At 61.6% G+C, this 55829-nt stretch carries 58 protein-coding genes and 3 tRNA genes (2 of these 61 cut by a window edge); 41 read left to right on the top strand and 20 right to left on the bottom strand.

The annotated features are described in order from the left end of the window. The 6 genes in view from msbA to murB are tightly spaced (at most 9 nt apart) and all read left to right on the top strand, a layout consistent with a single transcriptional unit that may run on beyond the window. On the top strand, positions 1–292 hold the end of the coding sequence (msbA, locus tag ACJO3T_RS07615; protein WP_406963542.1) for a lipid A export permease/ATP-binding protein MsbA. It extends 1454 nt beyond the left edge of the window; only the last 292 of its 1746 coding nucleotides appear in the window; the start codon falls outside the window, past its left edge; the stop codon is at positions 290–292. After that, positions 292–1320, top strand: coding sequence for a tetraacyldisaccharide 4'-kinase (gene lpxK, locus ACJO3T_RS07620; protein WP_406978190.1), 1029 nt, complete (start codon positions 292–294; stop codon positions 1318–1320). The genes msbA and lpxK overlap by 1 nt, the downstream gene beginning before the upstream one ends. 1 nt (position 1321) lies before the next feature. Beyond that, a complete protein-coding gene (locus ACJO3T_RS07625) occupies positions 1322–1516 on the top strand; it encodes a Trm112 family protein (protein ID WP_406963540.1) in 195 nt (64 codons plus the stop codon). Between the two features lie 5 nt (positions 1517–1521). Then, positions 1522–2298, top strand: a complete 777-nt coding sequence (gene kdsB / locus ACJO3T_RS07630; RefSeq protein WP_406963539.1) for a 3-deoxy-manno-octulosonate cytidylyltransferase — start codon at positions 1522–1524, stop codon at positions 2296–2298. Between the two features lie 9 nt (positions 2299–2307). Beyond that, positions 2308–2790 (top strand): low molecular weight protein-tyrosine-phosphatase, encoded by a 483-nt coding sequence (locus ACJO3T_RS07635; protein WP_406963538.1) that lies wholly within the window; start codon positions 2308–2310, stop codon positions 2788–2790. Further along, a complete protein-coding gene (gene murB / locus ACJO3T_RS07640; RefSeq protein ID WP_406978191.1) occupies positions 2790–3833 on the top strand; it encodes a UDP-N-acetylmuramate dehydrogenase in 1044 nt (347 codons plus the stop codon). The genes ACJO3T_RS07635 and murB overlap by 1 nt, the downstream gene beginning before the upstream one ends. A gap of 62 nt (positions 3834–3895) precedes the next feature. Here the strand turns inward: murB and ACJO3T_RS07645 are convergent, their stop codons facing one another. Then, on the bottom strand, positions 3896–5629 hold the full coding sequence (locus tag ACJO3T_RS07645) for a proline--tRNA ligase (RefSeq protein WP_406978192.1): 1734 nt from the start codon (positions 5627–5629) through the stop codon (positions 3896–3898). A 209-nt stretch (positions 5630–5838) separates the two neighbouring features. On the opposite strand from ACJO3T_RS07645, the gene ACJO3T_RS07650 reads away from it, so the two are divergent. Next, a complete protein-coding gene (locus tag ACJO3T_RS07650; protein WP_406978193.1) occupies positions 5839–6264 on the top strand; it encodes an OsmC family protein in 426 nt (141 codons plus the stop codon). Positions 6265–6418: 154 nt separating this feature from the next. On the opposite strand, the gene ACJO3T_RS07655 is transcribed toward ACJO3T_RS07650, so the two are convergent. From ACJO3T_RS07655 to ACJO3T_RS07675, 6 genes are all read right to left on the bottom strand, one after another. Beyond that, positions 6419–6964, bottom strand: coding sequence for a DUF6624 domain-containing protein (locus ACJO3T_RS07655; RefSeq protein WP_406978194.1), 546 nt, complete (start codon positions 6962–6964; stop codon positions 6419–6421). 20 nt (positions 6965–6984) lie between these two features. After that, on the bottom strand, positions 6985–7374 hold the full coding sequence (locus ACJO3T_RS19665; RefSeq protein WP_504362693.1) for a GFA family protein: 390 nt from the start codon (positions 7372–7374) through the stop codon (positions 6985–6987). Positions 7375–7948: 574 nt separating this feature from the next. Next, positions 7949–8431, bottom strand: a complete 483-nt coding sequence (locus ACJO3T_RS07660) for a hypothetical protein (RefSeq protein WP_406978195.1) — start codon at positions 8429–8431, stop codon at positions 7949–7951. A gap of 119 nt (positions 8432–8550) precedes the next feature. Continuing rightward, positions 8551–9731, bottom strand: a protein-coding gene (locus ACJO3T_RS07665; RefSeq protein ID WP_406978196.1) for an IS3 family transposase whose coding sequence is annotated in 2 segments (ribosomal slippage) — positions 8551–9432 and positions 9435–9731 — 1179 coding nt in all. Because the reading frame shifts where the segments join, the coding sequence is not laid out codon by codon here. A 105-nt stretch (positions 9732–9836) separates the two neighbouring features. Then, positions 9837–10076 (bottom strand): hypothetical protein, encoded by a 240-nt coding sequence (locus ACJO3T_RS07670; RefSeq protein WP_406978197.1) that lies wholly within the window; start codon positions 10074–10076, stop codon positions 9837–9839. Positions 10077–10452: 376 nt separating this feature from the next. Continuing rightward, the gene (locus ACJO3T_RS07675; RefSeq protein WP_406963533.1) at positions 10453–10956 is read right to left on the bottom strand and encodes an Lrp/AsnC family transcriptional regulator; all 504 of its coding nucleotides are present in this window, start codon (positions 10954–10956) and stop codon (positions 10453–10455) included. A 146-nt stretch (positions 10957–11102) separates the two neighbouring features. Here ACJO3T_RS07675 and leuA point away from each other — a divergent pair, with 146 nt between their 5' ends. Further along, positions 11103–12776, top strand: coding sequence for a 2-isopropylmalate synthase (gene leuA / locus ACJO3T_RS07680; RefSeq protein ID WP_406978198.1), 1674 nt, complete (start codon positions 11103–11105; stop codon positions 12774–12776). Between the two features lie 91 nt (positions 12777–12867). Here leuA and ACJO3T_RS07685 read toward each other — a convergent pair whose 3' ends face one another. From ACJO3T_RS07685 to xseA, 3 genes are all read right to left on the bottom strand, one after another. Then, positions 12868–13077: a cold-shock protein gene (locus ACJO3T_RS07685; protein WP_328189326.1), complete on the bottom strand. Its 210-nt coding sequence runs from the start codon at positions 13075–13077 to the stop codon at positions 12868–12870. A 305-nt stretch (positions 13078–13382) separates the two neighbouring features. Then, positions 13383–15257 carry a propionyl-CoA synthetase gene (locus tag ACJO3T_RS07690; protein WP_406978199.1) on the bottom strand — a complete coding sequence of 625 codons (1875 nt, stop codon included), beginning with the start codon at positions 15255–15257 and terminating at the stop codon, positions 13383–13385. A gap of 153 nt (positions 15258–15410) precedes the next feature. Further along, positions 15411–16769 carry an exodeoxyribonuclease VII large subunit gene (gene xseA / locus ACJO3T_RS07695; protein WP_406978200.1) on the bottom strand — a complete coding sequence of 453 codons (1359 nt, stop codon included), beginning with the start codon at positions 16767–16769 and terminating at the stop codon, positions 15411–15413. Between the two features lie 260 nt (positions 16770–17029). Here xseA and guaB point away from each other — a divergent pair, with 260 nt between their 5' ends. Together guaB and guaA are read left to right on the top strand one after the other, a co-directional pair. Beyond that, positions 17030–18493, top strand: coding sequence for an IMP dehydrogenase (gene guaB / locus ACJO3T_RS07700; protein WP_406963529.1), 1464 nt, complete (start codon positions 17030–17032; stop codon positions 18491–18493). A 60-nt stretch (positions 18494–18553) separates the two neighbouring features. Continuing rightward, positions 18554–20131: a glutamine-hydrolyzing GMP synthase gene (gene guaA, locus ACJO3T_RS07705; protein ID WP_406963528.1), complete on the top strand. Its 1578-nt coding sequence runs from the start codon at positions 18554–18556 to the stop codon at positions 20129–20131. A gap of 68 nt (positions 20132–20199) precedes the next feature. On the opposite strand, the gene ACJO3T_RS07710 is transcribed toward guaA, so the two are convergent. The 3 genes from ACJO3T_RS07710 to ACJO3T_RS07720 form a co-directional block, all read right to left on the bottom strand. Then, entirely contained in the window at positions 20200–22398 is a 2199-nt protein-coding gene (locus ACJO3T_RS07710; protein ID WP_406978201.1) for a TonB-dependent receptor, read from the bottom strand. Positions 22399–22487: 89 nt separating this feature from the next. Beyond that, positions 22488–23393, bottom strand: a complete 906-nt coding sequence (locus ACJO3T_RS07715; RefSeq protein WP_406978202.1) for a FecR family protein — start codon at positions 23391–23393, stop codon at positions 22488–22490. Then, positions 23390–23947: a sigma-70 family RNA polymerase sigma factor gene (locus tag ACJO3T_RS07720; protein ID WP_406978203.1), complete on the bottom strand. Its 558-nt coding sequence runs from the start codon at positions 23945–23947 to the stop codon at positions 23390–23392. Before ACJO3T_RS07720 ends, ACJO3T_RS07715 begins: the two co-directional genes overlap by 4 nt. Before the next feature lie 230 nt (positions 23948–24177). Here ACJO3T_RS07720 and tadA point away from each other — a divergent pair, with 230 nt between their 5' ends. The 4 genes from tadA to ACJO3T_RS07740 all read left to right on the top strand — a co-directional run bounded on the left by tadA (position 24178) and on the right by ACJO3T_RS07740 (position 27548). Next, complete coding sequence (tadA, locus tag ACJO3T_RS07725) at positions 24178–24675, top strand: tRNA adenosine(34) deaminase TadA (protein ID WP_406978204.1); 498 nt, start codon at positions 24178–24180, stop codon at positions 24673–24675. Between the two features lie 29 nt (positions 24676–24704). Next, positions 24705–25697, top strand: coding sequence for a UDP-glucose 4-epimerase GalE (gene galE / locus ACJO3T_RS07730; RefSeq protein WP_406963523.1), 993 nt, complete (start codon positions 24705–24707; stop codon positions 25695–25697). A gap of 65 nt (positions 25698–25762) precedes the next feature. Beyond that, entirely contained in the window at positions 25763–27106 is a 1344-nt protein-coding gene (locus tag ACJO3T_RS07735; protein ID WP_406978205.1) for a UDP-glucose dehydrogenase family protein, read from the top strand. Positions 27107–27110: 4 nt separating this feature from the next. Continuing rightward, positions 27111–27548, top strand: a complete 438-nt coding sequence (locus ACJO3T_RS07740) for an HIT domain-containing protein (RefSeq protein WP_406978206.1) — start codon at positions 27111–27113, stop codon at positions 27546–27548. A gap of 15 nt (positions 27549–27563) precedes the next feature. Here the strand turns inward: ACJO3T_RS07740 and fabR are convergent, their stop codons facing one another. Then, a complete protein-coding gene (gene fabR, locus ACJO3T_RS07745) occupies positions 27564–28193 on the bottom strand; it encodes an HTH-type transcriptional repressor FabR (protein ID WP_406978207.1) in 630 nt (209 codons plus the stop codon). Positions 28194–28462: 269 nt separating this feature from the next. Between fabR and aspS the strand changes: the two genes are divergently transcribed. The 15 genes from aspS (at position 28463) to nadA (ending at position 40681) form a co-directional block, all read left to right on the top strand. Continuing rightward, the gene (gene aspS / locus ACJO3T_RS07750) at positions 28463–30265 is read left to right on the top strand and encodes an aspartate--tRNA ligase (protein WP_406978208.1); all 1803 of its coding nucleotides are present in this window, start codon (positions 28463–28465) and stop codon (positions 30263–30265) included. A gap of 76 nt (positions 30266–30341) precedes the next feature. After that, entirely contained in the window at positions 30342–31091 is a 750-nt protein-coding gene (locus ACJO3T_RS07755; protein ID WP_406963519.1) for a YebC/PmpR family DNA-binding transcriptional regulator, read from the top strand. A 38-nt stretch (positions 31092–31129) separates the two neighbouring features. Further along, positions 31130–31693: a crossover junction endodeoxyribonuclease RuvC gene (ruvC, locus tag ACJO3T_RS07760; RefSeq protein ID WP_406978209.1), complete on the top strand. Its 564-nt coding sequence runs from the start codon at positions 31130–31132 to the stop codon at positions 31691–31693. A 61-nt stretch (positions 31694–31754) separates the two neighbouring features. Next, the gene (gene ruvA / locus ACJO3T_RS07765; protein ID WP_406978210.1) at positions 31755–32384 is read left to right on the top strand and encodes a Holliday junction branch migration protein RuvA; all 630 of its coding nucleotides are present in this window, start codon (positions 31755–31757) and stop codon (positions 32382–32384) included. A 247-nt stretch (positions 32385–32631) separates the two neighbouring features. Then, positions 32632–33669, top strand: a complete 1038-nt coding sequence (ruvB, locus tag ACJO3T_RS07770; RefSeq protein ID WP_406963516.1) for a Holliday junction branch migration DNA helicase RuvB — start codon at positions 32632–32634, stop codon at positions 33667–33669. Next, on the top strand, positions 33653–34126 hold the full coding sequence (locus ACJO3T_RS07775; RefSeq protein ID WP_406978211.1) for a YbgC/FadM family acyl-CoA thioesterase: 474 nt from the start codon (positions 33653–33655) through the stop codon (positions 34124–34126). Before ruvB ends, ACJO3T_RS07775 begins: the two co-directional genes overlap by 17 nt. 3 nt (positions 34127–34129) lie before the next feature. Then, positions 34130–34819, top strand: coding sequence for a protein TolQ (tolQ, locus tag ACJO3T_RS07780; protein ID WP_406978212.1), 690 nt, complete (start codon positions 34130–34132; stop codon positions 34817–34819). 26 nt (positions 34820–34845) lie between these two features. Then, the gene (gene tolR, locus ACJO3T_RS07785) at positions 34846–35298 is read left to right on the top strand and encodes a protein TolR (protein WP_328189392.1); all 453 of its coding nucleotides are present in this window, start codon (positions 34846–34848) and stop codon (positions 35296–35298) included. Between the two features lie 3 nt (positions 35299–35301). After that, on the top strand, positions 35302–36354 hold the full coding sequence (gene tolA / locus ACJO3T_RS07790) for a cell envelope integrity protein TolA (RefSeq protein WP_406963514.1): 1053 nt from the start codon (positions 35302–35304) through the stop codon (positions 36352–36354). 53 nt (positions 36355–36407) lie between these two features. Further along, on the top strand, positions 36408–37745 hold the full coding sequence (gene tolB / locus ACJO3T_RS07795; protein WP_406963513.1) for a Tol-Pal system beta propeller repeat protein TolB: 1338 nt from the start codon (positions 36408–36410) through the stop codon (positions 37743–37745). Positions 37746–37821: 76 nt separating this feature from the next. Continuing rightward, entirely contained in the window at positions 37822–38388 is a 567-nt protein-coding gene (gene pal, locus ACJO3T_RS07800) for a peptidoglycan-associated lipoprotein Pal (RefSeq protein ID WP_406963512.1), read from the top strand. A gap of 31 nt (positions 38389–38419) precedes the next feature. Then, positions 38420–39190, top strand: a complete 771-nt coding sequence (ybgF, locus tag ACJO3T_RS07805) for a tol-pal system protein YbgF (RefSeq protein WP_406963511.1) — start codon at positions 38420–38422, stop codon at positions 39188–39190. Positions 39191–39237: 47 nt separating this feature from the next. Then, positions 39238–39313: transfer RNA gene (locus tag ACJO3T_RS07810), tRNA-Lys, on the top strand. 44 nt (positions 39314–39357) lie between these two features. Continuing rightward, a tRNA-Lys gene (locus ACJO3T_RS07815) sits at positions 39358–39433 on the top strand. 186 nt (positions 39434–39619) lie between these two features. Continuing rightward, the gene (nadA, locus tag ACJO3T_RS07820) at positions 39620–40681 is read left to right on the top strand and encodes a quinolinate synthase NadA (protein WP_406963598.1); all 1062 of its coding nucleotides are present in this window, start codon (positions 39620–39622) and stop codon (positions 40679–40681) included. Positions 40682–40719: 38 nt separating this feature from the next. Here nadA and ACJO3T_RS07825 read toward each other — a convergent pair whose 3' ends face one another. After that, positions 40720–42198, bottom strand: a complete 1479-nt coding sequence (locus ACJO3T_RS07825) for a M48 family metalloprotease (protein WP_406963510.1) — start codon at positions 42196–42198, stop codon at positions 40720–40722. Positions 42199–42296: 98 nt separating this feature from the next. Here ACJO3T_RS07825 and ACJO3T_RS07830 point away from each other — a divergent pair, with 98 nt between their 5' ends. Together ACJO3T_RS07830 and ACJO3T_RS07835 are read left to right on the top strand one after the other, a co-directional pair. Beyond that, entirely contained in the window at positions 42297–42530 is a 234-nt protein-coding gene (locus ACJO3T_RS07830; RefSeq protein WP_406963509.1) for a sulfurtransferase TusA family protein, read from the top strand. 8 nt (positions 42531–42538) lie between these two features. Further along, positions 42539–43612 carry an AI-2E family transporter gene (locus tag ACJO3T_RS07835; protein ID WP_406963508.1) on the top strand — a complete coding sequence of 358 codons (1074 nt, stop codon included), beginning with the start codon at positions 42539–42541 and terminating at the stop codon, positions 43610–43612. A 63-nt stretch (positions 43613–43675) separates the two neighbouring features. Here the strand turns inward: ACJO3T_RS07835 and ACJO3T_RS07840 are convergent, their stop codons facing one another. Then, positions 43676–44146 carry a peroxiredoxin gene (locus ACJO3T_RS07840; RefSeq protein WP_406963507.1) on the bottom strand — a complete coding sequence of 157 codons (471 nt, stop codon included), beginning with the start codon at positions 44144–44146 and terminating at the stop codon, positions 43676–43678. 74 nt (positions 44147–44220) lie between these two features. On the opposite strand from ACJO3T_RS07840, the gene dapA reads away from it, so the two are divergent. The 6 genes from dapA to ACJO3T_RS07870 all read left to right on the top strand — a co-directional run bounded on the left by dapA (position 44221) and on the right by ACJO3T_RS07870 (position 49665). After that, positions 44221–45099, top strand: a complete 879-nt coding sequence (gene dapA / locus ACJO3T_RS07845) for a 4-hydroxy-tetrahydrodipicolinate synthase (protein ID WP_406963506.1) — start codon at positions 44221–44223, stop codon at positions 45097–45099. Further along, positions 45100–46191, top strand: a complete 1092-nt coding sequence (locus ACJO3T_RS07850) for an NlpB/DapX family lipoprotein (RefSeq protein ID WP_406963505.1) — start codon at positions 45100–45102, stop codon at positions 46189–46191. Between the two features lie 76 nt (positions 46192–46267). Continuing rightward, positions 46268–46981, top strand: coding sequence for a phosphoribosylaminoimidazolesuccinocarboxamide synthase (gene purC / locus ACJO3T_RS07855; protein ID WP_406978213.1), 714 nt, complete (start codon positions 46268–46270; stop codon positions 46979–46981). A 73-nt stretch (positions 46982–47054) separates the two neighbouring features. Beyond that, entirely contained in the window at positions 47055–47786 is a 732-nt protein-coding gene (locus ACJO3T_RS07860) for a TIGR04219 family outer membrane beta-barrel protein (protein WP_406963504.1), read from the top strand. Between the two features lie 20 nt (positions 47787–47806). Then, the gene (locus tag ACJO3T_RS07865) at positions 47807–48814 is read left to right on the top strand and encodes an NAD-dependent epimerase (protein WP_406963503.1); all 1008 of its coding nucleotides are present in this window, start codon (positions 47807–47809) and stop codon (positions 48812–48814) included. 59 nt (positions 48815–48873) lie between these two features. Further along, positions 48874–49665 carry a GNAT family N-acetyltransferase gene (locus ACJO3T_RS07870; RefSeq protein ID WP_406978214.1) on the top strand — a complete coding sequence of 264 codons (792 nt, stop codon included), beginning with the start codon at positions 48874–48876 and terminating at the stop codon, positions 49663–49665. A 77-nt stretch (positions 49666–49742) separates the two neighbouring features. Here the strand turns inward: ACJO3T_RS07870 and ACJO3T_RS07875 are convergent. The 4 genes from ACJO3T_RS07875 to ACJO3T_RS07890 all read right to left on the bottom strand — a co-directional run bounded on the left by ACJO3T_RS07875 (position 49743) and on the right by ACJO3T_RS07890 (position 52347). Continuing rightward, a tRNA-Val gene (locus ACJO3T_RS07875) sits at positions 49743–49819 on the bottom strand. Between the two features lie 75 nt (positions 49820–49894). Continuing rightward, a complete protein-coding gene (locus tag ACJO3T_RS07880; protein ID WP_406978215.1) occupies positions 49895–50887 on the bottom strand; it encodes a DMT family transporter in 993 nt (330 codons plus the stop codon). Between the two features lie 105 nt (positions 50888–50992). Next, positions 50993–51613, bottom strand: a complete 621-nt coding sequence (locus tag ACJO3T_RS07885) for a YceI family protein (protein WP_406963440.1) — start codon at positions 51611–51613, stop codon at positions 50993–50995. Continuing rightward, on the bottom strand, positions 51610–52347 hold the full coding sequence (locus ACJO3T_RS07890; RefSeq protein ID WP_406963439.1) for a CDP-alcohol phosphatidyltransferase family protein: 738 nt from the start codon (positions 52345–52347) through the stop codon (positions 51610–51612). The genes ACJO3T_RS07885 and ACJO3T_RS07890 overlap by 4 nt, the downstream gene beginning before the upstream one ends. A gap of 118 nt (positions 52348–52465) precedes the next feature. Between ACJO3T_RS07890 and ACJO3T_RS07895 the strand changes: the two genes are divergently transcribed. The 4 genes in view from ACJO3T_RS07895 to ACJO3T_RS07910 are tightly spaced (at most 15 nt apart) and all read left to right on the top strand, a layout consistent with a single transcriptional unit that may run on beyond the window. Next, entirely contained in the window at positions 52466–53455 is a 990-nt protein-coding gene (locus tag ACJO3T_RS07895) for a zinc-dependent alcohol dehydrogenase (RefSeq protein WP_406978216.1), read from the top strand. Positions 53456–53470: 15 nt separating this feature from the next. Further along, the gene (locus tag ACJO3T_RS07900) at positions 53471–53869 is read left to right on the top strand and encodes a 6-pyruvoyl trahydropterin synthase family protein (protein WP_406978217.1); all 399 of its coding nucleotides are present in this window, start codon (positions 53471–53473) and stop codon (positions 53867–53869) included. Continuing rightward, positions 53856–55739: a glycosyltransferase family 4 protein gene (locus tag ACJO3T_RS07905; protein ID WP_406978218.1), complete on the top strand. Its 1884-nt coding sequence runs from the start codon at positions 53856–53858 to the stop codon at positions 55737–55739. The genes ACJO3T_RS07900 and ACJO3T_RS07905 overlap by 14 nt, the downstream gene beginning before the upstream one ends. Then, a protein-coding gene (locus tag ACJO3T_RS07910) for a lysylphosphatidylglycerol synthase transmembrane domain-containing protein (protein ID WP_406978219.1) crosses the window boundary here: on the top strand, positions 55736–55829 show its 5' end (the start). The gene runs 839 nt beyond the window's last position; 94 of the gene's 933 nt are visible here — the first part of the coding sequence; the start codon lies at positions 55736–55738; the stop codon falls past the right edge of the window. The genes ACJO3T_RS07905 and ACJO3T_RS07910 overlap by 4 nt, the downstream gene beginning before the upstream one ends.

A 55829-nucleotide genomic window follows, 5' to 3' on the forward strand; every position in this document is an offset into this window, starting at 1 on the left:
GCGCCTGGCCATTGCCCGGGCCCTGCTCAAGGATGCGCCGGTGCTGATCCTGGACGAGGCCACCTCGGCCCTGGATACCGAATCCGAACGCCACATCCAGGAAGCCCTGGAGGTGGTGATGAAGGGGCGCACTACCCTGGTGATCGCCCACCGCCTGTCCACCATCGAAAAGGCGGACCGCATCCTGGTGATGGAGTCCGGTCGCATTGTCGAGGACGGTAGCCACCAGCAACTGCTGGCCGCCGATGGCGCCTATGCGCAGTTGCACCGGATGCAGTTCAGCGAAGGGTGATGGCGGACCTGACGGAGGTACTCTGGTACCGGCAGTGCCGCCCGTTGTGGCCACTGCTGCCGTTTTCCTGGCTTTACCAGCGGATTGCACGGAGCCGCCGCCAGCGTTTGCAGGCTGCAGCCCACCTCTTGCCAGTACCGGTGATCGTGGTGGGCAATATCACTGCGGGGGGCACCGGCAAATCGCCCCTGACCGCCTGGCTGGCCGGCTATCTGGCGGAACAGGGGTGGCGACCGGTAATCCTGTCGCGGGGCTATGGTTCCGATCGTCCCGCTGACTCGCCCATGGTAGTCACCCCCGACACCGACCCTGCCCGCGCCGGTGACGAACCGGTGATGCTGGCAGCCCAGACCGGTTGCCCGGTGGTGGTGCATCCCCGCCGTCTCGAGTCGGCCCGGCTGGTCCTGGAGCAGGACCTGGGTGACCTGTTGCTCTGCGATGACGGCCTTCAGCACTATTACCTGGCCCGGGACCTGGAGCTGGCGGTCTTCGATGGCGCCCGGGGTATCGGCAATGGCGCTGGCCTGCCGGTGGGGCCGTTACGGGAAATGCCGGAACGCCTTGGGGAGGTGGACTTCGTGGTGGTCAACGGCGAGGCCACCGGGCCCGTACCGGCCCATCCCGACCGCCATGCCATGACCCTTGAGCCATCCCGGGTCCGTAACCTGGCCACCGGCGAGACACAGTCCCCGGACTGGTTGCAGGGGCGGGAGTGTGCCGCCCTGGCCGGTATTGGCAATCCGCAACGATTCTTCGACCAGTTGCGGACCCTCGGCGCCACCGTGGAGGGGAGGGCGTTTGCTGATCATCATCGATATACTGGACGGGATATCGCCATGGCCGACAACCGTCCCCTGTTGATGACCGCCAAGGACGCTGTCAAGATCCGGCCATTCGCTCATGACCAGTGCTGGGTGCTGGATGTGGAGCCGACCCTGCCCCCGGGGTTTGGACCGGCGCTGGAGCAGGCACTACACCGGAAACTGACGGGGCGAGGCCTGCAACTGACTTCTTCAAGAGAGACCTGACATGGACAAGAAACTGATTGCCATGCTCGCCTGCCCGGTGTGCAAGGGAGACCTCAAGCTCGACCGGGAGCGTAATGAGCTGGTGTGCTATGCCGACGCCATGGCTTTCCCCATCCGCGAAGGCATCCCGGTGATGCTGGCCACCGAGGCCCGCACCCTGTCCACGGATGAGCGCGTCGATCGGCCGCTGGGGTAATCAGCATGTCCTTCACCGTTGTCATTCCGGCCCGGTACGCCTCCTCCCGCCTGCCAGGCAAACCCCTGGCGGACATCAACGGCGTCCCGATGATTCGCCACGTCTACCAGCAGGCCTGCCGCAGCCATGCCGGCCGGGTCCTGGTGGCCACCGACGATGAACGCATCGTGGCCGCCTGCAAGGATTTCGGCGCCGAGGTGGTCATGACGTCCCCCGACCATGCCAGTGGCACGGACAGGTTGCAGGAGGTGGCGGAAAAACTGGGGTTGCCGGACGACGCCCGGGTGGTGAATGTCCAGGGTGACGAGCCGTTGATCCCCCCGGGCCTGATTGACCAGGTGGCAAAGGCCCTGGATGACTACCCGCAGGCTGCCATCGCCACTCTGTGTGAACGCATTACCACGCCGGCGGACCTGTTCAATCCCAATGTGGTGAAGGTGGTTCGGGACCAGGACGGCTATGCCCACTATTTCAGCCGTGCTCCCATGCCGTGGCTGAGGAACCAGTGGCAGACCCTGGCCACGCCGGACAGCCTGCCGGAGGATTACCGGGCCTGGCGTCATATCGGCATCTACGGCTATCGGGTCAGCCTGCTACACCGTTTTGTCGGCTGGCCGCCCGCGCCCACCGAGACCACCGAGAGCCTGGAACAGCTTCGGGCGCTCTACCATGGCGCGAGGATTCATGTCAGCGAGGCGTCGGAGCCCCCGCCGGCGGGGGTGGACACCCCGGAAGACCTGGAGCGGGTGCGCCAGCAACTGGCGTCCGGAAAAGGAGTGTAGGAGACCCTGATGAGCAACCAGATTCGCGTATTGTTCGTGTGCCTTGGCAATATCTGTCGGTCGCCCACCGCCGAGGGCGTGTTCCGGCACCGGCTGGAACAGCAGGGCCTGTCGGATCGTGTCGAGGTGGATTCCTGTGGCACCGGTAGCTGGCACATTGGCAAGGCGCCGGATGAGCGGGCCAGGCAGGCGGCCGCCAGCCGTGGTATTGATATCGGTCACCTGAGGGCCCGCCAGTTCCACCCGGGGGACTTGGAGGGGTTCGATTACGTGCTGACCATGGACCGTCAGAACCTGGCGGACGTGCGGGATATCTGGCTGCAGCAGGGCGGTACCGAGCCTCGTCTGTTCCTCGACTTCCTGGAAGCTGGTCACGAGGACGAAGTGCCCGACCCCTATTACGGCGGCAACGATGGCTTTGAACGGGTGCTGGACCTGATTACCGAAGCCAGCGACGGCCTGCTGGCCGACATCCGGGCGCGACTGGACTGATGCGCCCCCACAACCTGATTGAAAACGCCCCGCTGCAGAACCTGAGCACCATGGCGACACCGGCCGCAGCTCGCTACCTGGTGGAAGCGACTGATACCGGGGAAGCGAAGGCCGCCCTGGCATGGGCACAGGAGGAGGGATTGCCGGTCCAGGTGGTCGGTGGTGGCAGCAACCTGATCTTCTGCGACGACTTTCCCGGACTGGTCCTGCACATGGCCCTGAAAGGCCGCCATTGGACCGCGATGCAGGGCGACTGCGCCACGCTGGTGTTGGCGGCGGGGGAGAACTGGCACCGGGCGGTCCTCTATGCGGCTGCGGCAGGCTACCGGGGCATCGAGAACCTGGCCCTGATCCCCGGTACGGCGGGTGCCGCCCCGGTCCAGAACATCGGCGCCTATGGTGTCGAGCTGTCCGATACCTTCGTCAGCCTCAGCGCCTGGGACCGGCAACTCGGGGAGGAAGTGGTGCTGACCACCGAGGATTGCCGTTTCGGCTATCGCGACAGCCTGTTCAAGCATGAACCCGAGCGCTACCTGATCCTGGAAATCCGGCTGGCCCTGAGTCGCAGCCGACCCTGGTCCCTGGGGTACGGCGAGCTTTCCCAGTGGTTCGAGGGTGAAGCGCCATCGTCACCCACGGCGGTGGCCGAAGCGGTGATGGCGGTACGTCGCCGCAAGCTGCCGGACCCGGCCCAACTGCCCAATACCGGCAGTTTTTTCAAGAACCCGGTGGTCAGCCAGGAGCAATGGGAGTCGCTGCAGCGGCAATGGCCGGAAATGGTGGCCTATCCCCTGGACGACGGCGTCAAGCTGGCCGCCGGCTGGCTGATTGACCAGTGTGGCTGGAAGGGCTACCGGAACCGGACGGTCGGGGTGCACCACCGGCAGGCCCTGGTGCTGGTGAACCATTCGTCGGGTACCGGTGCCGATGTGCTGGCCCTGGCCCGGAGGATTCGTGATGACGTGCGGGAGCGTTACGGAGTCACGCTGGAAATGGAACCGGGGGTCGTCCCTTCAGGCTGTGGACTGACACCGCCAGCCTGAAGCGGGCGTGATGCCGGGCGACAGGCTCTATCCCGGATAGCCTGTCGCCCGGCAGCGCTGTTTCAGAGTCCCCGGCGGGGGGAGGCATTGAGCAGGAACGGCAGGATGTCCTCCACGGTAACGTCCTGCTTGTCCGCATCCCGGCGGCCTTTGTACTCCAGGGTGCCGGCGGTCAGCCCCCGGTCCGAGACGACGATCCGGTGGGGCAGGCCCATCAGTTCCAGGTCCGCGAATTTTACACCCGGGCGCTCGTTGCGGTCGTCCAGCAGCACATCGAAGCCCGCCTGGCGCAGCTGCTCATAGAGCTTTTCGCCCGCTTCCTGCACCGCCGGTGACTTGTGTCCATTCAGGGTGACGATCGCCACCTCGAAGGGAGCGATGGCCTCCGGCCAGATAATGCCCCGGTCGTCGTGGTTCTGCTCGATGGCCGACGCCACGATGCGGGATACGCCGATGCCGTAGCACCCCATCTCCAGTATCGCGCTCTTGCCGTTCTCGTCCAGCACCGTGGCGCCCATGGCCTGGCTGTACTTGTTGCCCAGCTTGAAGATGTGGCCCACTTCGATGCCTCGACGAATCTCCAGCTGACCCTTGCCATCGGGGCTCGGGTCACCTTCCACCACGTTACGCAGGTCTTCCACGCGCCCCAGGGGCACGTCCCGTTCCCAGTTGACGCCGGTGAGGTGATAGCCCTCCCGGTTGGCGCCGCAGACAAAGTCCGCGAGATGCGCCGCAGCGCGGTCGACAATCACCGGTACTGGCAGCTTGACCGGGCCGATGGAGCCGGGCGGGCAACCAGTGGCCTCACGGATCTCGTCGTCGGTGGCCATGGTCAGTGGTTCGGCAATGCCCGACAGGTTCTCGGCCTTGATGTCGTTGAGGATATGGTCGCCCCGCAGGATCAGGGCCACCAGGCCTGCATCCTCGCCTTCTTCCGCCTCGGCTTTCACCAGCAGGGTTTTCACGGTTTTTTCCGTGGGCACCTTCAGGAAGTCCGAGATGGCGGCAATGGTGGTCTGGCCCGGAGTTTCCACTTCTTTAAGGTCTTCGGAAGGTTGCGGGCGGTCACCCGTAGGTGCCAGGGCCTCGGCCTTCTCGATATTGGCGGCGTAGTCGCTTTCCGTACTGAAGGCGATCTCGTCCTCGCCGGAGGAGGCCAGCACGTGGAATTCGTGGGAGGCGCTGCCACCAATGGCGCCCGAATCCGCCTCCACCGGGCGGTAGTCCAGGCCCAGGCGGTCGAAGATGGCGCAGTAGGTGCGGTGCATCACCTCGTAGGTGTCATCCAGGGAGTCGCGGTCAATGTGGAAGGAGTAGGCGTCCTTCATCAGGAATTCCCGCGCACGCATCACACCGAAACGGGGCCGCCGCTCGTCCCGGAACTTGGTCTGGATCTGGTAGAAGTTGGCCGGCAGTTCCTTGTAGCTCTTCAGCTCGTTACGGATCAGGTCCGTGATCACTTCCTCATGGGTGGGGCCGAAACAGAAGTCCCGCTCATGGCGGTCCTTCATCCGCAGCAGTTCGCCGCCATACTGTTGCCAGCGGCCGGATTCCTGCCACAGCTCCGCCGGTTGCACCGCGGGCATCAGCACCTCCTGGGCACCACTGTGGTCCATCTCTTCCCGCACGATGCGCTCCACCTTGCGCAGCACCCGCAGCCCCAGTGGCAGCCAGGTGTACAGGCCGGCGGCCAGCTTACGGATCATGCCGGCCCGCAGCATCAACTGGTGGCTGATGATCTCGGCATCGGAGGGATTTTCCTTGAGGGTGGCAATCAGATAACGGCTTGCTCGCATTATGGTTTCCGTAACGAAAAAGTGTTGTTGGTTCAGGAGTTCTGCAGGGCTCCTTGATGCTTGCCCCGTATTGTACGTGCCCTGAGGCAGAAATGAACCGGTCAGATGTTCCGGGGGGCCTGAAACTTTCCGTTGTTGTCGTTGTGGCCTACCTTTATGGATGGCCGCCAGACAAGCGGCTTTCTCCCATCCAGAGACAAGGAGGACCCATGAAACGTACAGGTTCAGCCATTTGGCAGGGCGGTTTGAAAGACGGTAAGGGCCAGCTCACAACCCAGAGTGGCGTATTGTCCGACAGTCGGTATGGCTTCCAGACCCGATTCGAGGAAGAGCCGGGCACCAACCCGGAAGAACTGATCGCCGCAGCCCATGCCGGCTGCTTCTCCATGGCCCTATCGATGATTCTGGGGGAAGCGGATCTCACGCCGGATAAAATCGACACCAAGGCCCACCTGACCCTGGACAAGACGGAGGATGGTTTTGCCATCACCAGGGTACACCTCGACGTAACCGCCAGGGTGCCGGGAGCGGACCAGGCCCAATTCGAGGAACTGGCGCAAAAGGCCAAGGTCGGCTGTCCGGTATCCAGAGTGCTGAAGGCGGAAATCACAATGGACGCCAAGTTGGAATCTTAAAGGGGATGCTTCCCCGGTTGAGGAAGTAGGTCACGGTGGCGTTTGTTGTTCCGTGGCTTTGCTTCCAGGATTACCGGGTTGGCGTGGACACGCGGCCTTGATACTTTTTTGTACGTGACACCGGGGGAAGTCCACGTCAGAGTGCCGCGTTTTGTTAACTGGTTTTCTCGATATTGGCACGACGTTCCCGCTCCCGCTCAGTCATTTGTTCCTGGCGTTCCTCAAGGGAGTTCAGTCCAAGACGCGCACGGCGTTCATTAACCGTGGCAGAATTCTCGATAGGAAACGGTGTTGGCCAACCGTTTTCATCAACATCAAACTGGGTGCCGTAGTATTGAGGCTTGCCAGATAGCGTACGCACCCGATCCTGGAGGAATGCCAACTGCCAGCCCGCTACATCCTCTCTCGCAACGGCATCTTCCAGCAGGGAGACACACTTCCCCATGAACCCGGGATCTGAAACAGAATGCTGAACGACTAGCCATGCAGCTTTGGCAGCCTCTTCCCCAACTAAAGAAATACCGGGCCAGCCTTGAGTACCAATAATCTCTTTCAGGCGGGAAGCATTGTGCTCATGCAGGGCTTTCATCCGGGGATGGTAAGACTCAGATGGCAGCTCGCCGGAATTGAAGAGTTGCTGCAACAACCGCTGGTCTTCCGTCATCATCGTGACCAGCTCATTCGCAAGATTCTGATTCATGGGCTCCTTCCCAGTTAACGTTAAGTATCATGGGTGATTCTACTACCGTAAATCTTCTTGACCGGAATCGCCTCTAGATCCAGCCCTTCCAGACACCTGACATTAACCGCCCAACCGTCGAAGGGCTCGACTCCCTCGCGTAGCTCCTGCGTCGTAGGATCGCTCGGCCGCCTAAATGGCAGGATGCCGCACACCGGACAGAAGTAGTCTTTCGCTGTTCTCGAACCCCATTGGTACAGTGCGAGATCGCTCCACGGAACCAACAAACGAAGCTTCCCCTTCGCTACCCGATGGTTCAGGGCACCTCTACGGAGGCACACAGAACAATCGCAGGAGCGCACATGATCAATGTCCGCATCCACCTCAAAGCGGATTCTTCCGCAATGGCAGGAGCCTTGGTATCTCTTCATGGCACTTAACGCAGCCGACAGCGGCCGGAGTGAAGGCGCAAGGTGCCGTAACGGAGGTCCGGCCCACGAAGTGGGCGATGCTGACCAGTTTTGTTCTGCATTTATAAGAGCCTCTGCACGCCCCACCAGAGGCCTGATACAACAAGCCCCAGCGCCCCGAACTGCAAACCAGCGATGGCTAAGTACGCTACACCAGAATTTGCGGCATTCTTAGATGTGAGCGCTAGCAACAAAGTGAGTGCTATGGGTGCCACGATGATAGCCAAGCTGATTGATGCCAACGTTCCAGGGCCAAACACCAAGATTCCCTCTAAAGTTGAACCGACGCATAACGAGGCTGTAGAAAAAGCCCCGCCCCAATTCGTGATCGCGCTCCTACGTAAAATCTAGAAGAGTTTTCAGTAACGAGTGCTCCAGATTTTAAGAATAGGACCTATTTTTAGATCATTTATTGACCAATTTTGGCTTAAGATAGGCCTTCAGCCTTTTTCTACAGCCTCAACGCTTGCAGTACGCGCGCCCATGGATTAGAGCCGAAGGCGCAATGTAAAGGGCGTCGCCGTGCCTGCACTGGTTAATGCGGGAGCCCCCGTTGATCACAAGGGATGAAGGCAAGCTCATGATTAATCACACTCCCTATAGATTTCTTTAGGTCAACATATCTTCTTTCGACGTACCCATACATTTGTTCTTCTGTTTCCCTACCGAATCCCTCCGATTTTAACCTAACGTATCTCTCGATATCAGAGGTGATGAAGATGACGTCGTTAAAATAAGTCGCCAGCAACTCACTAGGCACCCAAGATGAAAGGGACGCAACACAGTAAATATCGCTTTCTTTTCTCTCTCTGAAATAGCCTGCAAGCTCGAGGAGTGCTGTTTCGTTTCTCGCCTCAAAATCACTTCGATATGATTCGAGTTTTTCTGCATATTCTGAAAGATTATGTAAGCATGACTGAATATCATCGCGCGGCTCTTTGCTACAAGACCCAGCTAACAGATAGGTGGGAAAAAGCATGATGAACCCGACCACGAGCAGTCTTACAACTAGAGCCAAACTTTGTATCCTCCATTAACGCAAAAATAAGCGGCGCCCATGGAGCGCAGCGTAGTGGGCGTCCGGTGCAGGCCCGCAGGGCCGGAATGGACTTCCCCCAATAAATTGGACACGCCCCATCAGTTAATCCCCTCGAACTCTATCGGAGTCCGGTAACCAAGGCCACTGTGCAGCCGGTAGCTGTTATAGAAGCCTTCAATATAGTCCTTGATGTGCTTTCGTAATTGTCTCAACGTCACGAAGCTGGTGGCGTGCAGTAATTCTCCCTTCAGGGTCTTGAAGAAGGACTCCACCTCGGCATTGTCCGTACATTGCCCTGGGTGGTTCATGCTGTGCCGTACCCGATGTTGGTTCAGCAGCGCCTGGGTTTTGTGCGCCCGGTATTCGATACCACGATCGGTATGGAACAGCAGGTCCGGTGCCGGTTGCCGGCTTGTAAAAGCTTCTCGCAGCGTTGCCTTGGCAAAGTCTGCGCTCAGGTTCTCTCCCAACCGCCAGCTGATAATCCGCCGTGAGAACAGGTCCAGCACGACCGCCAGGAACACGTACTTCTTACCCAGCTTGATGTAGGTGACGTCACTGCTCCAGTGCTGGTTCACTGCCGTCGGCTTGTCAGCCTCCAGTCGATGATTAGGCAGGGCCTTCAGGTCATCCCGTCGTTTCGTCATGCGTCGATAGACGCGTGCGACACGGGCCTTCATGCCCCATTCCCGCATCAATCTGGCCACCCGGTTCTCACCCACAACGAGACCTTCACGGCGCAGCGCCTGATAGACCCTGGGGCTGCCATAGCGACCCTTGCTGTCGTTGTAGACCTTGCGGACTTTCAACAGTAACTGGGCATTCTCAGACGCTCTCTGGCTGGGCTTCCGGTTTGCCCAGGCATAGTAACCAGACCGCGAGATGTTCAGGTGGCGACACAGCGCCTTTACTCCGTGTTCCCCTCGGTGCTTCCAGACGAACCGGAATGCTTCCGTCGTTCCTCGGCCTGAAAACGTTGAAACTTTTTTAGGATGTCATTTTCCTCCTGAAGCTCCGATATCCGGCGTTTCAGGCGGGCGATCTCATCCTGTTCCTGGACCTTCTGCTTAGCGTCGGCTGGCGCTTTCTTGACCCGTTTCATGGCGAACTTTCCCTCTCGATATTCCTTGCGCCAGCGTGACAGCATGAAAGGGTGAATATCCGGCGCTTCGGCTACGCCCTTCACGCTCCGGTGGGCCTGGTGGCTCCATTCCACCGCTTTGATCTTGAACTCAGTGCTGTACTGCTGAGTTTTCTTCCCCGTGATCATCTCTGGCATCGTTCTGCTCCTCTTGCGGAGTTATCGATGCGTGTCCATTAGAGTGGGGGAAGTCCAGAACGAACTTGATTGACTGGTTATGAGATCCGTATGCCCGTACATGAGTCACAGCCCCCCATCGCTCGGCGGCGACATGCCACTACCTCCACCGGAACCAGAGCCTTTTGCCCAACCTACCTTCAAGAATCGATGCGTGAGAAGTGGCCCTACAATCGGCACCAACCACGTGAACACATGCCATCCAATCTTCTTTTTCAACGGCATCAACTCATGCTCTCCAATCTCTATAGAGAGCATAAAGGCAAAGAAATAATTCACTAGGGCGAGGATGCCAAGCACTGCCATTTGCCAACCACTCTCCATGTCCCTGGCCCCTACTCATAACAGCTAATTATACGAACGCGTTCGTATAACACCCATTCGTATAGTTCCGTTCCGAAGCTGGATTTTATCTGAAGAAAAGTCCATAAATTCATGATGTTAATTCAAGTCTCCACGGCTGCCTCAGGAGTTATACGCCCGCGCCGGGTCACTCCTGAATCTTCCAGGTGGGCGTATAACTCCACCGATCCGTGTTTTCCTTTCAACCATATCAGATGGTTACTGCCATTTCCTCGTGAGTTCGCGGAGTTATGCGAACGCGTTCGCTTAACTACGGACGACGTCGGGGCTCTGGACACGTTCGCATGCCCAGTGGATTGGCGGACATGCAAGGTGGTAATCACAGGCCCTCCAGATATTTCAGGGGCAGGGCGGTGGAATCGATCACCCGGCGCAGCACAAAGCTGGAGTGCACGCCGCTGACACCGGGGATGCGGGTGATCTGGTTCAGCAGGAAGTGATGGTAGTGGTCCATGTCAGGCACCACCACCTTGAGCATGTAGTCGGCGTCCTGGCCGGTGATCAGGTAACACTCCTGCACTTCGGGGTACTGGGCCACCTGCTGCTCGAAGGCTTCGAACCGCTCCGGCGTGTGGCGGTCCATGCCGATCAGGATGATGGCGGTCAGGGACAGGCCCAGTTTCTTGTGATCCAGCACCGTCACCCGCTGACGGATGATGCCGGCTTCCTCCAGGGCCCGGACCCGACGCAGGCAGGGGGAGGGGGACAGGCCGACGGCCTCCGCCAGTTGCTGGTTATTGAGGGTGCCATCCCGCTGCAGGGCATCGAGGATGCGGCGGTCAGTACGGTCCAGTTTATGCAGTTCCTGGTGTTTTTCCGGCATAATATTCCAAAAATGTTGGCTTAAACGACGAGGATGTTGCCCTGATTCTGGCAATGGCAGCAAAAATAGCAATAAAATTCTATGCATCCTGCGTTAATATAGTGTCATATCATTCCTGACTCTGTTTCAGACAAAAGGACACAACCATGGCTTTCGATCACAGCAAGTACATCCCCTTCCGGCCGGTTCGCAAGACCGACCGTCGCTGGCCGGACAAGGTTATTGAACGTGCGCCCACCTGGTGTGCCGTGGACCTGCGGGATGGCAACCAGGCGCTGGTGAAACCCATGACCGTGGCCCAGAAGCAACGCCTGTTCGACCTGCTGGTGAAGGTAGGCTTCAAGGAGATCGAGATCGGCTTTCCGGCAGCCAGCCAGCCGGACTTCGATTTCTGCCGCAAGCTGATCGAGGAAGACCGCATACCCGACGACGTTCGCATCCAGGTGCTGACCCAGGCCCGTCCGGAACTGATCGAGCGCACCTACCAGGCCCTGGAAGGTGCCAAGCGGGCCATCGTGCACGTGTACAACTCCACCTCCACCGTCCAGCGGGAGCAGGTATTCGGCATGGACCGGGACGGCGTCAAGCAGATTGCCGTGAACGGCGCGAAGCTGGTGAAGGAGATTGCCGGACGCTATCCGGATACCGACTGGACCTTCCAGTATTCCCCGGAGAGCTTTACTGGCACCGAGCTGGATTACGCCGCCGAGGTAGTGGACGCGGTCACCGAGGTGTGGCGCCCGGACCAGGGCCAGAAGGTGATCATCAACCTGCCCGCCACCGTGGAAATGGCTACCCCCAACGTGTTCGCCGACCAGATCGAGTGGATCTGCGACAACATCCAGCGCCGGGAGCACCTGAGTATCAGCGTGCACACCCACAATGACCGGGGCTGTGGCGTCGCCGCCGCCGAGCTGGCGGTGATGGCCGGTGCCGACCGGGTGGAAGGCACCCTGATGGGCAACGGCGAGCGCACCGGTAACATGGACCTCGTGACCATGGCCATGAACCTGTACAGCCAGGGCATCGATCCGAAGGTGGACATGTCCAACATGGCTGAAATCACCGATGTGGTGGAGGCCTGCACCGAGATCTCCACCCATCCGCGTCATCCCTACGCCGGCGAACTGGTGTTCACCGCCTTTTCCGGCAGCCACCAGGACGCGATCCGCAAGTGCCTGTCCTACCGTAAGGACGGCGACAAGTGGAACGTGGCCTACCTGCCCATTGACCCGAGGGACCTGAATCGTCGCTACGAGGAAGTGGTGCGGATCAACAGTCAGTCCGGCAAGGGCGGCGTGGCCCACGTGCTGGAGCGGGACTACAAGATCAGCCTGCCCCGGTGGCTGCAGATCGAGTTCAGCCAGTGTGTGCAGAAGGAAGCGGAAACCAACGGCGGCGAAATCGATTCCGAGACCATCCATCGCCTGTTCGAGGACCGTTACCTGGCGGTGGCCGAAGCCTGGGCCCTGTCCACCTACGACCTGCACCGGGACGAGGAAGGTGTTAACGCCACCGTGCGGTTCGGTAAGCCGACCGTGGAACTGAAGGGGCATGGTCTTGGCGCGGTTGAAGCCGTGGTGGCCGCGCTGGAAGCGAGCTATGACATCTCTCTGGCCGTTGAGGCCTATGACGAGTTCGCCCTGGGCGAGGGCACCAACGCCAATGCCATGGCCTGTATCCGTATAGTGGTGGGCGGCCAGGTCCACAGTGCCGCCGCCCTGGCCGAGGATACCACCTCCGCCACCTTGCAGGCCCTGTTGTCCGCGGTGGGTAACCACGTGGGTGCGTCGGCGGGTGTCGAGCCGGCCACGGCCTGAGGTCGGCACCAAACGCAGGAAAGCCGGCAATTGCCGGCTTTCCTTGACTCACTCCAAAGCCCGTGAGGGGCAATGGACGGAAATCATAACCTTATACCGGGGTTACGTTTTCCGCCTGGGGGCCTTTCGGTCCCTGGGTAACGGAGAACTGCACCTGCTGGCCTTCGGCCAGAGTGCGGAATCCGCTGGCGTTGATTGCACTGTAGTGAACGAAAACGTCACTGCCACCGTCCTGGGCGATGAAGCCAAAACCCTTGGACTCGTTGAACCACTTCACGTGGCCGGTTTTGATATCGGACATTGATCTTTCCTGTGTTTCCTGTACGTTGCGCCCTCACGGGACCTTTCCTGTGTGCCGGTCCATGGGGAAAGTTCCGGCACGGTATAGCCGGGAACATGGCAGTTGTACTGAGGGAAGGAGTAACCGAACGCCTGATAAAGCAGACCGCTGAAACACTTTCACTTAATACCGCTGTCGTTCCACAGCAAATTCAGTATAGACCGAGTTCGGGGGCCGTCAAAGATTTTTTGAGACCCTTGAACCACCCCCGATTTCGGAGAAAAAACAGGCGTCTGTCACACTCACGACACAACCCTGTGGACTGATTACCGGCGCAGTTGCTGATCAATTTCCGTCAGTATCGCCGGGTCATCGATGGTGGACGGTGCGCTCCACTCTTCGCCATCGGCAATCTGCCGGATCACCCGCCGCAGTATCTTGCCGGACCGAGTCTTGGGCAGTCGTTCCACCAGCACTGCCCGGCGGAAGCAGGCGACAGCGCCGATTCGCTCCCGCACCATCTCCACCAATTCCTCCTCCAGCTCTTCCGGGTCGATGGTGGCGCCATCCTTTAGCAGCACCAGCCCCAGGGGAACCTGTCCCTTCATCTCATCCCGCGCGCCGACAACACAGCATTCCGCCACGGCCGGGTGGGAGGCCACCACTTCCTCCATTTCCCCGGTGGACAGGCGGTGCCCGGCCACGTTGATGACGTCATCGGTCCGCCCCATGATGAACACGTACCCGTCTTCATCCACGAAACCGCCGTCACCGGAACTGTAGTAGCCCGGGATGGGGGCCAGGTAGGTTTTACGGAACCGGGCATCGTCACCCCAGACCGTGGACAGGCAGCCCGGGGGCAGTGGCAGTTTCACCGCGACCTGTCCCTGTTCGCCGGGGGGCATGGGGCGTCCGTCGGGGCTGACCACCTGCACATTGAACCCGGGAGAAGGCAGGGTGGCGGAGCCGGGCTTGGTCTTCATCTCCTGGATGCCCACCGGATTACAGCAGATGGCCCAGCCGGTTTCCGTCTGCCACCAGTGATCGAGTACCGGCAGGCTGGTATGTTCTACCAGCCATTCATAGGTGGAGGGGTCCAGGCGTTCACCGGCCAGGAACAGGCGTTTCAATGAACGGATGTCGTAGTTGGCCATCAGGTCCGCTTCCGGGTCTTCCTTGCGCACAGCACGGAAGGCGGTGGGCGCCGTGAACAGGTAGTTGACGCGATGGTCCTGCACTACGCGCCAGAAAGCTCCGGCGTCCGGTGTCTTCACCGGCTTGCCTTCGTAGAGGATGGTGGTGCAGCCGGTAATCAGCGGTGCATAGACGATATAGCTGTGGCCTACGACCCAGCCTACATCCGAAGCGGCCCAGAACACATCACCGGGCCGGGCGCCATAGACCAGCTCCATGCTGTAGCGCATGGCGACGGCGTGGCCACCATTATCCCGCACAACCCCCTTGGGCTTGCCGGTGGTGCCGGAGGTGTAGAGGATGTACAGCGGATCGGTGGCCGCCACGGGCACCGGGTCGGCCGGCGTGGCCCCGGCCATTTCGGCCTCCCAGTCCAGGTCTCGTCCCGTGATCATGTCCGCCGTCACCTGGGGCCGCTGGAACACGATGCAGCACTCCGGCTTGTGCTCCGCCTGCTCAATGGCGCTGTCCACCAACGGCTTGTAGGCAATGACCTTGTTGACCTCGATACCGCAGGAGGCGGTTACCACGGCCTTGGGCCGGGCGTCGGTGATCCTGACCGCTAGCTCCCGGGCTGCAAAGCCCCCGAACACTACCGAGTGAACGGCCCCGAGCCGGGCGCACGCGAGCATGGCGATAACCGCCTGGGGCACCATGGGCATATAGATGATGACCCGGTCGCCGTGACCAATGCCCCGGGCCTTGAGCACACCCGCAAAGCGTGCCACCTGGTCGGTCAGTTGGCGGTAGGTATAGCTCTGGGTGGTGCCGGTGACCGGGGAATCATGGATCAGCGCCTTCTGGTCACCGCGGCCGGCGCGGATATTGGCGTCCAGGGCAACATCGCTGGTGTTGATCAGGCCATCCGGAAACCACTCGCCATGGCCGTTTTCACTGGCCTTCCAGATGTCCTCGGGGGGACGGATCCAGTCGATCGCGTTGGCTTTCTCACGCCAGAACTGTTCCGGCTGCTCCACCGAACGACGGAACTCCGATTGGTAGTCCATGGGTCCACCTCATGCAGTCGATCATTGTTGTTTTATTGCACTGTTGAGGTCGACTGTAAGGGATATGGGGCGCAGAGGAAGTAGACCAAAGGCTAAGGGAGACTTTGGCTACAGTTACATGCCAGCTTGCCGCACCGAATGAGCAGGGAGGTTTCAGTCGGAACCCGTATCCACGGACGAGACAGTGGCGTCCACGGTGCCTTTCGCCAGCTTGGCCTGAATGCGGTCCCCCGGGGACAGGGTGGCCGGGTCCCGGACCACGGTCTGGTCGTCGCTGGACACAATGGCATAGCCCCGGCCCAGGGTGGCCAGGGGGCTGACTGCATTGAGGGTGCGGGCGGCTGATTCCAGACGCTGGTTCCGCTTTTCCAACTGGCGGCCGAGGCTGGCCTGCAACCGTTCACCCAACTGGTCCACCCGCTGTGTCTGTTCGACGATGCGCCGGGAGGGCCGGTGGGCCAGCAGGCGCTGGGCCAGGTGGTCGCTGTGGGTTTGCTCCCGGCCCAGGCGCTGGCCGATGGCCTGACGGAATCGCAATTCTACATCGTCCAGGCGCTGGGCTTTCTCCTGCAGCTGTCGGCGTGGGTCCCGCAGTCTGGCCGTAAGCTGGCCGAGGCGGACATCCTGCTGGCGCAGGTAACGGCTGGCGGCGCCGGCCAGTCGCTGGCGGGTTTCGGTAAGGCGGGCCAGCCAGGCGGCCTGGTCCGGGGAGATTTTCTCGGCCGCAGCGGATGGCGTCGGGGCCCGGAGGTCTGCCACAAAGTCGGCAATGGTCACGTCCACTTCATGACCCACGGCACTGACGGTGGGAATCGGGCAGGTGGCGATGGCCCGGGCCACGGCTTCCTCGTTGAAGCACCACAGGTCCTCCAGGGAGCCGCCGCCGCGGCCGATAATCAGCACGTCGGCCTGGTTGTGGCGGACGGCCCGGTCGATGGCGCCGACAATGCTGGCAGTCGCGGCCTGACCCTGGACCGCCGTGGGGTAAAGGGTCACCGGAATACCGGGGCAGCGACGGCCCAGCACCGTCAGGATATCGTGGATGGCGGCCCCGGTGGGGGAGGTGATCACCCCGATATGGCGGGGCGTGTCCGGAATCGGCTTCTTGCGCTCCACTGCGAACAGACCCTCGGCCTGCAATCGGGCCTTGAGGGCCTCGAAGGCCTGCTGCAAGGCACCCAGGCCGGCGGGCTCCAGGTGTTCGACGATGATCTGGAAATCACCACGGTTCTCGTAAAGGCTGACCTTGCCCCGTATGCGGACCTGGTCTCCTTCTTTCGGCACCTGGCGGATGCGCTGGTTGAACCCCCGGAACATGGCGCAACGCACCTGGGCCCGCTGGTCCTTCAGGGAAAAGTACCAGTGCCCGGATGATGGGCGCGACAGGCTGGACAGCTCACCTTCCACCCATACCTGCATGAAGCTGGTCTCCAGCAGGTGCCGGGCCTGGCGGTTCAGTTCGGAAACCGTCAGGGCCCTGGGCCGCAGGGACGGGGATGGGTCGGAGTGCATCGGCGCCTCTATCGTTGTGCGAGGAGTCTGGAAAACCACCATGTTATCAGAACCTTCCCGTCTGCCATACGGGTTTTCCGAGAAAGGGGGTGGTTAAAAGTCACCAAAATTCAGCAAGATGCGCGCTGAGGCCGGTGTTGACGCGGTTTACTGTCGCGCCCGCGACCCTTATAATAGTTCGATTAAGGTGACCGGTTCCGATGTCGCGCTGCCACACCGGCGCCGGGCCTCCACATAGATTGTCCAAAAGGCGGGTCCCAATGTTGCGAATAGCCGAAGAAGCCCTCACGTTTGACGATGTTCTCCTGATGCCGGGTTACTCCGACGTGCTGCCCAAGCACGTGGACCTGAAGACCCAGCTTACCAAAGGCATTACCCTCAACATTCCGCTGGTTTCAGCCGCCATGGATACCGTCACCGAGTCAGAGCTGGCCATTGCGATGGCCCAGGAAGGCGGCATCGGTATCATGCACAAGAACATGACCGTCGAGCAGCAGGCCGCCGCCGTACGCAAGGTCAAGAAATTTGAAAGTGGCGTGGTCAAGGACCCGATTACCGTATCGCCTTCCAACACGGTACGGGAACTGGTGGATATCACCATGGCTAACAGCATTTCGGGTCTGCCAGTGGTGGATGGCAAGGACCTGGTGGGCATCGTGACCGGCCGTGACATCCGCTTTGAGAGCCGGATGGAAACCCGGGTCGCCGATATCATGACCCCCAAGGACAAGCTGGTCACCGTCCGCGAGGGTGCCGACCTGGAGGAAGTGAAGGAACTGCTGCACCGCAACCGTATCGAGAAGGTGCTGGTGGTCAACGATGAATTCGAGCTGCGCGGGCTGATCACCGTCAAGGACATCCAGAAGGCCAAGGACTATCCGCTGGCCTGCAAGGATGACCAGGGCCGCCTGCGCGTGGGGGCCGCCGTGGGTACCGGTGGTGACACCGAGGCCCGTATTGCGGCGCTGGTGGAGGCCGGAGTTGACGTGATTGTGGTGGACACCGCCCATGGCCATTCCGCCGGTGTTATTGAGCGGGTCCGGTGGATCAAGCAGAACTACCCGCAGGTAGAGGTGATCGGTGGCAACATCGCCACCGCCGATGCGGCGATTGCATTGGCGGATGCCGGCGCCGACGCCGTCAAGGTGGGTGTGGGCCCTGGTTCCATCTGTACCACCCGGATCGTGTCGGGCATTGGTGTGCCGCAGATCAGTGCGGTGTCCAATGTGGCGGCTGCGCTCAAGGGTAGGGGGGTGCCGCTGATTGCCGACGGTGGCGTTCGTTTCTCCGGCGATATCGCCAAGGCGATTGCCGCAGGCGCCTACAGCGTGATGGTGGGTGGTCTGCTGGCGGGCACCGACGAATCGCCGGGCGAGGTGGAACTGTTCCAGGGTCGCAGCTACAAGGCCTATCGCGGCATGGGCTCACTGGGCGCCATGGGGCAGGGCTCCAGCGACCGTTACTTCCAGGACGCCAGCGAAGGCGTCGACAAGCTGGTGCCGGAAGGCATTGAAGGCCGCGTGGCCTGCAAGGGTCCGATGCGTAACATTGTTCATCAGTTGATGGGCGGCCTGCGGGCATCCATGGGCTACACCGGTAGCGCTGACATGGAAACCATGCGGACCCGGCCCCAGTTTGTTCGCATCACCAATGCCGGCATGCGTGAGAGTCACGTGCACGACGTGACCATCACCAAGGAAGCCCCGAACTACCGCGTAAGCTAATGTTGCCTGGTTTGCGGCCCTCTTCGGAGGGCCGTTTTCTTCTTTCATGTTGAGGAACCCATGTCCCAGAACATCCACGACCACCGCATCCTGATTCTCGATTTCGGTTCCCAGTACACCCAGCTCATTGCCCGCCGGGTGCGGGAAATCGGGGTTTACTGCGAGATCAAGCCCTTTGACATGACAGCAGAGGAGATCGATGAGTTCCGTCCCAAGGGGCTGATCCTGGCGGGTGGTCCGGAATCGGTCACCCAACTGGGTGGTCCGCGTGCGCCGGAAGGTGTGTTCGAACGCGGCGTGCCGGTGCTGGGCATCTGCTATGGCATGCAGACCATGGCGGAGCAGCTTGGTGGTAGCGTGGCCAGTTCCGAGAAACGGGAGTTCGGCTACGCCCAGGTCAAAGTGCGGGCAGAAGGGCCGCTGCTCAAGGACATCAAGGATCACCTCACCGCCCAGGGGGAATCCCTGCTGGATGTGTGGATGAGCCACGGCGACAAGGTGGTCAACATGCCGGAGGGCTTCGAGCTGCTGGCCTCCACCGAAAGTGCGCCGGTAGCCGCCATGCAGGACGTTAGCCGTAACCTCTACGGCGTGCAGTTCCACCCGGAAGTGACTCACACCCTCCAGGGGCAGCGCATCCTGGAGCATTTTGTAAAGGACATCTGCCAGTGTGAGGCCCTGTGGACACCGGCCCGCATCGTGGATGACGCGGTGCGTCAGATCCAGGAACAGGTCGGCGGTGAAAAAGTGCTGCTGGGCCTGTCCGGCGGCGTGGATTCCTCGGTCACCGCCGCGCTACTGCACCGCGCCATCGGTGATCAGCTCACCTGCGTATTCGTGGACAATGGCCTGTTGCGCCTGAACGAAGGCGACCAGGTGATGGACATGTTCGCCCGCAACATGGGAGTGAAGGTGATCCGGGCGGATTCCGAGGACCTCTTCCTGGGCCGCCTGAAGGGCGTCGAGGACCCGGAGCAGAAGCGCAAGATCATCGGCAACACCTTTATCGAGGTGTTCGACGAGCACGCGACCCAGATCACCGACGTGAACTGGCTGGCCCAGGGCACCATCTACCCGGACGTGATCGAATCCGCCGCCTCCAAGACCGGCAAGGCCCATGTCATCAAGTCCCACCATAATGTGGGCGGTCTGCCGGAGACCATGAAGCTCAAGCTGGTGGAACCCCTGCGTGAGCTGTTCAAGGACGAGGTGCGCCGTATCGGCCTGGAACTGGGCCTGCCCTACGACATGGTCTACCGCCATCCCTTCCCGGGGCCGGGCCTGGGCGTCCGTATCCTGGGCGAGGTGAAGAAGGAATACGCCGATATTCTGCGCCGCGCCGATGCCATCTTCCTGGAAGAGCTGCACCGGGCCGACCTGTACCACAAGACCAGCCAGGCCTTTGCGGTCTTCCTGCCGGTAAAGTCCGTGGGTGTGGTAGGCGATGCCCGTCGCTACGAGTACGTGATCGCGGTCCGCGCCGTGGAAACCATCGACTTCATGACCGCCCGCTGGGCGCGCCTGCCATATGAAGTGCTGGAAACCGTCTCCAACCGGATCATTAACGAGATCTCCGGGGTGTCCCGGGTAACCTACGATATTTCTTCCAAGCCGCCTGCGACCATTGAGTGGGAGTGAGGCTTTGGCCTGACAGAAAACGGCGCCCCAAGGGGCGCCGTTTTTATTTGCGGTAGAGCGGCAATACTTCAGAAGGTGTAACGGGCACTCAGGGCAATCGAGCGGCCCGGCTCCAGCAGGGTTTCTACCGTTGGGAACTCATGCCCGTAGCTGGCCCGGTCGGTGTAGGCCTCGTCGGTGAGGTTGTCCACGGACAGGCGCAGGACCAGGGGCTCGATGGGGCGGTAGTCGGCGTAGATGTCCACCACCTGGTAGCTGTCCTGCTTCGAACCACTTTCCTCGACGGCGTCGTTCTCCAGCGCGAATTCCGCGTTCATGCCCAGGTCCACCGACACAGAGGGGAAGGCCAGGGCGCCGTTGATGGTAATGATTTTGCCCAGGGGTACGGTGAAGTAGTTGCCGTCATAGGAGGTGGCCACTTCGCCGTCTTTCTCGGATTCGATATCCGAGTATTTGATCGACAGTTCGCCCCGCTCGTGCAGGTAGCCGGCGGCCAGATCGTAACCTTCAATATCAAAGTCGGCAAACAGGTCCGGACCGCCGCCCCAACTGGGTGTGCGACCGTTCTTGATCTCGGTCTGATAGACGTTGGCCTCACCAAAGAAACCGGCTGCCTGGACCCGCAGGCCAGCGGTATAGTTCTTCGATTCCACCGATTTCACGTCGTCGTAGGCCCATGCGCCATTGAGGATGAAGTTCTCGGCCAGCGCCACGCCACCCCAGACATCCGAGTAACCGGCATTGATGGAGACATACTCGTTCAGGAACACTTCGCCGGAGAGGTTGGCGCTGACGCCGGAGTCGTCATGATCCGAGCCGTCGGTGCCGGTGAACTCCTGCCGGTCATAGCGGGCACCGTAGGAGAGTCTCAGCCAGTCGCCTACGGGTTGACGGACCTGGATGAAGGTACCGACATTCTCGGCGCTTTCCTCCAGGTCGGGGTCACCTTCGAAGCGGAATGTTGCAGTATCGTCATAGTAGTCGACGCCAGCGGTCACGGTAGCGAAGGGGGTATGGAACAGGTTCTGGACGGTGGCAGAATCACTCTCGGTGATACCGTTGTAGACGACGGTGGTTTCCGGAGCAGTCAGGGGATTCTCCCGGGTTTCCAGATCCGTCTCGTTGGTGCCCAGGGTAACTTCGGGGTTCCACAGACCTTCGCCCCGATCACGGCTGTAGTTGAAGACGGTATTGGTGCGGGTCAGGTCATAAACCCGGGATTCGGGCACCGGACGACCGGCAGTCAGATCGGCAAAGTTGGCCCGGTAGGGGCGGTCCGTGTCGTCGTTGACGACTTCATGACTCAGCTCCAGGCGGCCCAGTATGTCGTTCTCGTAGGCAATCTTGGCCAGGCCGCTGATCAGTGCGGGCGAGGTGTGGTCAACGGTATCTCCGTTACCATCTTCATAATCGTCGCCGTCCATATGTTTGATGTAGCCCAGTAGTTCCACATCGCCGACACGGCCATAGAGGGATCCGGAGGTGGTCAGCTGGTCGCCGTTGGTGGCGTAGCGGCCATCCACGAAACCACCAATAGTGCGGTCTGGCGCCAGCACGTCGTTCACGTCGATGGTCTCGTACGCCAGGCTGCCGCCAATCGCCCCGGGGCCATCATCGGCCGGAGCCACGCTGGCGGACGCCCGCACGGCTTTCAGCAGGGCCGGATCAATCAGGTTGGTGGCGTTGTGGTGGAACACCTTGTTGTTTTGGCGGGCACCGTCCACAGTCACGGCCATGGCGGTTTCCTCGACGCCCCGCACATACACCTTCTGGTTCATGGCGATGGGGCCGCCCACGGACACGGAGGATTCCTCCTTGAACAGGTCCTTCATATCCTGGGGCTGGCTGGCCTCAATGTCGGCACGGTTGTAGTTCACGGTGTCCGTGGGATTGGCGTCGATGGCGGCGAAAATCTGCACCGTGGGCAGCGCGGAAACCTCACCGTTGCCCTGCGCCAGTGGCTTTAGCAGGACAGCATTCTCGCCAGTGCGTTCGTAGGTGACACCGGTGCCCTGGAGCAGGTTCTGCAGCGCCTCATCCGGAGTGTAATCGCCACTCAGGGGGGAGGCGGTCCGACCTTCCAGCAGGGAGGTGTTGCCGCCAATGTTCAGGCCGGTCTGCTCCGCCAGTTCGGTGACCGCCTGGTCCAGTGGCTGGGCGGTGATGTTCACGGGGACTGCCGGCTCCTGGGCCAGGGTCAGGGTAGGTGTCGCCATGCCCAGGCCAAGGGCCAGCAGGGTGGCGGGAAGGTGTCGGTTGTTGCGCATCGAAATGCTCCTGATTGTCATTTGATGGTGCCTGTTATCTGTAATGACAATCCGGAGAAAGAATCGGGCAGTCATGGTCGACCTTTTTTTCAGTGGGCGACATCCAGGTACACCACATAGGGCGGGAAGCCCCGAGCATCCAGCCCCAGGGAGCCCGCGAGCAGACTGATGGCTGCCTCGGTATCCCGGGTAGGCAGGGCGCCGGTAAAACGCTTGTCGCTGGCGGCCAGTTCGTCGCTAATCATCAGCTTGCCGGAGTGATACTCTTCCAGCCGACCGACAACATCCTCCAGCGCGGTGCCGTTGAAGATGAGCTGTTCCCGGCTCCAGTCCGGCGTGGCCCGCAGTGACGCTGAGCCGCTCTGGAGCATGGCATCGCCCATGCGTGCCCACTGGCCAGCATTCAGTGCCAGGGATTCCCTGCCGTTGCCGGTGGTCACCCGGACCCGGGACTCGTACACCGTCACCAGGCTGTGGTCGTCATTGCGACGCACGCTATAGAGGGTGCCCATGGCCTCGGCTTTGCCGTTGCGGGTGGTCACGATGAACGGGTGGTCCGGGTCCGTCTCCACTTCTAACAGCACCTCGCCCCGGATCAGGCTGATCTGGCGGCGGCCCTTATCGAAGTTCACGTCAACGGCGCTGTTGGTGTTCAGGGTGATGTCGCTGCCGTCGGGTAGCTCAACGGTCGTCACCTCGCCGACGGCGCTACGGTAATCCGCCTGCCAGTATTGCCAGGGCAGTTGCAGTCCGGCCACGGCAACCAGCAGGCAAAGGCCTGCCGCACCCAGCGCACGTCCCAGGTGTGACGGAGAAGTAGCCGGGGCGGCGCCGGTCCACAGTCGCTGCATCTGGTCGAACACGTGGCGGTGTCGGGGATCCCGGGTCAGCCAGTCCTGGAATTCCCGGTTGTCGGTCGGATCAGGCGGCCCCTCGGCATCGAAATGGATCAGCCATTCAGCGGCCTGCTCACGGATGGCGTTCATCTGGCTCATTCCCCGTTCCTCCGAAAATCGTCATAGAGGCGGGCATGGCAGTGCACCAGGGCCTTTGATATGTACTGTTTGACGCTGCTTTCCGAGACATCCAGCCGCCGGGCGATCTGGTGGTAGCTGAGGCCTTCCGTCCGGGCCAGCAGGAAGGCTTCCCGGGGCTTTTCCGGTAGTTCCTCGGTGAGCATTATCAGCACCTGGTGGAGCAGATCCCGTGCTGCCACGATTTCTGCCGGCCCCTTGTGGTTGCCGGACTCCATGGTATGGGCAACCTGCTGCAGCACGTCAGCCTCCAGGTGCCTGCGACGGTGGCGGTTGATCATCAGCCGGTTGGCAATCACCAGCAGGTAGGCACGGGGTTCCCGCAAGACGGACAGATCCACGGTCAGCAGGCGCAGAAAGGTGTCCTGGCTCATGTCGCCGGCATCGGAAGGGCAGCCCAGCTTACCCTTGAGCCAGTTGAGCAGCCAGGGCTGGTGGTCCCGATACAGACTGTTTACGTCCCCTTCCGCGGAAAAGACAGGGGCTGTGTGTGAGTCCTGCGAGCTGGTGGACATGGAAGGTGAAACCTGTGCCTGTAGTAACTTGCGAATAGTAACCATTATCATTTTTAAGCTCAAGTTTTGCGTATTTAACGGGGACAGGTGGATGGGGTGGTTGGTCTCTGGAAAGGCGCCGTTGGCGGAGGGTTATCGAAAGTCGCACAATGACTCGGGCTTTTGGTATTCTTGTCGCCGGTTAAGCAGCCCTACAGCGGGCATTGTTGAGAGGTTTCTCGGGCGGTAGCGTGTCGGAACATTCCGAAGACGATCAATTCTGGATGCAGCGGGCCCTGGCGCTGGCCGCCCATGCCGCGCGTCTGGGTGAGGTGCCGGTGGGCGCGGTGGTGGTGCAGGGCGGCCGCGAGGTGGGGGCCGGTTACAACGCACCGATATCGGCCTGTGATCCCACTGCCCACGCGGAGGTCCGTGCACTGCGTGATGCCGCCGCCCGGCTCGGCAATTACCGCTTGTCCGGTGCGACGCTTTACGTAACACTCGAACCCTGTACCATGTGCGTAGGCGCACTGGTTCACAGTCGCATTTCCAGGCTGGTATATGGAGCCACCGAACCCAAGGGCGGAGCGGTGGCGTCGGTCCGTGCCACCCTGGAGGAACCCCACTTCAACTGGTCGGTGACGACCACCGCCGGGGTCCTGGCCGACGAGTGCGGGCGGATGCTGACCGATTTCTTCGCGGCCCGGCGTGAACAGATTCGCCGGGCCCGGACCAAACCTCAGGCCTGAATGATTCAGGGACGAAACGGAACACTGACATGAAAGTACTGGTGACCGGCGGGGCCGGCTATATCGGAAGTCATGTGGTACGCCAGCTTGGCCAGGCAGGGCATGACATCATTGTTTTCGATAATCTCTCCACCGGCTATGCCTGGGCCGTGACCGCCGGTGAACTGGTGGTGGGTGACCTGGCGGACGAACAGGCCATCGACGAGCTGTTCGCCAGACACAGCTTCGACGCGGTGCTGCACTTTGCCGCCAACATCGTGGTGCCGGAGTCCGTTGCCAATCCCCTCAAGTACTACAGCAACAACACCCGCAACACCCTGAACCTGCTCAAGGCGGTGGAGCGTTACGGGGTCTCCTACATGGTCTTCTCTTCCACGGCGGCGGTCTACGGCATGCCGGAGGAAACCGTGCTGACAGAGGACATGCCCCTGGCACCGATCAACCCCTATGGTGCCTCCAAGATGATGAGCGAGCGGATGATCATGGATCTTGCCGCGGCCTCCTCCCTGAACTACGTGATTCTCCGCTACTTCAACGTGGCCGGCGCCAACCCGGAGGGACTGTTGGGGCAGGCCACCCCGGAAGCCACCCACCTGATCAAGGTGGCCTGCGAATGCGTGACCGGAGCGCGGGCAGGCATGAGCATTTTCGGCACCGACTATGATACCCGCGACGGTACCTGCATCCGTGATTACATCCACGTGGAGGACCTGGCCAAGGCTCATGTCATGGCGCTGGACTACATGGCCCAGGGCGGCGAGTCCCGGGTACTGAACTGTGGCTATGGCCGCGGCTTCACGGTCCGTGAGGTGATCGATATGGTCAAGGCGCGCTCCGGGGCGGATTTCCCGGTGGAGGAGACCGGCCCCCGTGCCGGCGACCCGGTGGCCCTGATGGCCGACAACCGGCGCATCACCGACACCCTCGGCTGGATCCCGGACCATGACGACCTGGGCACCATCGTCCAGACCGCCCTGGACTGGGAAGCAAAATGGCAGAAGATTCAGAAAGAAACGGTTTAATCGCAATAGGTTGCGAAAGACTTTTAACGTAAATTCTACTCGATTCGATAGCAGGGAATGAGCCCATGAAAATTACCATTTTTGGCACAGGCTATGTGGGACTGGTGACAGGCGCCTGCCTGGCGGATTCCGGCCACGATGTGCTTTGCATGGATGTTGACCAGGGAAAGATCGAACGACTCAGGAATGGCCAGATCCCCATCTACGAGCCGGGGCTGGAGCCCATTGTCCGCCACAACGCGGATGCAGGACGCCTGAAGTTCACCACGGATACGGCGGAAGCCGTGGCCCATGGCCTGCTGCAGTTCATTGCCGTGGGCACGCCCCCGGATGAGGACGGTTCCGCCGACCTGCAGTATGTACTGGCGGTGGCCAAATCCATTGGCCAGCATATGGACGACTACAAGGTGGTGGTGGACAAGTCCACGGTGCCCGTGGGTACCGCCGACAAGGTGCGTGACGCCGTGCGCCTCGAGCTGGACCACCGCAACCTGGAGCTGGATTTCGATGTGGTCTCCAACCCCGAATTCCTCAAGGAAGGGGCCGCGGTCAACGATTTCATGAAGCCGGACCGCATCATCGTCGGCACCAACAGTGACCGGGCGGAAGAGGTTCTGCGCGAGGTTTACTACCCGTTCAACCGCAACCACGACCGGATGATCTTCATGGACATCCGTTCCGCCGAGCTGACCAAGTACGCCGCCAACGCCATGCTGGCCACCAAGATCAGCTTCATGAACGAGGTTGCCAACCTGGCGGAACGCCTGGGCGCGGATATCGAGGCGGTGCGTCGTGGTATCGGTTCCGACCCGCGTATCGGCTACCACTTCATCTACCCGGGCTGTGGCTACGGTGGCTCCTGCTTTCCCAAGGATGTGCAGGCGCTGGCCCGCACCGCCCATGGCTGTGGGTATGAGTCAAAGCTGCTCAATGCCGTGGAAGCGGTAAACTACGACCAGAAGCACGTACTGTTCGACAAGGTCAGCCACTACTTCCAGGGCGACCTGGCGAACAAGACCGTGGCGGTCTGGGGGCTGTCCTTCAAGCCCAACACGGATGACATGCGAGAAGCGCCGGCCCGTACCCTGATGGAATCCCTCTGGGAGTCCGGTGCCAGGGTCCAGGCCTTCGATCCGGAAGCCATGGAGGAAACCCAGCGTATCTACGGTAACCGGGATGACCTGCAACTCTGCGGTACCAAGGAGCAGGCCCTGCGCGGCGCCGACATCCTGGTAATCTGTACCGAGTGGAAGGAATTCCGCTCACCGGACTTCGAGGCCATCGTGAAGACCCTCAAAGAGCCGGTGATCATCGACGGTCGTAACATGTACGAGCCCCAGATGCTGGATCGTTATGGTCTGGTTTACTACGCTATCGGTCGCGGTCGTAACCAGTTCAACGTCGGCTGACGTCATGGCTGGAGATTTCCTCCTTCACGCACGGCTGGAGGCTGACACCATCAGCCTCGGTCGTACCGACCTGTGTGAAATCCGCCTGATGAACGACCGGACCTGGCCCTGGGTGCTGCTGGTGCCCAGGCGTCCGGATATCCGGGAGATCTACCAGTTGTCCGTTGCCGATCAGCAGCAGTTGCTGGCGGAATCCTCGTTACTGGGGAAGGGGATGATGGGGGCGTTTGGTGGCGACAAGCTTAACGTCGCGGCACTGGGCAATATGGTTCCTCAGCTCCACCTGCATCACATTGTCCGCCGGGAGGGGGACACCGGCTGGCCTGGTCCGGTCTGGGGGCTCCAGGCCCCTGAGCCCTACGGTGAGGGCGAGCTGGAGGCGTTTCTTGCGCGGCTTGAACCAGTGCTTGCCGAACTGATCAAAGGGGTTCCGGCGGGCTGATTCCCAAATCCTGGCTCAGAGCCGGATCGTGTTCTGGTGTCGTGCCATTACCTGGGAGCCCAGCAGCACCATGCGCAGCTCCATTTTCAGCCGCTTCCGCAACTGCTCCCTTTCCTCGCGACTGGCATCCAGGGCCTCCGCACCCTGGTTGAACACCAGCGTCACCATGGCTTCCGCCACCGTGCGGGCATTGTAGAGTGGTTTGCCCCGTTCCTCGCCAAAGCGGGCCAGGTCATCCGCCAGTTCCGTCACGAAATGATCGATCTCGGCCTTCACGGCGGTACGGAACTGCTTGGATACCCCGGTCCGTTCACGCAACATCAGGCGGAACAGGTTGGCGTTGTTGCCCAGGTATTCCAGGAAGGTATCCACCGACGTGCTGATGGCGCTGCCGTTACGGGCAATCCGCTTGCGGGCCTGGCGCATGAGCTGTCGCAGGGCGACACCGCCTTCGTCCACCAGGGCCAGGCCCAGTTCGTCCAGCTCCGCGAAGTGACGATAGAAGGAGGTGGGGGCAATGCCCGCCTCCCGGGCCACTTCCCTCAGGCTCAGGCTGCCGAAACCCCGGTCGGCGCTGAGCTGGGAGAGGGCGGCGTCCATCAGGGCACGGCGGGTACGGAGTTTCTGTTCGGCGCGGGCTGACACGGGGTATCCTTGGTTGGTCTGCTGGCGAGTCATTGTAGACAGGCAATTATGAGGATGATAGCGGACAGCGACGACTCTGAGACAAATCACCGGAACGGGTTCCATGTGCCTTGCGGCCAATTCGTGAATCCGCGGCGAATCCTGGTCCTGATTTTGGGCGCGATTGTGTTTATAATGACCCGCTTTTTCAAAGGCCCCTTCAGGGCAGCCACCATCCTGGTGGCAGGACTTCAGAACACACACTTGTAACGACAGCTATGGGAACGGGTATGCGCAGTCATTATTGCGGTGGAATCAACGAGTCAAACATCGATCAGGACGTCACGCTCTGTGGCTGGGTCCACCGCCGGCGGGATCACGGGGGCGTCATCTTCCTGGACCTGCGTGACCGGGACGGCATGGCCCAGGTGGTGTTCGATCCGGATACCGAGGAAAGCTTTGCCAAGGCCGAGAAGGTCCGTAGCGAGTTTGTGATCCAGATCACCGGCCGGGTCCGCCGCCGTCCCTCTGGTACCGAGAACCCCAACATGCCCACCGGCCAGGTGGAAGTGCTGGGCCGCGAGCTGACCATCCTCAACGCCGCCGCCACCCCGCCGTTCCCCCTGGACGAGCATGTGGATGTGGGCGAGGACGTGCGCCTGCGCTACCGTTTCGTGGACCTGCGCCGCCCCGAGATGCTCAACCGTCTGCGGTTCCGCTCCCGGGTCACCAGCTACATCCGTAACTTCCTGGACGGCAACGGCTTCATGGACGTGGAAACCCCGATCCTGACCCGTGCCACGCCGGAAGGTGCCCGTGACTACCTGGTGCCCAGCCGTACCCATGAGGGCTCCTTCTTCGCGCTGCCCCAGTCTCCGCAACTGTTCAAGCAGTTGCTGATGGTGTCCGGCGTTGACCGTTACTACCAGATCGCCAAGTGTTTCCGGGACGAGGACCTGCGTGCCGACCGTCAGCCGGAATTCACCCAGGTGGATCTGGAGGCTTCCTTCGTCAACGAGGAAGACCTGATGAATCTGACCGAATCCATGACTCGCAACCTGTTCAGGGACGTGCTGGACGTGGAGCTGCCGGAATTCCCGCGCATGCCCTACGCCGAGGCCATGCAGCGTTACGGCTCCGACAAGCCGGACCTGCGTATCCCGCTGGAACTGGTGGATGTGGGCGATCTGGTTGAGAGCGTCGACTTCAAGGTGTTTTCCGGCCCGGCCAAAGACCCGAAAGGCCGCGTTGCCGCACTGCGGGTGCCCAATGGTGGCAGCCTGACCCGCAAGCAGATCGATGACTACACCAAATTTGTCGGCATCTATGGTGCCAAGGGGCTGGCCTACATCAAGGTGAACGAAGTCGCCAAGGGTGTTGAGGGCCTGCAGTCACCCATCGTCAAGTTCCTGGGTGACGAGACCGCCATGGCAGTGATGGAACGCACCGGCGCGGAGGACGGCGATATCGTGTTCTTCGGTGCGGACAAAACCAACGTGGTCAACGAGGCCCTGGGGGCCCTGCGGATCAAGGTGGGCCACGACCTGGAAATGCTTACCAAAGAATGGGCGCCCTTGTGGGTGGTGGATTTCCCCATGTTCGAGGAAACCGACAACGGCGGCCTGACCGCTATCCACCATCCGTTCACGGCGCCGAGCTGCACCCCGGAAGAGCTGGCGGCGGACCCCGCCAATGCCCTGTCCCGGGCCTATGACATGGTACTGAACGGTACCGAGCTGGGTGGCGGTTCCATCCGTATCCACGATGAGAACACCCAGCAGTCCGTGTTCCGGGTACTGGGGATCGACGAGGAAGAAGCCCGGGCCAAGTTCGGCTTCCTGCTGGACGCCCTCAAGTTCGGTTGTCCTCCCCACGGTGGCCTGGCCTTCGGTCTGGACCGTCTGGTGATGCTGATGACCGGTGCCAGCTCGATCCGTGACGTGATTGCGTTCCCGAAAACCCAGAGTGCCACCTGCCTGATGACACAGGCTCCGGGCGAGGTGGACGAGAAGCAGCTCAAGGAACTCAACATCCGCCTGCGCAAGCCGGTCGCCAAGGCGGCCGACCAGGCCGGGGAGAAGTCCGAAGGCTGAGACAGGGCCGCTCCGGTATTCGTTTCGGTCGGGGCGGCTCCCAATCCATTGGCCAGCAGCAAGACAGGAGTGGTTTATGGCCGGGCACAGTAAATGGGCCAACATCAAGCACCGCAAGGCGGCCCAGGATGCCAAGCGTGGCAAGATCTTCACCAAGATCATCCGTGAACTGGTGGTGGCGGCAAAGCTGGGTGGCCCGGACCCGAACGATAACCCCCGTCTGCGTGCGGTGATGGACAAGGCGCTGACCGCCAACATGAAGAAGGACACCATCGAGCGCGCCATTGAGCGGGGCGCCGGCGGTGGCGACGACAACAACTACGAGGAACTGACCTACGAAGGGTATGGTCCCGGAGGCGTCGCCATGTACGTGGAGGTCATGACCGATAACCGTAACCGTACCGTGGCCGAGGTGCGCCACGCCTTTAACAAGTTCGGCGGCAACCTGGGCACCGATGGTTCGGTGGCGTTCCTGTTCAGCAAGCAGGGCATCCTCAGCTATGCTCCAGGCACCAGCGAGGAACGGTTGATGGAAGTTGCCCTGGAGGCGGGTGCGGAGGATATTGTCGAGCAGGATGATGGCTCCTTCGAGGTGCGCACCACCCCGGAAACCTACCTGGATGTGAAGGAAGCCCTGGTGGAAGCCGGCCTGGAGCCCGACAATGCCGAAGTCACCATGGTACCGGCGACCACCGTGGACCTGGACCGGGATGGCACCGAGTCCAACCTCAAGCTGATCGACATGCTTGAGGACCTGGACGACGTGCAGAACGTCTATTCCAACGCCGAATTCGACGACGAGGTTCTGCAGGAACTCAACGCCTGAGTCGACTCCCTACCCACAAGACGCGGGGGCAGTGCCTGATGGCAATTATCCTTGGGGTGGATCCCGGATCCCGTATTACCGGGTATGGCGTCATCCGCACCAGTGGCCGCACTACCGGATACCTGGACAGTGGCTGTATCCGGGTCGGGGAGCGGCCCATGGCGGAGCGGCTGCAGGTGATCTTCCAGAGCCTGGCCACGCTGATTGCCGAGTACCGGCCGGACGAATTCGCCATTGAGCAGGTGTTCATGGCCCGCAACCCGGATTCAGCCCTCAAGCTGGGGCAGGCCAGGGGCGTGGCTATCGTCAGCGCCGCCAATTCCGGGCTGGCGGTACACGAATACTCCGCCCGCCAGGTGAAGCAGGCGGTGGTGGGCAAGGGCGGCGCCGACAAGTCCCAGGTCCAGCACATGGTGCAGGCCATCCTCAAACTCGCCCGCAAGCCCCAGGAGGATGCCGCCGACGCCCTGGCCATCGCCCTGTGCCATGCCCACATGAGCCAGAGCGTGGCCCGCCTGTCCGGAGCCGGTCGGGCATCCGCAACGTCGGCCACATCACAGGCGGCTGCCGGCAGGCGTGTCCGCGGCGGTCGGATGCGTTAATCTTCCCTCTATCCCGGAAACAGAACACTATTCCAGTAACAGAACAACGGAGACAGACCCGGTGATCGGACGACTGCGCGGTACCCTGGTTGAAAAGCAGCCTGGCCAGGTCCTGGTGGAGGCTGCCGGCCTCGGTTATGAAGTGGATATTCCCTACACCACCTTCTTCCATCTGCCGGAAGCCGGCCAGGAAGTCACCCTGCATACCCACTTTGCGGTCCGTGAGGATGCCCAGAGTCTGTATGGCTTTGCCCGGCGCCTGGACCGGGATCTGTTCCGCCTTCTGATCAAGGTGAACGGGGTGGGCCCGAAGCTGGCTGTGGGGATTCTTTCGGGTCTGGATGCAGACCAGTTCATCCGCTGCGTGGAGCAGAGGGACACCAGCGCCCTGGTGAAACTGCCGGGTGTGGGCAAGAAGACCGCCGAGCGACTGTTGATCGACATGGCTGACCGTATCGGGCAGCTTGAGGGGCAGTTCGTGGTATCCAGTGATGGTGCCGTGAAAGAATCGGACCTGCCGTCACGGTCTCCAAAGCAGCCGGACGCATCGGAAGAGGCGGAAGCCGCCCTGATCGCCCTGGGCTACAAACCCCAGGAAGCGAGCAGGGCCATCAATCGTGTCACCGAAGACGGCATGAGCCGGGAAGAGCTGATCCGGCAGGCGCTCAAGGCCATGATTCCCGCCACCTGAGGCGGATTGCCCATTTTTCGGCGGTCGGGAATGGCCGGGGAATGTGTAAAGAGCGTAACGTGACAGGCATACTACTGACCGTACAATGTGTCCGGGTTGAGGGGATGACCGGAAGCACCTGACCAGGGCCTGCCGACGCGGGTCAGGGCAGGGGGTGCACCGACGGGGTCCGACAATGCCGGTCAGGGCGGATGAACAAGTCATCCGAACACAGGTATGATGGTGAAAACCTGTAACGAGTCTTTACATGATTGAATCTGATCGACTGATTTCTCCCCAGGCCGGGCTACAGGAAGAGGCCTACGACCGAGCGATACGGCCCCACCGCCTGGAAGACTACGTGGGTCAGCCCACTGTCCGCGAACAGATGGAGATCTTTATCTCCGCCGCCCGGGGCCGCAACGAGGCCCTGGACCACACGCTTATCTTCGGCCCTCCGGGTCTCGGCAAGACCACCCTCGCCAATATCATCGCCAATGAAATGGGCGTGGCTATCAAGACTACCTCCGGCCCGGTGCTGGAGAAGGCCGGTGACCTGGCAGCCATGCTCACGAACCTGGAACAGGGCGATGTCCTGTTTATCGACGAGATCCACCGCCTCAATGCGGCGGTGGAGGAAGTGCTCTACCCGGCGATGGAAGACTACCAGCTCGATATCATGATCGGGGAAGGGCCGGCGGCCCGCTCCATCAAGCTGGACCTGCCGCCGTTTACCCTGGTGGGGGCGACCACCCGGGCCGGATTGCTGACATCGCCGCTGCGGGACCGCTTCGGCATCGTGCAGCGGCTGGAGTTCTACAATACCCGCGACCTGACCTCGATTGTGCTGAGGTCGGCCGCTCTGTCCGGCGTCTCCATAGACGACGCCGGTGCCTATGAGATCGCCCGGCGGTCCCGGGGCACGCCGCGGATTGCCAACCGACTGCTGCGCCGGGTGCGGGACTACGCGGAAGTAAAGGCCGATGGTTCCATTACCGCCGGGGTGGCGGACCAGGCCCTCAACATGTTGAAAGTGGACAACGAAGGCTTCGATCACATGGACCGCCGGCTGCTGCTGGCCATGATCGAGAAATTTGATGGGGGCCCCGTGGGGGTCGACAGCCTTGCCGCCGCCATCAGCGAAGAGCGGGGCACCATCGAGGATGTGCTGGAGCCTTTCCTGATACAGCAGGGGTTCATGGTCCGGACGCCAAGGGGGCGTATGGTCACCAACAGTGCCTACCTTCACTTTGGCGCCACGCCGAAATCATCACACCAGGAGGATCTCCTTGACGGACAGCCGTAACGACGCCGATCAGGAACTCGCCGCCTTTACCCTGCCCGTACGTGTCTATATCGAGGATACAGATGCTGGCGGTATTATCTTTCATCCCAAGTACCTGCATTATATGGAGCGGGCGCGTACTGAATGGTGTCGGGGGCGTGGCGTGGGGCTTCGCTCCGGGCTCAGCGACAACATCAGCTATGTGGTACAGAAACTGAACATTCACTACGCGGCGCCCGGTTATGTCGACGACGAACTGCTGGTCACGGCAGACCTGGTGAATGCCGGGCGCGTATGGATGGAGTTCGACCAGAGGGTAAGCCGCGCGGCGGATGACCGGGAACTGGCCCGCGCCAGTGTCACGGTTGCCTGCGTGGCCCTGGATTCCGGGCGCCCGAGGCGGCTGCCGGAAGACCTGGGGCAATTGCTGAAGCGGCACCTGGCGGCAAAGACATCATCACAGACACATCAGGAGTAAATGGTGGATTCAGAACTTTCCGTATGGCATCTCATCGCCCAGGCCGGCCCGCTGGTACAGCTTGTCATGCTGTTGCTGGCGCTGGCATCGGTGATTTCATGGGCGCTGATATTCCAGCGTATCCAGGTTTTCCGCAAGGCAAAGCGGGCACAGCGGGCCTTTGAGGAACAGTTCTGGTCCGGCATGGACCTCGGCCAGCTCTATCGGGAAGTCAACGCCAGCCCGACCCCCTATTCCGGCATGGAGTCCGTTTTCCGGGCCGGTTTCCGGGAATTCTCCCGCCTGCGCCAGCAAAGCCGCGATCCCGATGCGGTGATGGACGGTGTCCAGCGGGCCATGCGGGTGGCCTTCTCCCGGGAACAGGAGCGTCTGGAAACCCATCTGCCGTTCCTGGCGACCGTCGGCTCAACCAGCCCCTACGTCGGTCTGTTTGGGACCGTCTGGGGCATCATGAACTCGTTCCGCGGGTTGGCGACCGTGCAGCAGGCGACACTGGCCACGGTGGCGCCGGGTATCTCCGAAGCGCTGATCGCCACGGCCATGGGTCTTTTCGCGGCCATTCCGGCGGTTATCGCCTATAACCGGTTCTCCTCAAGGTCCGACGCGCTGCTGCAGAACTATGAAACCTTTGCCGAGGAGTTCTCCAGCATACTGCATCGCCGGGTGCACGGTAACGGTGGCAGTCAGGGCTGATCGCGAAGGCGACGGGAGAGGATGTGATGAAAGGCGGAATGATGCACACGGTTCGCCGCAAACCCATGGCGGAGATCAACGTCGTACCCTACATCGACGTGATGCTGGTGTTGCTGGTCATCTTCATGGTGACAGCCCCCATGCTGACCCAGGGTGTGAAGGTGGACCTGCCGGAGACAACCTCGGATCCGATCCAGGCTGAGAAGGAGACCGAGTCTGTGGTGGTATCCATCGACGCCAATGGTGCCTACTATCTGCAGGTGGGTGATGAGGACAGTGATCCGATGCCCTTACGTCAGGTACAGGAGATGGTCGGCAAGATCATGGCCGGGCGCACCAATCGCGAGGTGCTGGTGCGTGGCGACCAGAACGTACAGTACGGCAAGGTGGTTCAACTGATGTCGGTACTGCAGCAGGCGGGTGCCACCAATGTGGGCCTGATTACCGAGGCAGAAGAGACGGATGAGGCGGGTGGATAATCTGTGACGGATCCACGACCCGAAGAACGTAAGGAAAGCCGCCCGGCGTGGACATCGCCGGTATTATTGTCGCTGGTGCTCCACGGCGCCATTGTGGCGATTACGCTGATGAGCTGGCACTGGGTTTCGCCCATTGAGGAACCACCGGAGCCCAGCATCTCCGCCCGGCTGGTCGCTCCGGAGGCTGTGCCGCCCCAGGAAACCACCACACCGCCGCCAGAGCCTGAACCCGCGGAGCCGGAACAGCCTCCGGAGGATGAGCGTCAGCAGCAGGAAGAGGAGCAGCGGCGCATTCAACAGGAGCAGGAGCGCCAGCGCCAGGAACAGGAGCAGCGCGAGCAGGAACGTCTGGAACAGCAGCGACGTGAGCAGGAGGCCGCCCGCGAACGTGAGCGCCAGGCCCGTGAGGAAGAGGCTGCCCGGCAGAAAGCCCAGGCCGAAGCGGAAGAGGAAGCCCGCCGCCAGGCCGAGGAAGAGCGCAAGGCCCGCGAAGAAGCGGAGCGCAAGGCCGAAGAGGAACGCAAGCGCCAGGAGCAGCAGCGTCGTGAGGAAGAGGAGCGGCGCCGCCAGGAAGAGGAACGCCAGCGTCAGGAGGAAGAACGCCGTCGCCAGGAGGAAGCCGAACGCCAGCGTCAACAGGAAGAAGCCGAGCGTCGCCAGCGGGAGCAGCAACTGGAGGACATGGCCCGGGAGGCCGAGGAATCCCGGCTGGCAGAGGAGCGCCGACAGCAGGAGGCCGCCGCGGCCAGGGCCCGGGAAACCGAGATGCAGAACGAAAGGGCCCGCTACGTGTCACTGATAGGGCAGGCCATTGAGAATCAGTGGTATCCGCCGTCGTCGGCACGGGAAGGTATGAGTGTCCTGTTGCGTCTGACGTTGCTGCCCAATGGTGAACTGCAGTCGGTGGAAGTCGTCGAAAGCAGCGGGAACCAGGCATTTGACAACTCCGCTATCAGTGCCGCCCGGGCAATCCGTGAGTATCCAATTCCGGAGAGCCGCGATACCTTTGAGCGCTACTTCAGGCAGTTTACGATCAAGTTTGAGCCGGAGGTCTGAGGTGTGATGCTGAACACCCAACCGGAACCCCGAAAAAGGATGGTGAGGCCAGTATGACAGTAACCAACCCCACGAACACGGCCAGTTCCCTGAGGATCACCGGACCGGTTGCACTGGTCCTGTTGATGGCGACCCTGTTGCTGGCTACCTCGGTGGCCCGGGCGGAACTGATGATCAGGGTGACCAAGGGCACCGGAGAGGCGATTCCGGTGGCAGTGGTACCCTTCGGAAAGTCCGGTGACCTGCCGGCGGGGGATGATATCAGCACCATTGTCCGCAATGACCTGGAAATGACCGGCGAATTCACCCCACTGTCGGCGGAGCGCATGCTCAGCCTGCCGTCCAGCGGTGACGACGTCTTCTTCAGGGACTGGCGCATGCTGGGGCAGCGCTACCTGCTGGTGGGCAATGTTACCCTGGAGGGGGATCGGGTCCGTGCCCGCTATGAGCTGTTTGACGTGAACAGTGAGAAGCGCATGCTGGGGGAAACCTCCACCACGTCGGTCAACAACATACGCACGCTGGCACATCACATCAGCGACAAGGTATACGAGGCGTTGACCGGCGAACCGGGCATCTTCTCCACCAAGCTGGCCTATGTCACCCTGGATGAACATGAGGGCAAGCCCCGCTACCGCCTCCAGATCAGTGACGTGGATGGTCGCCGCTCCAGCGTCCGGCTGGAGAGTCGCGAGCCCATCCTGTCTCCGGACTGGTCGCCGGATGGCAAAAAGCTGGCCTATGTGTCTTTCGAGAGCGGCAGGCCGGAGATCTTCATACATGAGCTGGCCACTGGTAAACGTTCCGTGGTGGCGTCTTATCCCGGTCTGAATTCCGCCCCTAACTGGTCACCGGATGGTCGTTCGTTGCTGGTCACCCTGTCCCGCTCGGGCAATGCCGAGATCTACCGGCTGGATGTGGATACTCGTTCCCTGACGCGCCTGACCGACCACTGGGGCATCGACACCGAAGGTGCCTGGCATCCGGACGGAGACGGTCTTGCCTTTACCTCCGACCGTTCCGGTGGCCCGCAGATCTATATCAAGGAGAGCGAACGTGCCTCGCCCCGCCGGATTACCTTCGGTAGCCGATATAACGCGCGGCCGCGTTTCAGCCCGGATGGCGAGTACATCTACTACGTCCATCAGCGCGACGGCGCCTTCCTTATCGCGCGGACCGAGCTGGACTCCGGCGACGAGCAGGTGCTGACCCGCACCGGCATGGACGAATCCCCAAGCATCGCGCCCAACGGCCGACTGCTGATCTACGCGACCCGCCAGGGGAATGACAGCGTACTGACCGTTATATCCACCAATGGTGGCGCTGCCTATACGCTGCCGGCGGCCCGTGGGGATGTACGTGAACCGGCCTGGTCCCCCATCCTCCGTTGAACAGCGGCGGGGGAGGAACAGGCCCATTGAAAACCATGAAATTGGAACAACAGAAACCTAAGCAGAAGGACGTTCTATGAACACCATGATGAAAAAATCCGCATTTGCCCTTGTACTCTCGCTGGGTCTGGTCGCTGGCTGTAGTACCACTGGTGACGAGCCCATGGGCGATGATGAGATGACTGCCGTGGATCAGGACGGTGGTGCCTCCGTATACGGCGATGATGGCGACGGCGGTGTTTCCTCCGATGAACTGAGGGACGGCGAGCGCGGCCAGGCAGGTCAGGCCGCCACTGGCGAGGATGCGGCCCTGCGTCGTATCACCACCTTCTACTTCGATTTCGACACCGCCGAAATCAAGGCGGAGTCCCGGGATGTGCTGGCGGCTCACGCCCGTTACCTGGCCGGCAACCCGAACGTGAACGTACGCCTGGAAGGTCACACCGATGAGCGTGGCACCAAGGAGTACAACCTGGCCCTGGGCGAGCGTCGTGCCAATGCGGTGCAGCGTTTCCTGGTGGTTAACGGTGCTGACCGCGGCCAGATCGAAACGGTAAGCTATGGTGAGGAAAAGCCGGCGGCCATGGGCTCCAATGAAAGTGCCTGGGCCCAGAACCGTCGTGTGGAACTGATTTTCCGCTAAGACACAGCGGTGACTGACAATAGGTGTACCCATGAGAAAGCTTCTCGTGGCGGCAGTGGCACTGGCGGTTTCCGCCGGTGCCCTGGCGCAATCTTCCACGCCGGCCTATCAGAACAACGAGTCGGAAGCCCGGCGGCAGTCCGCCGGTAACCAGGGCAATGCCGAGCTCTTCTTCATGATCGAGCGGCTCCAGCAGGAAGTACGAAGCCTGCGGGGAGAACTGGAGGAGCAGCGAAATCAGCTTGAGCGCCTGACACGGCAGTCCCGGGAGCGTTATATCGATCTGGATCAACGGCTGATGGAGCTGTCCGAACAGCAGAGTCAGTCCCGCTCCGGTGGCGGCGGCTCGTCCGGTGGTTCAGCAGCCGCCGCGTCCAGCGAACGGCAACAGCCCCAGACCGTTAGCCAGGAATACCGGCAGCCGTCGGCGGAGGAGCGGGAAGCCTACGAGCGGATCCAGGCACTGATCCAGCAGGACAAGGCCTATGACCAGGCCATTGGTGATCTGTACGACTTCATCGGCGAGTACCCGGAAGGGGACCTGACGGTAAATGCGTACTACTGGCTCGGCGAAGTCTACCTGGTCAAGCCCCAACTGGAGCAGGCCAAACAGGCGTTTACGATTGTTGCCACCCGGTATCAGGATCACCGCAAGGCACCGGATGCCCTCTACAAACTGGGGGTGGTCCATGACCGTATGGGTGAGAAGGATCAGGCCGAACGGTACATGAAGCGGGTAGTTGATCAGTACGGCACCAGCCAGGCGGCCAATCTGGCAAAAAAATACCTGGGCGCCGGTTAAAAGGGGTTGATCACCCCAAAAAAATCCGTACTATATGCGCCTCGTTTGGGTCGTTAGCTCAGTTGGTAGAGCAGTTGGCTTTTAACCAATTGGTCGAAGGTTCGAATCCTTCACGACCCACCACTATTGCTTCGGCTGGCATGGAAAGCCGGTCTGATCCCGGTCATGGGTCGTTAGCTCAGTTGGTAGAGCAGTTGGCTTTTAACCAATTGGTCGAAGGTTCGAATCCTTCACGACCCACCAATCAGGCAGGCTGTATCGGCCTGCCGTAAAAAAGAGCCTCCGGGCTCTTTTTTTTTGCCTGAAAATCCCCACAATCAGGGGGGTACGGTGTCTGTCCCATGCTTCACGGTGTTTGGTGCAGGGCTGTGACCGACGCCGGGGGTGATATACTGCCCGTATTCAGGAGTAGCAACAGAGAAGCGAATGATGACACGAGTTGAAGATCGTATCCTGGTTCAGGAATACCTTGCCCACGAGGCGGAGCCCAAGCCGCTGAGTGACGAGGAAAAGGCCGGACTGGAATCCCGCATCCGCGAGGCACTCCGGCAACAGGATGCGGTACTCGTTGCCCATTACTATACCGACCCGGATATCCAGCGCCTGGCGGAGGAAACCGGTGGTTGTGTGGCCGATTCCCTGGAAATGGCCCGTTTCGGGAACCAGCACCCGGCGTCCACGGTGGTGGTGGCCGGCGTTCGCTTCATGGGCGAAACCGCCAAGATCCTCAACCCGGAAAAGCGGGTACTGATGCCGACCCTGGAAGCGACCTGCTCCCTGGATATCGGCTGCCCCCCGGACGAATTTGCGGCCTACTGTGATCAGCACCCGGACCGTACGGTGGTGGTCTACGCCAACACCTCCGCCGCCGTGAAGGCCAGGGCGGACTGGGTGGTAACCTCAAGCTGTGCCCAGGCCATCGTCGAAGACCTGGACGCCCGGGGTGAAAAGATCCTGTGGGCTCCGGACAAACACCTGGGGGGCTATATCAAGCGCACCACCGGCGCCGACATGCTGATGTGGGATGGCTCCTGCATCGTGCACGAGGAGTTCAAATTCCGGGGCCTGGAAGACCTCAAGGCCCTGTATCCGGATGCTGCCGTGCTGGTTCACCCGGAATCGCCGGAACAGGTGGTGGATATGGCGGATGTGGTGGGGTCTACCTCGCAGTTGATCCACGCCGTGCAGTCCATGCCCAACGAACGCTTTATCGTGGCCACTGACAACGGCATCTTCTACAAGATGCAGCAGCTTGCGCCCAACAAGACCCTGATCGAGGCGCCCACCGCCGGTAATGGAGCCACCTGCCGCAGCTGTGCCCATTGTCCGTGGATGGCCATGAATGGCCTGGAGAACCTGCTGCACGTGCTGCAACAGGGTGACCAGGAGATCCGGGTGGATGAGGCCCTGCGGGAGGATGCCCTGCGCCCCCTGCGCCGGATGCTGGACTTCACTGCCAATATGAACCTCAAGGCCGCCGGCAACGCCTGATCAGGCGTTGGCGCCTTTCCCTTCGACGGTCCGTCGCCTCAGGACTGGCCCAGGCGACGGCTGACTTCCGCCAGTCTCTCGGAAATTACCTGTCGCAGCGGGGTACTGGACGGTGCCCGTTCCTGGGCCTGTCGAAGCTGGCGCTGGGCTGCTTCCAGATCGCCCATCAGGATGTCGTATTCCGCCCGGGCCCTGTGCACGCCGACAATATTCCTGGCCATGCCCTCCGCTTCCGCAAGCCGCAGCCACAGGTCCTCGCGATTAGGGTATTCCCGGGTCAGTGTCTTCAGGTAGTCCGCAGCCCGGCTGCCGTTACCCGCCTGGATCTCGATGTGGGCCAGGCGATCGGTGATGGGGTAGTTGCCGGGGTTGCGGCGCAGGGCGGTTTCCATCAACTCCCGGGCGTCGGCTAACCGGTCCTGCGCCTGCATGGCTTCCGCCAGGGTGACCTGGTAGGTGATGCGGTTGGGGCTTTCCTCCAGCAGTTCCTCCAGGATGGTCCGGGCACGATCAGGCTGCCCGTTGGCAAGCAGCGCAACGGCCAGACCGTATTGGGCTGCTGCTTCGCTACCTGAGGTCGGGTCTTCCAGGTAGGACTGGAAGGCATCGATGGCTTCCCCTTTGTTGCGGGCGTAGCGTACCTGCAGCCGTGCCCGCACCAGGTGATATTCGTGGTGGTCGCTGGCGCCGGCTCCCCGGTACTGGTCGGCACGGCTGCGGGTGTCGGACACCCGGGACTGGGTCAGGGGGTGGGTTGAGAGGTATTCCGGCACCCGGTTCCCCTGCAGACGGCTTTGCCGCATCATGACCTCGAACATTTCCGGCATGCCACGGGGATCGAGGCCGGCGTCCGCCATGATTTCCATTCCGACCCGGTCAGCTTCCTGTTCGTGGGCACGGCTGTAGGCCAGCATATTCTGCACGCTCATGGCCTGGGTGCCCATGATGGTGGCGATACCAGCCTCCGAACCGGTGACGGCGGTCAGCACGATGCCGGCGATGATGCCCGCCGCCGTCAGCGGTGCCGAGCGTTCCTGCTGCTCCAGCCGGCGTGCAAAATGGCGCTGGCTGAGGTGGGCCAGTTCGTGGGCAATGACGGAGCCGAACTGTTGTTCGGTCTTGGCGTTCAGGAAGAGGCCGCCGTTGACCCCGACAATGTTGCCGGGCACCGCAAAGGCATTGATGTTGGGGTCGTCAATCACCACGATGGTGAGCTCACGGTTGCTCAGAGGGGTATAGGGCACCAGTCGATATATCATCGATGTCAGGTACTCATACACCAACGGGTCCTGGATCTGTCCGGCGGAGCGTCGTATTGAGCTCATCACCCGCTGACCAATCTCGGTCTCCATCTGGTCCGATAGCAAGCCGCCGCCTAGACCGCCAATGGCAGGCAGGTCCCTCTCCTGGGCCTGGGCCAGCCCCGGCCATACCGGGGACAGGAGCATGACCAGGGTCATGGCCAGCGCTACGGAGCGCCTCAGCGGGCAGGTGTAAATACTGGAATCGAAAGTCATACCTTGGCTGATATACTCCAAACGAAACAATGCAACACGCCGGAACCAAGGGCATAATGGTGGCCCGGCAACCACAGCGAGACTGTCAGAAACAACCTATGGTTGATATTACCCTTGATGCTACCGGGCTGCGATGCCCAATGCCATTGCTAAAGGCCAAGCTCCAGATTGGCGCCATGACAGCCGGCCAGGAACTGGAAGTACTGGCCACCGATGCCGGATCCGCAAGGGATATTCCCGCCTGGCTGGCGCATACCGGGCACGAACTTGTCTCCAGCGATGAAGAGCAGGGTCGTTTTCGCTTTATCATTCGTGTCGGAGATCAGGAGTAAGTTCCACCATGGTTCGCATTCTACGTGGCCTGGCCCATAAATATTTTTCAGATGACGAAGCCGTTATCCTGTTCCTGCTGCTGTTGGTCGGCGTACTGACCATCGTCTTCCTGGGGGCCATGCTGGCGCCGGTGATCGCGTCGGTGATTATCGCCTTTATCCTGCAGGGCCTGGTGACCCGGTTGACCCAGGTGGGGGTGCCAGAGATCGTCTCCATCATCGGGGTGTTCGTGGTATTCCTGGGCACCCTGGCCGGCTTCCTGTTCGGGCTGCTGCCGCTGATCTGGACCCAGCTCGCCTCATTGGCCACCGAGGCCCCGCGCATCTTCCGGGATATGCGCAGTTACCTTGAACTGTTGCCGGAACAGTATCCCAACCTGATCTCCATGAATGCGGTGAACGACTTCTATCACCAGGTGACGGCGGAAGCGGGCAACGTGACCCAGTGGTTGGTGTCCTTCTCCCTGAGCAGCATTCCCGATCTGGTGGGGCTGCTGATCTATCTGGTACTGGTGCCCATCCTGGTGTTCTTCCTGCTCAAGGACCGTCGTCTGATCCTGGCGGCCATTACCCGGCTGTTGCCCAGCCAGCGACCGATGATGAGCCAGATCTGGCGTGAGGTGAACCAGCAGTGTGCCAACTACGTGCGGGGCAAGGCGGTGGAGATCCTGATCGTCGGCGGTGTCACCTTCGTCACCTTCAAGATCCTTGGGGTTCCCTATGCCGCGCTGTTATCGCTGCTGGTGGGGCTGAGTGTCGTGGTGCCGTATATTGGCGCCGCCGTAGTGACCATACCGGTGGCGATGATTGCGCTGTTTGCCTTTGGCTGGGGCTCCCAGTTTATCTGGGTGATGGTGGCCTACGGCATTATCCAGGCCCTCGATGGTAACGTGCTGGTGCCGCTGCTGTTCTCCGAGGTAAATAACCTCCACCCGGTGATGATCATCATCGCGGTGCTGTTCTTCGGTGGTATCTGGGGGCTCTGGGGGGTGTTCTTCGCAATACCGCTGGCCACTATGGTCAAGGCGGTGTTTGCGGCGTGGCCGGTGCGACCGGACGACCCGGTCCGGCTGCCCGAGTAACGGGGCTGCCGGTCGGGTGTCCGGGGCAGGGCGCGGACACCCCAAACGGCTACTGACGGGCGGTCAGAGTTCCCGGACGGCGTCCAGAACCTCTGCAGCGTGTCCCTTGACCTTCACCCCGCGCCACTCCCGGCGCAGCTTGCCTTCCCTGTCGATCAGGAAAGTGCTTCGGTCAATACCCATGTACTCCTTGCCATAGAGTTTCTTAAGCTTGATAACGTCGAACAGGGAGCAGACGGTTTCGTCCTTGTCGGAGATCAGGTGGAAGGGAAAGTCGTGCTTGGCCCGAAAGTTCTCATGGGCCTTGAGCCCGTCCCTGGAAACGCCGAGAATGACCGCATCAAGCGCCTGGAACTGGTCGTAGAGATCCCGGAAGTCCTGGCCCTCGGTGGTACAGCCAGGGGTGTTGTCCTTGGGGTAGAAGTAGAGCACCACAGGGTTCTGTCCCCGGAAATCGGACAGTCTGATGGTCTGGTCTCCGGTGGCTGGCGCTTCGAAATCAGCAACGGGTTGGTCGAGTTCTGGCTTCGCCATGGCTTCTCCTTTGTTTCCCTTGTGTCGGTTGACACCCAAGATTACCATAACCGTTTTATTTGCACGGAGTCCTTATGATTACTGGTAGCCTTGTCGCTCTGGTGACGCCCATGCACCCGGATGGCAGCATTCACTGGGAGCAGCTGGATGCACTGGTGGACTTTCACCTTGATAACGGTACCCACGGCATCGTCGCGGTTGGTACCACCGGCGAGTCAGCAACCCTGACCCCTGCGGAACACCTCAAGGTGATCGAGCAGATCATCAAACGGACAGCGGGCAGGATTCCGGTGATTGCTGGCACGGGGGGCAACTCCACCCACGAGGCGATCGCACTCACCTCCGAGGCGGCCAAACTCGGCGCCGATGCGTGCCTGCTGGTGGTGCCGTACTACAACAAGCCCACCCAGGAAGGCCTCTACCGTCATTTCAAGGCCATCGCGGAGGCGGTGCCCGACGTCAGCCAGATCCTCTACAACGTACCGGGCCGTACCGCCTGTGACATGCTCAACGAGACCGTGGAGCGCCTGGCGGATATTCCCAACATCGTCGGTATCAAGGACGCCACCGGTAACATCCCCCGGGGTGCCGAGCTGATCAGGGCCGTGGAAGGCCGTCTGGCCGTCTACTCCGGTGACGATGCCACCGCTGCGGGGCTGATGCTCGCTGGCGGCAAGGGCAATGTCTCAGTGACCGCCAATGTGGCGCCGAAGCTGATGTCGCAACTGTGCGAGGCCTCCATTGCCGGTAATCAGGAAGAGAGCGATCGTCTCAACGAGATCCTTGATCCCCTCAACCGCAAGCTGTTCCTTGAGGCCAACCCGATCCCCGTCAAGTGGGCCCTGCAGCGCATGGGCATGATGGATACGGGAATCCGGTTGCCCCTGACACCCCTCAGTGACAAGTTCCACAACGAGGTTGAAGAAGCACTCAAGGCCGCAGGCGTACTCTGAATGACAGATAGCAACAACACAGTGATGCATTGCTCCCGCGGTGTTATCCGGGTTCGTTCACTGCTGGCGCTTGCCATGGCCGGCATCCTCGCCAGCGGTTGCAGCCTGATCCAGGACCGTTCCGATGACTACGCCACTGCCGAACAGGCCGAGCCCCTGCATGGCCTTGATGGTGAACCACTGCCACGCCAGCGTTCGGCTTATCCGATCCGATCGGTGAGCGGAAGCGGAACCATGGCCAACCAGGTGCCGCGGCCACCGGACCTGACCGCCGAAATCCTCGACGAGAACTATGTCATCGAGTCGGTGAATGACCAGTCCTGGTTGCTGGTCAATGAGGTGCCGGGCCGTATCTGGCCAGCGGTGGCCGCCTGGATGAACGAAACCGGCCTGGCCGTTGCCTCCGACAGCACCCAGCTTGGCATGATGCAGAGTGAGATCGCCAACTTCAGCCGCCGCGCCCGGGAACTGGTAGGGCTGGGTGAAGCCGTTTCCGGTGAGTCGCTGACGCTGGTGCAGGTCCGCCTGGCCCCCGGCGTACGGCGCAAGACCACGGAAATCCAGGTGCGCCCCCGCCAGGTGTCGGAATCCCCCGGGCGGCTGCTGCCATGGCAGGACCAGCCCATGGATCAGACCCGGGAAGAGCAACTGCTTAACAACCTGTCCCAGTTCCTGCAGGCTCGGGAAGATAATCGTTCCTACTCCCGTGCGGCCCTGGATATGAGCAGTGAACCCCGGGTCAGTATGCGCCGGCCCAACGCCGAACAGGCGCAGGCGGTGGTCATTGAGTTGCCTTACGACCGCGCCTGGGGTGAAGTTCGCCGTGTCCTCGAGGACGAGAATATCCCCGTGCTGGACCTGGATCAGAGCGCTGGATATTTCCTGGTGGACGGACGACCCGCTGAGGACCGCCAGCGTGGCTGGTTGACCAGCTGGTTCGCCGGGGATGAAGTGGAGCCGGTGGCCACCAACCGGGTGGATCTGGTGGAAGAGGATGGCAGGGTAGTCGTCACTGCCGACCGTGCAGACGGCTATAATGGCGGTAACTACTCCCGCTCCGTGCTGTCCCGGCTCTACGAATACCTGTACTGATACCGCGGACCCCAACAGGGGGTTGGCAAGAACAACGCAGTGGTCAGGATAGCTTGCCTGGCCACCGGAGACTGATATGGAAAAGCGCAAAGAACTCTACGCGGGCAAGGCCAAGTCCGTTTTCACCACCGATGACCCTGAGCGGTTCGTGCTGGTGTTCCGTGATGACACCTCCGCCTTTGACGGCCAGAAGAAGGAACAGCTCAACCGCAAGGGCATGGTGAACAACCGCTTCAATGCCTTCATCATGGAAAAACTGGAGGCGGCCGGCGTTCCCACCCACTTCGACCGGCTGCTGTCGCCGACGGAATCCCTGGTCAAGAAACTGGAGATGATTCCCGTTGAGTGCGTGGTCAGGAACGTCTCCGCGGGCAGCCTGTGTCGCCGCCTGGGGGTGGAAGAGGGGCAGGACCTGAACCCGCCCACCTATGAGTTGTTCCTCAAGAATGACGAACTGCACGACCCCATGGTCAACGAATCCCTCGCGGCAACCTTCGGCTGGGCGAAGCCGGAGGAGCTGGAAGAAATGAAGCGACTGACCTACGAGGTCAACAGTGTGCTCAAGTCCCTGTTTGCCGACGCCGGCATGCTGCTGGTGGATTACAAGCTGGAGTTCGGCCGTTGTGAAGGGCGTATTGTGCTGGGGGACGAGTTCAGTCCCGACGGTTGCCGTATCTGGGACAGCGAGACCCGCAAAAAGATGGACAAGGACCGGTTCCGCCAGGGGCTGGGCGAGGTAATAGAGACCTACGAGGAAGTGGGGCGTCGCCTCGGTATCAGCTTCGACTAAACTCACTGAATGGGGGCCTCTGGAGGCCCTCGTTTATATAGGTTGTCTACTATCGACCATAGGGGAGCCGCCCATGAACAAACTGATACCCGCTGCAACCGCTTGCCTTTTTGTCACCGCTCCGGTGGCCCAGGCCGATGTCATGGGACTCGGCGCCACCATTGGCTACTGGGATTCCGACCTGTCCGGCAAGGTCTCCAATGGCTCTGACCGGGTCAACGTGGAGAACGACCTGGACCTCAGCAACAACAACGAGGCCAACCTCAGTGCTTTCCTGGAACATCCGATACCGCTGCTGCCGAATGTCCGCCTGAGCTATGTTCGTATCGACCAGACCGGTCGCGGCGAACTCAGTTCCGGTTTCGACGGCGTGCCTGCCGGGGTGCCGGTGGATTCGGAGCTGGATTGGCGGCAGACGGACCTCACCCTGTACTACGAGATCCTGGACAACTGGGTGAATCTGGACCTGGGCCTCACGGTCCGTGACCTGGACGCCGAGCTGAAAGTCAGTGATGTTGCTGGTCTTACCCGCAGCAAGACGGACGTGGATGCGGTCGTTCCCATGGCCTACGCCGCCAGTCGTTTTGACCTGCCGCTGACCGGCCTGTCCGTGGGTATCAGCGGTAACCTGGTCAGTTACGGTGGTGATTCCCTGTATGACTATGATCTCTTTGGCCAGTACCAGATCTACGGCGTACAGCTTCGTGCCGGCTACCGGGAAATGGCGGTTGACTACGAAGACGGTGATGATCGCCTGGATATCGACGTGGGCGGTCCCTTCGCCAGTGTCGGCTTCAACTTCTGATGTAGAACAGGGACAGAACCTTGAAACTGCTTGTTACCGGCACCGCCGGATTCATCGGATTCCATCTTGCCCGTCGTCTGCTGGAGCGCGGCGACGAGGTGATCGGCGTTGATAACGTCAACGGCTATTACGACACCAACCTCAAGGAAGCCCGGCTGGACCGGCTTCGGGACCATCACGGCTTTACCGAGGTTCGCCAGGATATTGCCGACCGGGCTGCCATGGAATCCATGTTCCGGCAGCACCAGCCCCAGCGGGTCGCGCATATGGCCGCCCAGGCCGGCGTCCGTTATTCCATCGAGAACCCCCATGCCTATGTGGACAGCAATATGGTGGGGTTCATGAATATCCTGGAAGGGTGTCGCTACAACGGGGTGGAGCACCTGGTTTATGCATCCAGCAGTTCCGTGTATGGCGCCAACGAGACCATGCCGTTCTCGGTCCAGGACAATGTGGACCATCCGGTAAGCCTGTACGCGGCCTCGAAGAAAGCCAACGAGCTCATGGCTCATACCTACAGCCACCTGTACCAGATACCCACCACCGGGCTTCGCTTCTTTACCGTGTATGGCCCCTGGGGGCGCCCGGATATGGCGCCGTTCATCTTTACCCGTAAGATTCTTGCCGGCGAGCCCATCGACGTTTTCAACTTTGGTCACCACAAGCGGGATTTCACCTATATTGATGATATTGTCGAAGGTGTGATCCGCACACTGGACCATGTGGCCTGCTCCAATACAGACTGGAGTGGGCTGGAACCGGATGCCGCCAGCAGCAAGGCGCCGTACCGGCTCTATAATATTGGCAGCAACAATCCGGCGGAACTGGCCCGTTTCATCGAGATTATCGAACAGGAAACCGGCAGAACCGCGGAGAAGAACTACCTGCCCATGCAGCCGGGTGATGTGCCTGCTACCTACGCCGACGTAGATTCACTGATCAGGGACGTGGGCTACCGGCCGGAAACGTCGCTGGAGGAAGGGCTATCGCGCTTTGTTGCCTGGTATCGTGAGTTCTACGGCGTCTAGCTGAGCTTCCAGATCGTCATCGGCGGAGCGGACGCCCGAACAGAATCGGGAGGACACCGGTGATTGGTCCCCAGCTTGCAGATGATAACCTGATTGAGTCGTTTCGCATGCACGCCCGCTGGCAGGAGCCCGCGGAACTGCAAGAGCATGACGGCATGCTGATGATTGCCGGGTGCAACAGCCGCCCGGGACTCTACCGCAATTGCGCCCTGCGGCTGGATCCGTCCGTGCCGGCAGGGAAAGCCTTCGAGCAGACCATGCGGTTCTTCGGTTCCCGGGAGCGGGGATTTACCCTGGTGACCCGCAAACGCTTCGACGACGATATGGAAAAACTGCTGGCGGATGCCAGCATCTTCCCCCGGGGCAGTTCCCCCTGCATGATCATCAACCGTGAACTGGAGCCGGCGCCCCTGCCCGAGGGGGTCTATACCGTGGCCATTACCGATCAGGAGCAGTTGCGGGACAGCGTCCAGGTGAACATGGAGGCCTACCCGAGGCTGGGCATGGCGGCGGAGGAGGTGGCCGCCTTCTTCCGGAACGGTGATCGGGTCATGGATGACAATGTCAGCGGCCTGGTAGCCTACAAGGACGGCGTCCCCCTGGCCACGGCGCTGACCTATGTCACCGGCCCATCCGCCGGTGTTTACTGGGTGGGCACCGTGGCCGCCGCCGAACGCCAGGGCCTGGCAGGCGCCTGCACTCGCCTGGCGGTTAACGCCGGATTCGAGCAGGGTGCCCGCGTTGTGACCCTCCAGGCCAGCCCCTTCGGCCTGCCGGTCTACCAGCGTTTGGGCTTCCAGAATTACGACGGACTCAGTTTTTACTTTTTTGGTCGTTCTCAGGTCAGTTGATTTCAGGCCTGACAGAGGGAAAACCCCTGGACAAACAAAAGCCCCCGAACGTCTCCGCTCGGGGGCTTTTCAGCATCTGGTAGGACCAGGCAGATTTGAACTGCCGACCTCTGCCATGTCAAGGCAGCGCTCTAACCAACTGAGCTATGGTCCTGTGTGCAACGGGGTGGAAATATACTGATCCAGGCCCGGTTGGTCAACCATTTCCCGGGACTTTTTGCGCTCTTTCTCAGCCCTGGCTGGCCGCCCGGATGCGGGCGATGCGGCGGGCCCGGGCGGACTTGCGCAGTCGACCCCGCAGGGCCTTGGACACCACGGTCCAGCGGTTGATCAGCAGGGCCAGCAGGATGACCCCGCAGCCGGCAATCTGGGTGGGGGTCATGGTCTGGCTGAACCAGACCCACGCCAGCAGGGCCACCCAGACCGGCTCCAGGATCAGGATCACCACGCCGTGACTGTGGGCGGACAGGCTCTGGGCGTAGGTCTGCAACAGGAAGCGAAAGGCGGTACCGATGGTCGCACTGGCCACCAGCCACATCATCAGGGTGCCGCTTAAGTTGGTGAGCGTGGGCATCCATTCTTCGAAGAACAGGGAAATAACGCCGGTCAGCACCCCCGCCGTGGTCATGCTCAGGGCGGTCAGGGGCAGGGCGGGCACCCGTTCCCGGATAACGGTCTCACCCTTGCGGGTTACCTCCGTGCGGGTGTTGGCGGTACGGGACGTCAGGATATAGGAAATGGCGAAGATGAAGGATGCCGCCACGAACAGCAGTTGGCCTTTCTCCGGGCGGAACCCGTTCTCCAGGGACAGCAGCGCCAGCCCGCAGACTGCGACGGGAATTGCCAGCCAGGTGCTCATTGGCTGTTCCTCGCGGAAGAAGATCCGGGCAATGGCGGGGACGATCACCACCGCCAGGCTGACAATGAAGGCCGCCTCACCCAGGTTGACGCCCAGCCAGATGCCCATGACCCAGCAACTCATGGCGGACCCGAACACCAGGCCCACCCGCGCGCCGCGCAGCATCTGACGGAACTCCAGCCGGGGCAGTTGTCGTCGGGCGAAGAATGCCAGCAGGGCGCCGGCCATCAGGAAGCGCAGGGACATGAACATCAGCGGCGGCATCAGCAGCACGGCTTCCTTGGAGAAAGCCCAGCTAAAAGCCGCCAGCAGGGTAACGAAGACGAGGTAAAGATCCGATTTGTGGGTATCAGAAAGGGCCATGGGAACGCGGTTATCCGGAAATCAGGGCGCGGAGTTTAGCATGCTCATGACCCCGGTCCTAATCGTACTGACCCGGAGATCGCTGCGGAACGCTGCCGTCCGGTGCTAGAACCAACCATTGTCCTCAATAGCCTCGAACTCGAAGCGCAGGTGTACCTCGTCCCCGACCATCAGCGGGTCCAGGGCGTAGGTCATGCCCCACTGGCTGCGCTGGATGGTAGTGCTGGCTGACACCCCGAGGGTGTATTCCTCGTGGCCGATCGGGTATTCCCCCGCCTTGTTCAGGGTGATGTCCAGGGTGACCGGATGGGTTTCCCCCAGTAGGGTCAGGTCGCCGGTGAGCTTGCCGGTGTTGTCGCCAGTGCTCTCGAAATCCGTCACCTCGAAGGTGATCTCCGGGTAGCGGTCACTGTGCAGGAAGTCATCCTTGCGCAGGTGCTCGTCACGTTTATCGTGGTTGGAGAACACGCTGGCACTCTGGATGACCACCTTGCCCGTGGGGATGTCCCGGGCCTCCGCGTCGTACTCGAACTGCCCCTTGCCCTCCAGGAACATGCCGATAACCGGTGCATACCCCAGGTGGTTCACTTCAAAGGTGGCCGAGAAGTGCTCATCGTCGATCTTGTACCCCTTGGGCTCCGCGAGGGCGGTGTTGGCGCCCAGGGTGAGGGCCAGGGCAGCCAGGCCGGCGGTCAGGTGATGGGTGGTCTTCCATTGAGTACTCATGTCGGGCTCCTTGTTGATGCATGCCGGTACAGGTATTGAACGTCGATGGCGAAGGACCAGCCCAGCAGGACCAGCGCTACTATAAGCGTAGCATGGGCAAACAGATCCGGCGTGGCCGGCAGCAGCGCCACCATCAGCGTCACCAGTTGCCAGACGCATACGGTCTTGCGCCGGAAACTCTCCGGCAGGGGTCCATTCAGCCACGTCCAGTACCAGCCTGCCATGACAAAGCCGTAACGCATCAGGCCGACCAGCAGTATCCAGGCCCCGGCCTTTCCCAGTACCATCAGGGCGATACACAGCATCAGTATGAAGAAGGCATCCAGTTCCATGTCGAAACGGGCGCCGAAGCGACTGGCGGTGCCGGTGCGGCGGGCCACATAACCGTCGAAGCCGTCCATGACCAGGGCTGCCAGGCACAGCAGTGCATAGGGCCAGGCCATGCGCTGCAACAGCTCGGGGTGGAAGGTGAGGGTGGTCAGGAACAGTACCAGCACGGCCCGGCCCAGGGTGACCCGGTCCGCGGGGCCGAACCGGCTGTGGCTCAGGGTCAGGCCGGTGACCAGTAACAGCACCAGTGCGAGGTAAAGCAGGCCGCCGATGGCAAGGGGCAGGGCGGGCAGCCCGAGGGTCAGGGTGCACAGTGACAGCAACCCGGCCAACCCCAGGCCGGCCAGGATCAGGTCCCGCCAGGGAGCCCTGGCCAGGGTGTTGGAATGCAGGGGTGAATCCATACCCGGTACCTGTCGTAAGCTATGCTGACTATCACTATTACCCGGCTGGCCGGGCTTCGGATCAGTGGCGTTTCCATGGTCCCCGGCGCCGGTCTTCATCCTTCAGCATGGAGCGATCATGGCGTCACCGTCAACGGAAACTTCTCCCGCCTTCTGGTCCCTCGGCAACGGCCGTGGGGAGATAGCGAACGGACTGGTGGACCACCATGACGGCCAGGCCCCCTGGGTGGAGGTGGAAACCGTCTATTCCGCCATCAGCCGGGGCACCGAGGCCCTGGTCTTCAACGGCCAGGTGCCGGAATCCGAATACCAGCGCATGCGCGCGCCCTTCCAGCAAGGGGATTTCCCCGGCCCCGTGCGCTTTGGCTATATGAATGTGGGCAGGGTAACCACCGGACCGGTCGACCTGGAGGGGCAGACCGTGTTCTGTCTGTTTCCGCACCAGCGCCGCTACCGTGTGCCGGTATCGGCGGTCACCCGGTTGCCGACAGCGGTACCGCCGGAGCGGGCGGTGCTGGCCGCCAATATGGAAACCGCCATCAATGGCCTCTGGGACGGGGCACCCCTGGTGGGTGACCGGATCGCGGTGGTTGGCTGCGGTGTGGTGGGCTGCCTGGTGGCGTGGCTGGCCTCCCGTATCCCCGGTACCCGGGTGGTGGCTGTGGATCCCAACCCCCGCCGTCAGCCGGTGCTGGCATCCCTCGGTGTGGCGTGCGTCACCACGCTGGAGCGGGATGACCACGACCTGGTGTTCCATACCAGTGGCCATCCCTCCGGACTGGATGCTGCCCTGTCGGTCGCGGGCAACGAGGCCCGTATTGTGGAGATGAGCTGGTATGGCAGACAGGCCGTGCCGGCCACCCTGGGCGGGGCCTTCCACTCCCGTCGGCTGACACTGCGTTCCAGCCAGGTGGGGCAGATCAGTCCCCGCCAGGCGTCACGCTGGAACCATGGCGACCGCATGGCCCTGGCGTTGTCGATGCTGGCGGAGCCGGCCCTGGAGGCCCTGATCACCGGCGAGAGTGCCTTCGAGGAGCTGCCGACGGTAATGCCGGAACTGGCGCGCGGGGCCTCCAACACTCTGTGTCACCGTATCCACTATTCATGAACCCGAGGACTGACCATGTACACACTCACCGTTCGCGACCACGTCATGATTGCCCACAGCTTCCGGGGCGAGGTGTTCGGCCCGGCCCAGCAACTCCACGGGGCGACTTACACGGTGGACGTGGGTTTTGAGCGCCCGGCCCTGGACCAGAACGACCTGGTGGTGGATATCGGCCTTGCCAGCGAGGCACTGGCCCGTATCCTGGCCCCTATCAACATGCAGAACCTGGATGAGATGGATCGGTTCGAGGGGCGCAACACCACTACCGAGTTCATGGCCCGGTATATCTTCGACCGCATGGCCGAGGCGATCCGGAACGGCGTCCTGGGGCATGGCGCCCGCGAACTGACCGGTTTGGTAGTGACCCTGTCGGAGTCCCATGTGGCCTGGGCCAGCTATCGTGACACACTTTGACCCCGGTTGGGCGGTATTGGTCCCCGGGAACCCGGAGCAGTTCACCGGTGGCTATGGTTATGTCCGTGAATTAGTCGAGGGCCTGATCCGCCTGGGGCAGCCCGTAACCCTGCAGGGGTTGCCCGGGCTCTTCCCACGGGTGGACCAGCAAGCCAGGGATGCCCTGGAAAGGGCACTGTCCCGCCTGCCGGACAATACCACGGTCATCATTGATGGCCTGGCCCTGGGCGGTTACCCGGAAGCCGCGGAACAGCATCGCCATCGCCTGCACCTGGTAGCCCTGGTCCATCATCCCCTGGCGGACGAGACGGGCCTGGGCGAGGCTGACCGTCAGCACTTCCTGGCTACCGAGCGGCGGGCCCTGGCGGCGGTCCATCGGGTGATCACTACCAGTGATACCACGGCCCGGGGGTTGGGCAGGTTCAATGTGCCCGCCAGCCGGGTTGCCGTGGTGCGGCCGGGCGTGCGTCACCCGGTCAAACCGTCGGGGGACAGGGCCGTTACCGACGGTCTCCATATCCTGTGCCTGGCCCACCTCTCCCCTCGCAAGGCGCAACACCATCTGGTGGAAGCCCTGTCCAGGCTGCCGGCTGCCGGCTGGGAGTGTGGGCTGGCGGGCTCCGCCGACCGTGACCGGGATTACGCCCGTACCGTGATGTCGATGATCCGGGAGCAGGGACTCTCTGACCGGGTCCGGGTGACCGGTGAGCTGTCCGGACCGGAACTGGAGCGGGCTTTCGATCGCGCTAACCTGTTTGTATTGCCATCCCTGTTTGAAGGCTATGGCATGGTCATCGACGAGGCCCTGGCTCATGGCCTGCCGGTCATCGCTTCCGATGGCGGGGCGCTGGTGGACACCGCAAATCGCCCGGGGTGCGTTACCTATCCGGCGGGGGAGGTGGACGCCCTGGCCGCCCTGATCCACGAGCGACTGCGCCACCCTGAACAGCTGGCACAACAACAGCAGGCCGCCCGACAGAGCGCCCGGATGCTACGAACCTGGGGCCAGGCGGCCAGGGAGTTCCTCCAGGCCATTGCCGGTAGCCTGCCGGCGGGTAGTGACTTTGATGCAAGCTGGCTTGTCCTGCGGGAGCCGGCGGACCATGCCGCCCGCTCCACAAACCTTACCGACCAGACGGTGGCATGGCTTCGGGACCGGAACGCAGCGGTGGTCGCGGATATCGGGGCGGGCACCGGCTCCAACTGGCGATACCTGTCCCGGGCCCTGGAGGCCCGGTCCGTGGGGCATTGCCAATGGCACCTGTTCGAGCAGGATGCGGCACTGGTGGATGGCATTGGCGTGGCCGGATCTGGTCCCGAGGTGCATGTCCAGCGGCTGGAGGTGGGCAATATGGACCGTCTGCTGCCCAATCCCCTGGACCTGCTGACCGCATCGGCGTTGATTGACCTGGTCTCCCGACCCTGGCTGGAAGCGCTGGCGTCTGCAGTGGCCCGTCGCCGGGCGGCGGTGTTGGTGGTGCTGTCCTACGCCGGCCGGTTCCGGCTGGTACCTGAACAGAAGGCGGATGAGGACCTGCGCAAGCTGATCAACCAGCACCAGCATGGTGACAAGGGCACCGGCGCCGCCTGCGGCCCGGAGGCGAGCGACTGTTTGGCGCAGGCCCTGAAGGCCCTGGGCTATACCGTCTGCCGTGAGGGCAGTCCCTGGCACCTGGATGGCAGGCACAAGGAATTGCAGAAAGCCCTGATGGAGGGCTGGGCGGAGGCCGCCAGGGCACAATTGATCGCCAGTAAAGAGGATTCGGGGTGGCTGGACCAGTGGTTGGCCGACCGGTTCCGGCAGGCGGACGACGGAAACCTGGTGATCGCGGTGGACCATATCGACCTGCTTGGGCTTCCCACACCGTGAAGACCTGCGGCCGTGTGCTGGTGCGCTGGTTGGCCACCCTGGCGATCCTGGGTTTGGTGTTCTGGCTGGTGGATGTCGGGGCCATCCTGG

The organism is Marinobacter shunpengi, from assembly GCF_045449715.1.
In the GTDB taxonomy this organism is placed as follows: domain Bacteria; phylum Pseudomonadota; class Gammaproteobacteria; order Pseudomonadales; family Oleiphilaceae; genus Marinobacter.

Bases quoted from the DNA above. Each gene is read 5' to 3' on its own strand.
- ACJO3T_RS07835 (WP_406963508.1), top strand. From the start codon at position 42,539: ATGGTTCGCATTCTACGTGGCCTGGCCCATAAATATTTTTCAGATGAC.
- ACJO3T_RS07715 (WP_406978202.1), bottom strand. From the start codon at position 23,393: ATGAGCCAGATGAACGCCATCCGTGAGCAGGCCGCTGAATGGCTGATC.
- ACJO3T_RS07675 (WP_406963533.1), bottom strand. From the start codon at position 10,956: ATGCCGGAAAAACACCAGGAACTGCATAAACTGGACCGTACTGACCGC.
- dapA (WP_406963506.1), top strand. From the start codon at position 44,221: ATGATTACTGGTAGCCTTGTCGCTCTGGTGACGCCCATGCACCCGGAT.
- ACJO3T_RS07900 (WP_406978217.1), top strand. From the start codon at position 53,471: ATGTACACACTCACCGTTCGCGACCACGTCATGATTGCCCACAGCTTC.
- ACJO3T_RS07825 (WP_406963510.1), bottom strand. From the start codon at position 42,198: ATGACTTTCGATTCCAGTATTTACACCTGCCCGCTGAGGCGCTCCGTA.
- guaB (WP_406963529.1), top strand. From the start codon at position 17,030: ATGTTGCGAATAGCCGAAGAAGCCCTCACGTTTGACGATGTTCTCCTG.
- ACJO3T_RS07895 (WP_406978216.1), top strand. From the start codon at position 52,466: ATGGCGTCACCGTCAACGGAAACTTCTCCCGCCTTCTGGTCCCTCGGC.
- ACJO3T_RS07735 (WP_406978205.1), top strand. From the start codon at position 25,763: ATGAAAATTACCATTTTTGGCACAGGCTATGTGGGACTGGTGACAGGC.
- ACJO3T_RS07885 (WP_406963440.1), bottom strand. From the start codon at position 51,613: ATGAGTACTCAATGGAAGACCACCCATCACCTGACCGCCGGCCTGGCT.
- ACJO3T_RS07685 (WP_328189326.1), bottom strand. From the start codon at position 13,077: ATGTCCGATATCAAAACCGGCCACGTGAAGTGGTTCAACGAGTCCAAG.
- ACJO3T_RS07880 (WP_406978215.1), bottom strand. From the start codon at position 50,887: ATGGCCCTTTCTGATACCCACAAATCGGATCTTTACCTCGTCTTCGTT.
- ACJO3T_RS07740 (WP_406978206.1), top strand. From the start codon at position 27,111: ATGGCTGGAGATTTCCTCCTTCACGCACGGCTGGAGGCTGACACCATC.
- tolB (WP_406963513.1), top strand. From the start codon at position 36,408: ATGACAGTAACCAACCCCACGAACACGGCCAGTTCCCTGAGGATCACC.
- ybgF (WP_406963511.1), top strand. From the start codon at position 38,420: ATGAGAAAGCTTCTCGTGGCGGCAGTGGCACTGGCGGTTTCCGCCGGT.
- ACJO3T_RS07650 (WP_406978193.1), top strand. From the start codon at position 5,839: ATGAAACGTACAGGTTCAGCCATTTGGCAGGGCGGTTTGAAAGACGGT.
- nadA (WP_406963598.1), top strand. From the start codon at position 39,620: ATGACACGAGTTGAAGATCGTATCCTGGTTCAGGAATACCTTGCCCAC.
- ruvC (WP_406978209.1), top strand. From the start codon at position 31,130: ATGGCAATTATCCTTGGGGTGGATCCCGGATCCCGTATTACCGGGTAT.
- ACJO3T_RS07860 (WP_406963504.1), top strand. From the start codon at position 47,055: ATGAACAAACTGATACCCGCTGCAACCGCTTGCCTTTTTGTCACCGCT.
- ACJO3T_RS07625 (WP_406963540.1), top strand. From the start codon at position 1,322: ATGGACAAGAAACTGATTGCCATGCTCGCCTGCCCGGTGTGCAAGGGA.
- ACJO3T_RS07840 (WP_406963507.1), bottom strand. From the start codon at position 44,146: ATGGCGAAGCCAGAACTCGACCAACCCGTTGCTGATTTCGAAGCGCCA.
- ACJO3T_RS07690 (WP_406978199.1), bottom strand. From the start codon at position 15,257: ATGGACTACCAATCGGAGTTCCGTCGTTCGGTGGAGCAGCCGGAACAG.
- ACJO3T_RS07635 (WP_406963538.1), top strand. From the start codon at position 2,308: ATGAGCAACCAGATTCGCGTATTGTTCGTGTGCCTTGGCAATATCTGT.
- aspS (WP_406978208.1), top strand. From the start codon at position 28,463: ATGCGCAGTCATTATTGCGGTGGAATCAACGAGTCAAACATCGATCAG.
- ACJO3T_RS07710 (WP_406978201.1), bottom strand. From the start codon at position 22,398: ATGCGCAACAACCGACACCTTCCCGCCACCCTGCTGGCCCTTGGCCTG.
- purC (WP_406978213.1), top strand. From the start codon at position 46,268: ATGGAAAAGCGCAAAGAACTCTACGCGGGCAAGGCCAAGTCCGTTTTC.
- ACJO3T_RS07720 (WP_406978203.1), bottom strand. From the start codon at position 23,947: ATGTCCACCAGCTCGCAGGACTCACACACAGCCCCTGTCTTTTCCGCG.
- tolR (WP_328189392.1), top strand. From the start codon at position 34,846: ATGAAAGGCGGAATGATGCACACGGTTCGCCGCAAACCCATGGCGGAG.
- ACJO3T_RS07670 (WP_406978197.1), bottom strand. From the start codon at position 10,076: ATGGCAGTGCTTGGCATCCTCGCCCTAGTGAATTATTTCTTTGCCTTT.
- pal (WP_406963512.1), top strand. From the start codon at position 37,822: ATGAACACCATGATGAAAAAATCCGCATTTGCCCTTGTACTCTCGCTG.
- galE (WP_406963523.1), top strand. From the start codon at position 24,705: ATGAAAGTACTGGTGACCGGCGGGGCCGGCTATATCGGAAGTCATGTG.
- xseA (WP_406978200.1), bottom strand. From the start codon at position 16,769: ATGCACTCCGACCCATCCCCGTCCCTGCGGCCCAGGGCCCTGACGGTT.
- ACJO3T_RS07755 (WP_406963519.1), top strand. From the start codon at position 30,342: ATGGCCGGGCACAGTAAATGGGCCAACATCAAGCACCGCAAGGCGGCC.
- leuA (WP_406978198.1), top strand. From the start codon at position 11,103: ATGGCTTTCGATCACAGCAAGTACATCCCCTTCCGGCCGGTTCGCAAG.
- ACJO3T_RS07890 (WP_406963439.1), bottom strand. From the start codon at position 52,347: ATGGATTCACCCCTGCATTCCAACACCCTGGCCAGGGCTCCCTGGCGG.
- ACJO3T_RS19665 (WP_504362693.1), bottom strand. From the start codon at position 7,374: ATGAAGAGATACCAAGGCTCCTGCCATTGCGGAAGAATCCGCTTTGAG.
- ACJO3T_RS07645 (WP_406978192.1), bottom strand. From the start codon at position 5,629: ATGCGAGCAAGCCGTTATCTGATTGCCACCCTCAAGGAAAATCCCTCC.
- ACJO3T_RS07850 (WP_406963505.1), top strand. From the start codon at position 45,100: ATGACAGATAGCAACAACACAGTGATGCATTGCTCCCGCGGTGTTATC.
- guaA (WP_406963528.1), top strand. From the start codon at position 18,554: ATGTCCCAGAACATCCACGACCACCGCATCCTGATTCTCGATTTCGGT.
- murB (WP_406978191.1), top strand. From the start codon at position 2,790: ATGCGCCCCCACAACCTGATTGAAAACGCCCCGCTGCAGAACCTGAGC.
- kdsB (WP_406963539.1), top strand. From the start codon at position 1,522: ATGTCCTTCACCGTTGTCATTCCGGCCCGGTACGCCTCCTCCCGCCTG.
- lpxK (WP_406978190.1), top strand. From the start codon at position 292: ATGGCGGACCTGACGGAGGTACTCTGGTACCGGCAGTGCCGCCCGTTG.
- ACJO3T_RS07830 (WP_406963509.1), top strand. From the start codon at position 42,297: ATGGTTGATATTACCCTTGATGCTACCGGGCTGCGATGCCCAATGCCA.
- ruvB (WP_406963516.1), top strand. From the start codon at position 32,632: ATGATTGAATCTGATCGACTGATTTCTCCCCAGGCCGGGCTACAGGAA.
- ACJO3T_RS07655 (WP_406978194.1), bottom strand. From the start codon at position 6,964: ATGAATCAGAATCTTGCGAATGAGCTGGTCACGATGATGACGGAAGAC.